The sequence below is a fragment of the Thermomonas brevis genome, assembly GCF_014395425.1.
Lineage (GTDB): Bacteria > Pseudomonadota > Gammaproteobacteria > Xanthomonadales > Xanthomonadaceae > Thermomonas > Thermomonas brevis.
In genome coordinates this window covers 2,604,445-2,658,999 of record NZ_CP060711.1, presented here as the reverse complement: position 1 = coordinate 2,658,999, position 54,555 = coordinate 2,604,445, and the positions used below count along the sequence as shown (strand labels likewise).

Below are 54,555 nucleotides of genomic sequence, written 5' to 3'. Positions count from 1 at the left end.
GCACCGATGAACTCACCGGCCTGCACGGGCGCATCGCCATCGACATCGTGGATGGCAAGCATTTCTACACGTTCGACTACGGGTTCCGCGAGGACTGATCCGGCCGCGGCGGCGCAAACGGAAACGCCGGCCTGTGCCGGCGTTTCCGCGTTGCCACCGGAAGACCGGGATCATTCGGCCGGCAGGTTCATTTCCTTCAGCAGCTGCGGCGCCGGGTACACCTTCGCCAGCAGCCAGCGCAGGTAGCGCATGTCCACGTGGATCGCGCGCTTGTAGCGCGGATCGAACATCCAGCTGGCGCTTACCGCTTCCCAGTTGCTGTCGAAGTTCAGGCCGATCAGCTTGCCCTCGGCGTCCAGCACCGGCGAACCGGAATTGCCGCCGGTGGTGTCGAGGTTGGTCATGAAATCGACGGTCTGGGTCTTCAGCTCCGGATCGGCGGTGCTGCCGAAATCGCCCTTGGCGATCGCGTCCAGCAGCGGCTTCGGCGCGTCGAACGGCTCCTCGCCGGTGTTCTTCTCGACGATGCCGGCCACGGTGGTCAGCGGACGGTAGTCCATGCCGTCGCGCGGCGACAGCGGGCTGACCGCACCAAAGCTGACGCGCAGGGTGGAATTGGCGTCCGGGTACACCGCCCGGCCCTGCGAGTTGCGGTAGGCGATCAGCGCCTGCATGTAGGACGGGCGCAGGCGCAGGAGTTCGCCGGCGCGCTGCTTGGCTTCTTCCTCCAGCCGCAGCAGCGCGGGCTGCAGGGTGGCGGCGGCCTTGAGCAGCGCGTCGTCCGATGCGGCCAGTGCGGCGGCGTCGAGCTTCAGCGCGGCGAGGCGGGCGGCTTCATCGCCCAGCTTCGTGCCGGCGTACAGCGCGTCCAGCCGCTGCGCGGCTTCTGCTTCATTCGCGCCGAACACCGCGTCGAACTCGGCCACGCGCTGCGCCTGCGGCAGCGCGAAGTAGCGCTTCAGCGCGTAGCGCAGCGTGGCCTTCTCCACCTCCGGGTCATAGCGGCGCTGCAGCTGCTTGAGGCCGCCCTCGATCAGCGCCTCGTCGCGCTGCTGGTAGCCGGTCTCGCGCTGCGCATCCGGCTTGCCGCGTTCCAGCGCAAGGCGCTGCAGCGTCACCGCCGAACCTAGCAGGCCCGGGCGCAGGAACGGCAGGATGAAGTCGCGCTCGCGGTTGGCGTCGTCGGCATCCAGTTCGCCCTGCATCGCGCGGATGCCGGCCAGCGCGGCCTTGCTGCCCGGCTGCTTGCCCAGCCACGCCAGCATCGCCGCCTCGTCTTCGCGGCGCACGCGCACCGCGTCGCTGCGGCGCAGCCCTTCCAGCTCGCCCTGCGCGCGCTTGAGGGTGTTCTTGTAGCCGGCCACGGAGGAGGCGTAGAGCACCTGCTTCGTCTTGTCGCCGGCGCTGGCGTGCTGGACGGTGTCGATCAGGCCGTCGTACATCGCCACGCGGGTCGGCAGCAGCCAGTCGATCTGGCCGGCGAATTCGGAAGCGGTGCGGTGGCGGAAGGTGCGCCCCGGATAGCCGGCCAGCATCGCGAAATCGCCCGCCTTCACCGGCGCGGTGGACACGGTGAGGTATGCCGGCGGCTGGTAGGGCACGTTGTCCTTGCTGTATGCAGCCGGCTTGCCGTCCTTGCCGACATAGGCGCGGTAGAAGCTGAAGTCGCCGGTGTGGCGCGGCCACATGAAGTTGTCGATCTCGTCGCCGTAGTTGCCGATCGCACGCGGCGGCGCGTAGACAAGGCGGATGTCCTTCAGCTCCAGCTGCTTGATGAGATAGAAGTCGCTGCCGTAGTACATGTCGGCGACGCTGCAGCGGTGGCCGGCGTCGGCCTCGCATTCGGCCACCGCGACCTTCTTCGCGGCATCGACCGCGTCGAAATAGGCGCGACCGGTCTTGCCCTTGGCATCGGCGAGGATGCGGTCGGTGACCTTGTCGAAGCCCACCGTCACCCAGATCCGCGAGGCCGGGCCGGCGGAGACTTCGTCGGCGCGGGTGGCGGCGATGAAGCCGTCCTGGATCAGGTTCTTCTCGGGCGTGGAATTGAGCTGGATCGCGCCCATCGCGCAATGGTGGTTGGTGACCACCAGCCCTTCCGGCGACACGAAGCTGGCGGTGCAGCCCCCCAGCGACACCACCGCCGACAGCGGCGGCTTCGTCACGTCGGCCAGCTGGGCGGGATCGCCCTTGAAGCCGGCGGCCTTCAGCTGGGCGGCCAGCTGCGGCAGCTGCGAGGGCATCCACATGCCTTCGTCGGCATGGGCCGCGCCGCCGGCGAGCGTCAAGGCCAAGGCGGCGGTCAGGGTGCGTTTGCGCATGGTCGGGCTCCGGAACGGTCAAACCGGTATTAGACCACCCCCCGCGCGCGCCGGCCCGTGACCTTGGTCAGGCGGGGCCGCGCCTGCGACGGCGTAAAATGGCGGCCTTCCCCGACGAGTCATGCACATGACCCAAGCAAACACGATGCGCGCGCTGGTGAAGCGCGAGGCGACCAAGGGCATCTGGATGGAGGAAGTGCCGGTGCCGGCGCCCGGCCCCAACGAGGTGCTGATCAAGCTGGAGAAGACCGCGATCTGCGGCACCGACCTGCACATCTACCTGTGGGACGAATGGAGCCAGCGCACGATCAAGCCGGGCCTGACCATCGGCCACGAGTTCGTCGGCCGCATCGCCGCGCTCGGCTCGGCGGTGACCGGCTACGAAATCGGCCAGCGCGTCTCGGCCGAGGGTCACATCGTCTGCGGCCACTGCCGCAACTGCCGCGGCGGCCGCCCACACCTGTGCCCGAACACGGTCGGCATCGGCGTCAACGTCAACGGCGCGTTCGCCGAATACATGACGATGCCGGTCTCCAACCTGTGGCCGATCCCCGACCAGATCCCGTCCGAACTGGCCGCGTTCTTCGACCCCTACGGCAACGCCGCGCACTGCGCGCTGGAGTTCGACGTGATCGGCGAGGACGTGCTGATCACCGGCGCCGGCCCGATCGGCATCATCGCCGCCGGCATCTGCAAGCACATCGGCGCGCGCAACGTGGTGGTCACCGACGTCAACGACTACCGCCTGAAGCTGGCCGCCGACATGGGCGCGACCCGCGTGGTCAACGTCGCCAACACCTCGCTGAAGGACGTGATGGCCGACCTGCACATGGAAGGTTTCGACGTGGGCCTGGAGATGAGCGGCAACCCACGCGCCTTCAACGACATGCTCGACTGCATGTACCACGGCGGCAAGATCGCGATGCTCGGCATCATGCCCAAGGGCGCGGGCTGCGACTGGGACAAGATCATCTTCAAGGGCCTGACCGTGCAGGGCATCTACGGCCGCAAGATGTACGAGACCTGGTACAAGATGACGCAGTTGGTGCTGGGCGGCTTCCCGCTCGGCAAGGCGCTGACCCACCAGCTGCCGATCGACGATTTCCAGAAGGGCTTCGACCTGATGGAACAGGGCAAGGCCGGCAAGATCGTGCTGAGCTGGAACTGACGGCCGGCGGCATCGCGACACGAAAAAGGCGCCTTGCGGCGCCTTTTTCCTTGCAGGCGGATGTCTTCGCTCAGCGCGCGAACTTCACCGTCAGCAAGACGCGGCTGTCGGCCAGGTTGCCGAAGTTGTCGCGGCCCTTGCCGTCGACGCCGTAGTAGCCCAGCGAGACGTTGGCGGGGCCGAAGCTGCGGCTGACGCCCACGCCCCAGTCGGTGTAGTCCTCGGCCACCGCGCTGTCGCGGAACACGCTGCGGCCGACGTTGGCCGACAGGGTGAAGTCGTTCGGCAGGCTCCAGTCGTGGCTCAGGCCGTAGTACCAGCCGTCGGTGCCGCTGCCCCAGACGTCGTTGGTGTAGCTGACGTTGAGCGCCCAGCTGTCGGCGAAGGTGGTGGTGGTGACCAGCTCGTTGTAGGCCATCTCGCTGGCACCCGGATAGGTGTAGCGGTTGAGCAGGAGGTCGATGTTCACCTTGTCGGACACGTCGAAACCGTAGCCGACGAAGTAGTCGACCTCGACGTCGGGACTGTCGGCGCCGAAGTCCACGCCGGACGCGAAGCTGCCGACGTACACGCCCGACGCCGCAGTCCAGGTGAGGCTGCCCTGCACGGTCGCCTTCTCGTCGGTCTGCGAGACGCCGCGGAACAGGTAGTCGGACACCGCGCTGATTTCCCAGCTGACGGACGAAGCCGGTTCGTCGCCATCGCCCGCGTTGGCGGCGAACGGCGCGGACAGCAGCAGGAGGGCGATGGCAAGCGGGCGACGGAAGGGCGACATGGGCGGCTCGGCGATGGGCATTGGACGGAATTACGACATTTTAACATTCGGATTCCAGCATGGAGGGCGCCCGCGCATGCGGTCGCGCGGCCTCCACACCTGATGCAATAACGGCCGCCCGCTAGAATCTGTAGCCTCGCCCCTCCTCCGACGATCCCCGCCATGACGAACGCCTCCCCGCTGACCCGGCACTACGCCGAGGAACTGGACTCCATCCGCGCGCAGGGGCTGTTCAAGTCCGAACGCATCATCACCAGCCCGCAGTCGGCCGAGATCGAACTGGCGGACGGCCGCAAGGTGCTGAACTTCTGCGCCAACAACTACCTCGGGCTGGCCGATCATCCGGACATCATCGCCGCGGCCAAGGATGCGCTGGACACGCACGGCTTCGGCATGGCTTCGGTGCGCTTCATCTGCGGCACGCAGGACCTGCACAAGCAGCTGGAAAAGACCATCGCCGAGTTCTTCGGCACCGAGGACACCATCCTCTACGCCGCCTGCTTCGACGCCAACGGAGGCCTGTTCGAGCCGCTGCTGGGCGAGAACGACGCGATCATCAGCGACGCCCTCAACCACGCCTCGATCATCGACGGCGTGCGCCTGTGCAAGGCCAGGCGCTACCGCTACGCCAACTGCGACATGGCCGACCTGGAGAAGCAGTTGCAGCAGGCGAAAGTCGACGGTGCACGCACGATCATGATCACCACCGACGGCGTGTTCTCGATGGATGGCTTCATCGCCCCGCTCGACGAGATCACCGCGCTGGCGGCCAAGTACGGCGCGCTGGTGCACATCGACGAATGCCATGCCACCGGCTTCCTCGGCGCCACCGGCCGCGGCAGCGCCGAGGTGAAGGGCGTGCTGGACAAGATCGACATCTTCACCGGCACGCTCGGCAAGGCGATGGGCGGCGCGCTGGGCGGCTTCACCACCGCGAAGAAGGAAGTGGTCGAGCTGCTGCGCCAGCGCTCGCGCCCCTATCTGTTCTCCAACTCGCTGCCGCCGCACGTAGCCGCCGCCGGGATCAAGGCGTTCGAGATGCTGTCCTCGGCCGGCGAACTGCGCGCGCGCCTGCGGGAGAACACCGCGTACTTCCGCGAGCGCATGACCGCCGCCGGCTTCGAGATCAAGCCGGGCGTGCACCCGATCTGCCCGGTGATGCTGTACGACGCGCCGCTGGCGCAGCGCTTCGCCGAGCGGCTGCTGGAGGAAGGTATCTACGCGATCGGTTTCTTCTTCCCGGTCGTCGCCAAGGGCCAGGCGCGCATCCGCACGCAGATGAGCGCGGCGCATACGCGCGAGCATCTCGATCGCGCCATCGACGCGTTCACGCGCATCGGGCGCGAGTTGGGCGTGCTGAAGAACTGATTTTTCGATAGAGCGGAGCGGAATCCGCTCCGCTCACGGCGCAAGTGACCGCGCCCGGCTAGCCAACGCTACCAAGTGCCTCGCCGCCAAGCGCAGCCACCTCCTCCGGCGTCAATTCGCGCCATTGGCCCTTCGGCAGTTCGCCGAGGGCCAGCGGCCCGATCGCCACGCGCACCAGCCGCAGCACGCCGATGCCGAGCGCCGCCAGCAACCGGCGAATCTGGCGATTGCGGCCTTCATCCAGCACGATCTCCAGCCAGGCGTTCTTCTCGCCGGCCCGCAGCAGCACGGCCGATGTCGCGCGCAGGAATTCGTCGCCATCCTGCATACCAGTTCGCATCGCCGACAGCATCGATTGATCGGGAATGCGATCCACCTGTACGTGGTAAGTCTTGCTCGGCCCCGTCTCGGGATCGGTGATCCGCGCCGCCCATTGCGGATCGTTGGTGAACAGCAGCAATCCTTCGCTCGCCTTGTCCAGGCGGCCGACCGGCGCGATCCAGCCGAGTTCCGCGCCATCGAAGCAACGGTAAATGGTGTCCCGCCCGCGCTCGTCGCGCGCCGTGGTCACCAGGCCGCGCGGCTTGTTGAGCGCCAGGTAGCGCGCTGTAGGATGGACTGCATGCGCGCCATCGATTTCGATGCGCGCCTGCTGCACGTCGGCAGGATGCTCGGGATCGCGCACGATGCGTCCGTCCAGCCGCACCCGGCCGGAACGGATCAGCGTCTCGGCTTCGCTGCGCGAGCACAGCCCGCGCTTGGACAACACCCGCGCCAGCCCGTGGCGCATGCCCGTTCGCTGCAAGGCCGGCTCAGTTCGCCGCTTTCTTCCCGGCGTCGTCGGCCGCTACCGGCGTCGCGGCGGGGGCGGGATCCTTGCGCCCAGCCACGCGGACACCACGCGACTTCATCCACGCATCGAACTCGTCAGCGGTCATGCGCTTGCCGTTCTGGGTCATGTTGAACCGCCACGGCGTGTTGTCGAACGCGGTCTGCGGCTTGTAGGCCGCCGGATCGATGCCGCCAGCCGCGGGCGCACCGGCCTTGGCCATCGCGCGGCAGCCGTCGATGCGGATCCGTGCCAGCACGTTGTCCACCGACAGCGCCTCGTCGAACGATTGCGCCAGCACGCCGCTGGCACCGCCGAGCTGGGTGATGGCGGGTGCAAGCTCGGTCGCCACCGAGGAGATCAGCGTCGGACGAACCGACATCGCCGGCGCGATGTCGCTTTTGCACATGTCGCCTCCCGCCTGGGCCACGACCGGCGCAGCAAGGAACAACAGGGCGCAAGCGGCGCGGTGCAGGGACATGGCGATATTCTCCGACGGAACGGCGACAGTGTAGGCGCTGCGCAGTTAATGCCGCAATGTTCAAGCGCCTTATTCGAACCTGAAAAAACGAAGCCCGGCACTTGGCCGGGCTTCGATGCAGCATGAGCGGCAGCCGGAATTACAGGCTGTTGAGCTCGGTGCGGCGGTTGGTTTCGCTCTTGCAGCCCGGCAGCGTCTGCGCAGTCTGCTCCAGCGGACGGCTCTCGCCGTAGCCGACCGGACCAGACAGGCGACCGGCGTCGACGCCGTTGCCGGTCAGGTAGTCGTACACCGCCTTGGCGCGACGCTCGGACAGCTTCTGGTTGTAGTCGTCCTTGCCGCACAGGTCGGTATGGCCGGCCACTTCGACCTTCAGGTCCGGATAGCGCTTCAGGATCTCGACGGCCTCGTTGAGGATCGCCACGGCGTCGGGACGCAGGGTCGACTTGTCGAAATCGAAGTTCACGCCCTTCAGGTCGATCGACACCGGCACCGGGCAACCGTCCGGACCGATGGTCTGACCAGCCTGCGAACCCGGGCACTTGTCGTCGCAGTTGTTGACGCCGTCGCCGTCGTCATCCATGTCGGCGCAGGTCTGCTGCGGAGCCGGCGCCGGGGCGACCGGGGCAACCGGTTCCGGGCCGAGGGCCACGGTCAGGCCAAGCGAAGCAAGGGTATCGGTAAACTGATTTTCTTGTTTGCCGATTCGGGCCTGCTGATCATCGAAATCAGTACGAGTTCCAATTTCAGCGCGCACGTTCGTACGACCAAAATCAAACTGCAGACCGGCACCCAGGTTCAACGCCAAGTTGGAATCCTTGTGATCAACCGGCGAAGTCGGACTCGGGATCACATACTCTTCTTCGTGACGCTGCCAACCGAGACCAGCGCGCAAATAGGGCCACCACTTGGAATCCGCATTGCGGAAGTGGTAACGGGCGTCGAGCGACGCGCCATACTGACTCCACCACAGGTTGTTGTTGATGCTCTTGTGCATGTTCTGATAATTCAGCTCTGCATCAAGAGACAGCCTTTGGTTAAGGAATTTGCCGAAGCCAATGGTGCCAAACGGCCCATCTTCAGTTCCGCGATCCTTGTCCTGCAGATTGATACCGGTCGAACCGGAAACGTACCAGCGGTCGTCGAACTCCTGGGCGGACGCAGCCTGCGCCAGACCCAGACCACCCAGAAGGGCAGCGCAGAGGAGTTTCTTATTCATGTTCAGCTCCTTGATTCAGTAGAAGAAACCATGACGCAAAAGGGTGTTGCTGCTGACGGCTGTGTCCGCGCGCCATCCCGTGCACAGTACCGACGGATACGTGAAAGCGGCGTTAACACTAACATAACGGATGATCGCCTGCAAAGCGCAGCCGGTCCGCGCTGCATCATATGCGACCGACCATACGTAACGGTATGCTTCGGCGATGACGACCTCCTTCCCGCATCTGCTCGCTCCACTCGACCTGGGCTTCACCACCCTGCGCAACCGCGTCCTGATGGGCTCGATGCATACCGGGCTGGAAGACCGCGCCGCCGATTTCCCCAAGTTGGCCGCCTATTTCGCCGAGCGCGCCGAAGGCGGCGTCGGGCTGATGGTGACCGGCGGCTTCGCGCCGAACATCGTCGGCTGGCTCAAGCCGTTCGCCGGCCGGCTGTCCCTGCCCTGGCACGTGCGCCGGCACCGGCAGGTCACTTCGGCCGTGCACGCGCACGACGGCAGGATCTGCATGCAATTGCTGCATGCCGGTCGCTACGCCTACCACCCGCTGTCGGTCGCGCCTTCGAAACTGAAGGCGGCGATCAATCCGTTCACACCGCGCGCGCTGTCGGCCCGCGGCATCGAGCGCCAGATCCGCGATTTCGCCACCGCCGCGCAGCTGGCGCGCGAGGCCGGCTACGACGGCGTGGAGATCATGGGCTCGGAAGGCTACCTGCTGAACGAGTTCACCGCGCCGCGCACCAATCGCCGCGACGACGGCTGGGGCGGCGACGCCAGCAAGCGCATGCGCTTCGCGGTGGAGATCGTGCGCCGGGTGCGCGAAGCCTGCGGCCCGGACTTCATCCTGATCTACCGGCTGTCACTGCTGGACCTGGTCGAAGGCGGCAACGGCTGGGACGACATCGTCGCCCAGGCCAAAGCGGTCGAAGCCGCCGGCGCGACGATCATCAACAGCGGCATCGGCTGGCACGAAGCGCGCGTGCCGACCATCGCCACTTCGGTACCGCGCGCCGCGTTCACCGGCGTCACCGCCAAGCTGAAGCCGCACGTGCGCCTGCCGCTGGTCGCCAGCAATCGCATCAACATGCCCGAGGTGGCGGAGGCTGTGCTCGCCGCCGGCCACGCCGACATGGTGTCGATGGCGCGCCCGCTGCTGGCCGATCCGCAGTGGGTGAACAAGGCGCGCGCGGGCCGAACGCAGGCCATCAACACCTGCATCGCCTGCAACCAGGCCTGCCTCGACCACGTGTTCGAGAACAAGCGGGCCAGTTGCCTGGTCAACCCGCGCGCCTGCGCGGAGACCGAGCTGAACTACGCGAAGACGCTCGCGCCGAGGTCGATCGCCGTGGTCGGTGCGGGCCCCGCAGGCTTGGCCTGCGCCACGGTCGCGGCCGAGCGCGGCCACCGGGTGACGCTGTTCGATGCCGCAGCGGAAATCGGCGGCCAGTTCAACCTGGCCAAGCGCATCCCCGGCAAGGAGGAGTTCCACGAGCCGCTGCGCTATTTCCGCCACCGCATCGAGGACACCGGCGTGCAGCTCCGGCTCGGCACCCGGGCCGATGCCGAAACACTGGCCGACTTCGACGACGTGGTGATCGCCACCGGCGTCACACCGCGCCGGGTGGAGTTTCCCGGCGCCGACCATCCCAGGGTAGTCAGCTACCTCGACGTGCTGGAAGGCCGGATCGAGGTCGGCGGCAAGGTCGCGATCATCGGTGCCGGCGGTATCGGGTTCGACGTCGCCGAGTTCCTGGCCCAGGCCGACGGCTCCCCTACCCTCGCCCCGCCCCGCTGGATGGCCGAATGGGGCGTGGATGCCACGTTCGAAGCGCCTGGCGGCCTCGTCCCACCGAAGCCGGAGCCGCCGGCCCGGCAGGTCTGGCTGCTGCAACGCTCCCCCGGCAAGCCGGGCGCGCGGCTGGGCAAGACCACCGGCTGGATCCATCGCGCCACGCTCAAGGCCAAGGCGGTGAAGATGCTGGGCGGCGTGGAATACCTCGGCATGGACGACGCCGGCCTGCACATCCGGGTGGACGGCAGCGATCAGACGCTGGCGGTGGACCACGTGGTGGTCTGCGCCGGCCAGGAACCGCGGCGGGAACTGTTCGACGAATTGCTGGCACGAGGCGACAAACCGCACCTGATCGGCGGCGCGAAACTGGCCGCCGAACTGGATGCCAAGCGCGCCATCGACGAAGGCAGCCGGCTCGCGGCCAGCCTGTAATCGCTCAATCCCGGAATAAAAACTCCAATCGAATCAATATTTTCCGAATCGCTCATTCAGCTCGCGTTGGGGAAACACCCCCTACCTTGCGCCAACTTTTGGCCTGGCCGACCACCCTTCCGCGTGATCGACAGGTGAACCGGCACGCCGCCCGAACCCTCTGACAACGGGACGGCGCGCCCGGGCAAAGGCCGCCACAGAGCAGCCGCCCTCCCCAGTACGCCATGACGCTTGCGCGCCGCATCCGCTCCACCGATGCCGCGCCCTGCGCCGCAACGGAGCAAGGAGTCCGAACATGAAGCTGGCGTGGATCCTCTGGCTGTCGCACGTGTTGCCACAGCCGGCCGCAGATTCGCTGTGCCTGTCCACCACCGTCTACCTGGAAGCGCGCGACCAGTCCGTGCTGGGCCAGCAGGCGGTGGCCGAGGTCGCCCTGCGCCGCCGCGACAGCGGCCTGTGGGGCCAGAACCTGTGCCAGGTGGTGACCGCGCGCAAGCAGTTCGCGCCCACCATCCTGTCGCCGCAGACCCGCTTGTCCAACATCCAGGCGTGGACGGAAGCGGTGGGCGTCGCGCTGGAATCCGAGCGCAACTGGGCCCTGCCGCGCGACCAGCGCAAGCTGGTGGTGCCGGGCGCCAGCCATTTCGCCGCCCATGCCATCGCCAATCCGGCCTGGAGCAGCGCGTTCCAGGTGGCGACCATCGGCGACCACACTTTCTATAAGGTGCAGAGCCTGCGTCCGAAGCGCGGCTGATCGACCGCCCGGGAACGCAGCGTTGCGCCGGGCGCCATCGCGCCTTCACCTCCGATCGCGGATAGTGGCCGCCTTTCCCCAGGAGGTCGCATGATGAAGCTCTACACGTCGCCGGGCGCCTGCTCGCTCGCCGATCACATCGTCCTGCAATGGACGGGCGCGCCGTTCGAGGCGCAGATCGTCAGCCGCGCCGACCGCAAGCAGCCGGAATTCCTCAAGCTCAACCCGGCCGGCGCGGTGCCGGTGCTGCAGGTCGGCGACTGGGTGCTGACCCAGAACGCGGCGATCCTGAACTACCTCGCGGACAAGTTCCCCGCCGCGAAGCTGGCCGGCGACGGCACCCCGGAAGGCCGCGCCGAGGTCAACCGCTGGCTGTCCTTCGTCAACGCCGACATGCACCCGGCCTTCCACCCGATGTTCGGCTCCACCGCCGCGCTGGGCGAGGACGCGGACGCCAAGGCGAAGGAACTGGCGAAGCAGAAGCTGCGCGGCTATTTCGAGCGCGCCGACGCGCAGCTGGCCGGCAAGGACTGGCTGACCGGCAGCCGCTCGATCGCCGATCCCTACCTGTTCGTGGTGACGCAGTGGGCGAAGAAGGTCGGCGTCGACCTGTCCGGCCTGGACAACCTGGCCCGCTTCGACGCGCACATAGCCGCCGACGCCGGCGTGCAGGCGGCGCAGAAGGCCGAAGGGTTGCTCTGATCCATCCGGCGCAACGACGCAATGAAAAAACGCCAGGAGCGTTTTTGACAATGCGTAGCGTTGCCCGAAGGGTACCTGCCGCGGATGGCAGGCACAAAAAAGGCCGCGTGCGAACGCGGCCTTTTTGCTGTCCGACGCCGGCGCTCAGCGCTGGTCGATCGGCACGAACTTGCGGTCTTCCGGCCCGGTGTAGTTCGCGCTGGGGCGGATGATCTTGCCGTCGATGCGCTGCTCGATGATGTGCGCGCTCCAGCCGGCGGTGCGCGCCAGCACGAACAGCGGGGTGAACATCGCGGTCGGCACGCCCATCATGTGGTAGCTGACCGCGCTGAACCAGTCGAGGTTCGGGAACATCTTCTTGATGTCCCACATCACCGATTCCAGCCGCTCGGCGATGTCGTACATCTTCATGTTCTGCTGCTCGGCCGACAGCTCGCGCGCGACCTCCTTGATCACCTTGTTGCGCGGATCGGACACGGTGTAGACCGGGTGGCCGAAGCCGATCACCACTTCCTTGCGCTCCACGCGCGCCTTGATGTCGGCCTCGGCCTCGTCCGGCGTCTCGTAGCGCTTCTGGATCTCGAACGCGACCTCGTTGGCGCCGCCGTGCTTGGGCCCGCGCAGCGCGCCGATGCCGCCGGCGATGCAGCTGAACATGTCGCTGCCGGTGCCGGCGATGACGCGGCAGGTGAAGGTGGAGGCGTTGAACTCATGCTCGGCATACAGGATCAGGCTGGTGTGCATCGCGCGCACCCACGACTCCTGCGGCGGCTCGCCGTGCAGCAAGTGCAGGAAGTGGCCGCCGATGCTGTCGTCGTCGGTTTCCACGTCGATGACGCGGCCGTTGTGGCTGAAGTGGTACCAGTACAGCAGCATCGAACCGAGGCAGGCCATCAGCTTGTCGGCGATGTCGCGCGCGCCCGGATGGTTGTGGTCGTCCTTCTCGGGCGACACACAGCCCAGCACCGACACGCCGGTGCGCATCACGTCCATCGGATGCGCCGACGGCGGCAGCTCCTCCAGCGCGGCCTTCACCGCCGCCGGGATGCCGCGCAGCGCCTTCAGCTTGGCCTTGTAGGCGCGCAGCTCGGCCTTGTTCGGCAGCTTGCCGTGCATCAGCAGATGGGCGATCTCCTCAAACTCGCTGGTGTTGGCCAGGTCGAGGATGTCGTAGCCGCGGTAGTGCAAGTCGTTGCCGGAGCGGCCGACGGTGCACAGCGCGGTGTTGCCGGCGGCCGTACCGCTCAGCGCGACGGATTTCTTCGGCTTGAAGCCGGCAACCGGAGTAGCCTCGCTCATGTGTGTTCTCCCATTCCCTGTAAGAAGAAGTTGGACACGGATCAGAGCCGATAAGCACGGATAAAGATCAAAGAAAGCTTTTGATCCGCTTTTATCGTCTCTGATCCGCGTCAACAATCATTTTTTCGACGCGAACAGCGTATCGAGCTTGTCCTCGTAGGCGTGGTAGCCCAAGAAGTCGTACAGCTCGGCGCGCGTCTGCAAGGTGTCGATGAGGTTCTTCTGCGTGCCCTCGCGGCGCACGGTTTCGTAGAAATTGAGCGCCGCCTTGTTCATCGCGCGATAGGCGCCGCAGCAGTACAGGGCGATGTCGACGCCGGCGTCTCGCAATTCGTCGGTGGTGAAGAACGGCGTGCTGCCGAACTCGGTGAGGTTGGCGAGGATCGGCACGCGCACCGCCGCCTTGAACTTGCGGTAGTCGTCCAACGTCTTCATCGCCTCGGGGAAGATCATGTCCGCGCCGGCCTCGACGTAGGCCACCGCGCGCTCGATCGCGCTGTCGATGCCTTCCACCGCCGCCGCGTCGGTGCGCGCCATGATGACGAAGCCGGGATTAAGGCGCGCATCCACCGCCGCCTTCACCCGATCCACCATCTCGTCCTTCGTCACCACTTCCTTGCCGGGACGATGGCCGCAGCGCTTCTGCCCGACCTGGTCTTCCATGTGCACGGCGGCCACGCCGACGCGCTCGAAATTGCGGATGGTGCGGCCGATGTTGAACGCCCCGCCCCAACCGGTGTCGATGTCCACCAGCAGCGGCATGCCGGTCGCGTCCACGATCCGGCGCGCATCGGTCAGCACGTCTTCCATCGTGCTGATGCCGAGGTCGGGCACGCCCAGCGAATTGGCGGCGACGCCGCCGCCGGACAGGTACAGCGCCTTGTAGCCGACGCGCTTGGCCATCAGGCCGGCGTAGGCGGTGATCGCGCCCATGACCTGCAGGGGGGATTCTTCCTGGATGGCGGCGCGGAAGCGCGCGCCTGCGGAGGGATTGCTCATGCGGACTCCGGCGAAAGCGCCATTTTAGCCGATGCCGGCAATCCGCCTCCGGCCGTCAATCCTCCGGACCGCAGACCCGGTTGCGTCCGGTCGCTTTGGCGCGATACATCGCCTTGTCGGCCGCACTCGCCAAGGCGGCCAGATCGGCATGGCAGCCATCGCGTTCCGCCGCGCCCACGCTGACGGTCAGCGTGCCGCCAGCTTCCGCGCAGGCTTCCAGCAGGCCGGCCTCTTGCACGCGCCCGCGTACGACCTCGCCCAGCGCGCGCGCATCCGCCGCGCCGCTGGCGGGCAGCGCGGCGACCAGTTCGTCGCCGCCGTAGCGCGCCGCGATGCCGCTCTCGCCGACGGCATCGCGCAGCAATTCGGCGACGCCACGCAGCACCTCGTCGCCGACCTGGTGGCCGAAGCGATCGTTGACGCCCTTGAATCCGTCGATGTCGATCCAGAGCATCGAGAACGGCCGCCCTTCCGTCGCGCATGCGGCGAAGCGCGCACCCGCCAGCGCCTCGAACTCGCGCCGGTTGTACAGGCCGGTCAGCGGGTCGTGCACGGCCATCCGCTCCAATTCCAGTTGCAACCGCTTGCGTTCGGTCACGTCTTGGCCGATGGCGATGGAGCCGATCTCTCCGGTGTCGCTGAAGAAGCGGCGCTGGTTCCAGGAAATGATCTTGCATTCGCCGTCGCGGCAACGCATGCGCGTCTCGAAGCCTTCCACCTCGAAACCGTCGTCCAGGATCGCTCGGACCCGGCGGGCGATGTCGCCCCGGTAGTCCTCGTCCGGGTACAGCAGCGTCCAGATCCCGTCGCCGCCGATCACCTCGTCCCTGCGGTAGCCGCTGATCTGTTCGGCGGCCTTGTTCCAGACCGTGACCCGCGCCTGCGCGTCGAGCACGTTGATCCAGATGTTGGCGTTGTCGATGATGCTTTCGCGAAACTGGTTGAGCAGGCTCAGATCTTCGCGCTGCCGCGACTGCCGCAGCAGTTGCGACGCCTCGCTGCGCAGCAGCCGGTAAAGCACCGCGTACAGCAGCACGGCGGTGAGCACGACGTAGAACCAGCCCTTCCAGGTCTGCATCCGCGCCACCAGTGCCGGATCGGTGAACAGCGCGTTCAACGCGCTGTCCGAACCGAGGATCCACAGCAGGCCCAGCAGCAGGTAGACGAGCGCGATCAGCAGCGCCTTGTCCGCCGCCAGCTTGAGGACGGCGGAACCCGCGCGTCCCGCCGGTTCCCCCGGATTCGATTTCCCCTGCTCCATCGGCCTACTTAACGCCTTTGCGATGCCGGCTGCAACAGCCTCCCGGAACGAAGAAAGGGCGGCCAGAGGCCGCCCTTCCAGGGAACATCCGGTCTGCCGGAACGGGTCAGAGCAGGTGGGCGACGCCCGCGCGCTCTTCTTCCAGCTCGGCCAGGGTCTTGTCCATCGCCGCGCGGCTGAAGTCGTCGACCGGCAGGCCTTCGACGCGGGTGTATTCGCCGTTGGCGGTGGTCACCGGCACGCCGTAGATGACGCCTTCCGGAATGCCGTAGCTGCCGTCCGACGGCACGCCCATCGTCACCCACTTGCCGTTGCTGCCCAGCGCCCAGTCGCGCATGTGGTCGATGGCGGCGTTGGCAGCGGAAGCGGCCGAGGACAGACCGCGCGCTTCGATGATCGCCGCGCCGCGCTTGCCGACGGTGGGGATGAAGGTGTTGGCGTTCCAGTCGGCGTCGCCGATCTTGTCCGCAAGCGACACGCCGTCGACCGTCGCGAAGCGGTAGTCCGGGTACATGGTCGGGCTGTGGTTGCCCCACACGACCAGCTTCTCGATGTCGGCCACGGCCACGCCGGCCTTGTTGGCGAGCTGCGACAGCGCGCGGTTGTGATCGAGGCGCAGCATCGCGGTGAAGTTCTTCGCCGGCAGGTCGGGCGCGGACTTCATCGCGATGTAGGCATTGGTGTTGGCCGGGTTGCCGACCACCAGCACCTTGACGTTGCGCGAGGCGACCTTGTTCAGCGCGGCGCCCTGCGCGGTGAAGATCTTGGCGTTCTCCAGCAGCAGGTCCTTGCGCTCCATGCCGGGGCCGCGCGGACGCGCGCCGACCAGCAGGGCGTAGTCGGCATCCTTGAACGCGACTTCGGCGTCGTCGGTGCCGACCATCCCGGCCAGCAGCGGGAACGCGCAGTCCTCCAGCTCCATCATCACGCCCTTCAGCGCGGCCTGGGCCTTCTCCAGCGGCAGTTCCAGCATCTGCAGGATGACCGGCTGGTCCTTGCCCAGCATTTCGCCGGAGGCGATGCGGAACAGCAGGGCGTAGCCGATCTGGCCGGCGGCGCCGGTGACGGCAACTCGAACGGGGGCTTTCATCGTGGTATCTCCTGTATGGCGGGCCGCGGCCCGCCGTCTAGCGATTCATGGTGATGCGAAGGCGGGACGAACCCGCCTCACGCCAACTCGGCGAAGAACTCCTGGAACCGCGCCAGGCCGGGGGCCAGCTGCGGCGTCGGGCAGGTGTAGCTGATGCGCAGCGCGCGCGGCTCGCCGAACGCCGACCCCGGCACGCAGGCCACGCCCTTGGCTTCCAGCAGCGCGTTGCAGAGGTCCACGTCGTTCTCGATCTTGGTGCCGTTGTGCGACTTGCCGAACGCGCAGCTGATGTCCGGGAACACGTAGAACGCGCCCTGAGGACGCGGGCAGACCACGCCGGGGATCGCGTTCATCGCGGCCATCACCTGGTCGCGCTTGGCCTGGAACTCGGCGCACTTCTCGGTGGGCACGTCCTGCGGGCCGGACAGCGCGGCTATCGCGGCGGCGGTGGCGATTTCCGGCACGTTGGTGATGTGGTTGGAGTTCAGCGTGGTGACCGCCTTCGCCACCGACTCCGGCCCGGCCATGAAGCCGACGCGCCAGCCCGGCATGCCGTAGGTCTTGGACAGCGAATCCACGAACACGGTGCGCTCGCGCAGCTCCGGGCGGAACATCACGAAGTTGGCGTATTCCAGCCCGTCGAACAACATCCGGTTGTAGATGTCGTCGGTGATGATCCAGGTCTCCGGATACTTCACCAGCACCTCGGCCAGCGCCGCGATCTCGTCGCGGGTGTAGACCATGCCGGTCGGGTTGGACGGATTGTTGAACAGGAACACCTTGGGCTTGTGCTCGGCCAGCGCCGCGTCCAGCTGCGCCGGGGTCAGCTTGTAGTTCTGCGCGGCCGGGCACGGCAGCTCGACCGCCTTGGCGTCGAGGATCTCGGCGATGTCGAGGTAGGTCGTCCAGTACGGCACCGGGAACATCAGGGTGTCGCCCTCGTCCAGCAGCGCTTCGCCCAGGTTGTAGAGGATGTGCTTGGCGCCGATGCCGGTGGAGCAATTGACGCGGCCGTAGCCGGTCATGCCGATCTTGGCCATGTGCTCGATGAACGCGTCCAGCAGCGCGTCGGTGCCGCGGTTGCTGCCATACTGGCCGCTGTCTTTCGCCAGCGCTTCGCGCGCCGCGGCGTAGACGTGCTCGCCGGGCAGGAAGTTCGGCACGCCGATGGAGAAGCTGATGATGTCGCGGCCTTCGGCCTTCAGGCGCTTGGCCTTTTCGGCGACCTGCATGATGACGCTGGGCTTGGCGCGACTCATGCGCCGTGCGAGTTGAGGCATCGTGGGGAACCTCGGAAGGATGGCCGCGAACGCGGCGATGGACGTGGGAGAAAGCCTTCGAATGTTAACACAGCCGCCCGCTCCGGCCCTTGCCGACCGCCGCCGGAAACGGCGTCCGTGGCTGCTGTCGCTGCTCCTGCTTCCGTTGCTGTGCGCCTGCGGCTTCGCGCTTGCGGCAGCCGCTGGCGACGGGTCGGGCAAGGCGTTCCCGGTGGACGGCCGGGTGGCCCTGTTCGAACCCGACGTCGAACTGTCCGAACTCGCCGGCGGCAAGGCCACGCCGCGGGCGGAATGGACCGCCACCGCCCGCCTGCTGTACGCGCAGGCCGCGCTCGAAACGCTGGACCAGCGCGGCATCGACGTGGCGTCGGGCGGCGCGTTGCCGCTGCACGATCCCGCCGGCGACGACGACCAGCTCCGGCAGCACGTGCAGTCGATCGCGAACGCCCTCCTCCAGCGCCGCCGCGGCCAGGACGCTTCGCCTGTTCCCTCGCTGGAAGCGGATGCGGAAGCGCTCCGCCGCATCGCCGACGCCGACTACGGCCTGTTCACCTGGATCCGCGACAGCCAGGCCGGCAACGGCCGCGCGGCCGTGCGCCTTGCCGGCCGGCTGCTGATCGGCAATCTCGGCGGCGGCGAGCAGGCCGGCGTCGCCCTGCTGGTGGAACTGCGCACCGGCAAGGTGGTCTGGCATGTGCTGTTGCCCGGCCAGACCTACGACCTGCGCAATCTCGCCGGCGCGCGCGACGCCGCCGCGCGCCTGCTGAATCCCCTGCGGGGCGGGCGACCGGCACCCGCCGGCACGCCATAAAACCCGGACAGCCTCGCCATCCGGGCACCCGACGCGGCCACGCCGCGCCGGATGCGAACCAGGATCAGGCCGCGAGGACCTTGTTCCACTCCGCCACGCGGTCGGCCTTCGCGGCCAGCGCGGCATCGGCGTCGCCTTCGATCTTCACCGACTTGATGATGTCGCCCTGCTTCACCGCATCGACCACGTCCAGACCCTCGACCACCTTGCCGAACACGGTGTGCTTGCCGTCCAGCCAGCCGCAGGGCACGTGGGTGATGAAGAACTGGCTGCCATTGGTGTTCGGGCCGGCGTTGGCCATCGACAGCACGCCACGCTCGTGGCCGAGGCCGTTGTTCGCCTCGTCCTCGAAGCGGTAGCCGGGGCCGCCGCGGCCGGAGCCTTCCGGGCAGCCGCCCTGGATCATGAAGTCCGCGATCACGCGGTGGAAGTTCAGGCCGTCGTAGAAGCCGCGCCTGGCCAGATTGACGAAGTTCGCCACGGTCAGCGGGGCCTTGTCGGCGGCGAGTTCGACCTTGATCAGGCCGCGGTCGGTGTCGAAATTGGCAATCAGGCTCATCTTGTTCATCTCCGGGCACCCGGACGGGCGCATGAACCCGATATAATAGCCGGCTCCCTTCATTTCAATCCGCGCCCTGCCTGCCTCTGCTGGTAGCCGGTGCGGCTTCAACGAGCCCCGCAACAATGTCCGTCGAACGCCTCCGCAACATCGCCATCGTCGCCCACGTCGACCACGGCAAGACCACTCTCGTCGACTGCCTGCTGAAGCAGTCCGGCACCCTGAACGAGCGCACGGTGCTGGCCGAGCGCGTGATGGACAGCAACGACCAGGAAAAGGAACGCGGCATCACCATCCTGGCCAAGAACACCGCCATCACCTGGCAGGGCAACCGCATCAACATCGTCGACACCCCCGGGCACGCCGACTTCGGCGGCGAGGTGGAGCGCGTGCTGTCGATGGTGGACTCGGTGCTGATCCTGGTCGACGCGATGGACGGCCCGATGCCGCAGACGCGCTTCGTGACCCAGAAGGCGTTCGCGATGGGCTTCAAGCCGATCGTCGTCGTCAACAAGATCGACCGCCCCGGCGCGCGCCCGGACTGGGTGATCGACCAGGTGTTCGACCTGTTCGACAAGCTCGGCGCCACCAACGAGCAGCTGGACTTCCCGATCGTCTACGCCTCGGCGCTGCACGGCTTCGCCAGCCTCGACGACAGCGTGCGCGAGGGCGACATGACCCCGCTGTACGAAGCGATCATGCAGCACGTGCCGGCGCCGCAGGTCGAGGCCGAGGGCCCGTTCCAGATGCGCATCAGCCAGCTGGACTACAACAACTTCGTCGGCGTCATCGGCATCGGCCGCATCCAGCGCGGCACGCTGAAGAAGAACATGCCGGTGACGGTGATCGACCGCGAAGGCAAGAAGCGCCAAGGCAAGGTGCTGCAGGTGCTGGGCTTCATGGGGCTGGAGCGGATCGAGCAGGACACCGCCGAAGCCGGCGACATCGTCGCCATCTCCGGCATCGCCGAACTCAGCATCTCCGACACCGTGTGCTCGATCGACATGCCGGAAGCGCTGCCGGCGCTGACGGTGGACGAGCCCACCATCTCGATGACCTTCCAGGTCAACAACTCGCCGTTCGCCGGCAGCAAGGACCTGTCCGGCGGCAAGTTCCTGACGAGCCGCCAGATCAAGGACCGCCTGGAACGCGAGACCGTGCACAACGTCGCGCTGAAGGTGGAGCAGTTGGAGGACGCCGACAAGTTCCTGGTCAGCGGCCGCGGCGAACTGCACCTGTCGGTGCTGATCGAGAACATGCGCCGCGAGGGCTATGAACTGGCGGTGTCGCGCCCCGAGGTCATCATCAAGGAAATCGACGGCCAGCTGATGGAGCCGATCGAGCAGCTGGTGGTCGACGTCGAGGAAATCCACCAGGGCGGCGTGATGGAGAAGCTGGGCATCCGCAAGGGCCAGCTGAAGAACATGGAATCCGACGGCAAGGGCCGCGTGCGCCTGGACTACATGATCCCGGCGCGCGGCCTGATCGGCTTCCAGAACGAGTTCAAGACCCTGACCCAGGGCTCGGGCCTGCTGTTCCACGTGTTCGACCACTACGGCCCGAAGGAAACCGGCCCCATTGCGAAACGCCTCAACGGCGTGATGATCGCCAACGCCGCCGGCCCCACCCCGGCCTATTCGCTCGGCCCGCTGCAGGAGCGCGGCAAGCTGTTCGCCGCCGAAGGCGACCAGGTCTATGAAGGCCAGCTGGTCGGCATCCACAGCAAGGACAACGATCTCACCGTCAACGTCATCAAGACCAAGCCGCTGACCAACATGCGTGCCTCCGGCAAGGACGATGCGATCCAGCTGACCCCGGCCACCAAGTTCTCGCTGGAACAGGCGCTGGACTTCATCGACGACGACGAGCTGGTCGAGATCACGCCGAAGGAAATCCGCCTGCGCAAGAAGCTGCTGACCGAGAGCGACCGCAAGCGGGCCAGCCGCGCGGCTTGATCGCGGCCGCGCCGGCCCCATGTCTTCGCCATCGCGGCCCTTCGCGCCAGGGATGACGCCGGCATGACCCAGCCGCACCACTACAACCCGGATCCGCACGCGCATCCGGGGCTGCACATCATCGCGCTGGTCGAGGCGGTGAAGGGCGCGCTGGCGCTGCTGGCCGCCAGCGGGCTGGAGCTGCTCGGCCCGGCGCCGCTGCAGCGCTGGATCCACGAGCTGATCGCGCGCTTCCAGCTCGATCCCAACCATGGCGCGATCGCCTGGCTGGTGGGCGCGATCAATCCCGGCGGCGTGCACCTGGCCGCGCTGGTCGCGGCGCTGTACGGCGCGATGCATCTGCTGGAAGGCTGGGGCCTGTGGCGCGCGAAGGCGTGGGCCTCATGGCTGGGCTGCATCACCGTGGCGCTGTACCTGCCGTTCGACGTGTACGCGCTGGCGAAGCATCCCGGCTGGCTGTCGCTGGTGGTGGTGGCGATCAACCTGCTGGTGCTGTGGGTGCTGGCTCGCGATCTGGTGATCCGCCGGCGCTGATTCGCGCATTTGCCTGCGCCCCTGCGGCGGGCGATGCTTGCGCATCTTTCCGGGGAGTTCCGTGGATGCGCCACCTGCCGCTCGCGATCGCCATCGCCGCCCTGCTCGCCGCCTGCCAGCCCGCCACGCAAACGCCGGCAGCCAGCGCGACGGCACCCTCCCATGCATCTTCCGCCTCGCCCGCATTCGCCTTCGAGGAAGCCGGCGTCGCCGACCTGCAAGGGAAGATGACCGCCGGCACGCTGACCAGCCGCGCGCTGACGCAGGCGTATCTCGACCGCATCGCCGCCATCGACAAAGCCGGCCCCGCGCTCAATTCGGTCATCGAACTCAATCCCGACGCGCTGAAGGAAGCCGATGCGCTGGATGCCGAGCGCAAGGCCGGCAAGACGCGCGGCCCGCTGCACGGCATCCCGCTGCTGCTGAAGGACAACATCGACGCCACGCCGATGGCCAATTCCGCCGGCTCGCTGGCGCTGGCCGAACACCATCCGAAAGCCGATGCCTTCCTCGTGGCGAAACTGCGCGACGCCGGCGCGGTGATCCTCGGCAAGACCAACCTGTCCGAATGGGCCAACTTCCGTTCGACCCGCGCCACCTCCGGCTGGAGCGGACGCGGCGGGCAGACCAAGAATCCCTACGCGCTCGACCGCAATCCCTGCGGATCGAGCTCCGGCACCGGCACCGCCATCTCCGCCAACCTCGCCGCCGTCGGCATCGGCACCGAAACCGACGGCAGCATCATCTGCCCGGCGGCGGTGGCGGGCCTGGTGGGCATCAAGCCCACGGTGGGGCTGGTCAGCCGCAGCGGCATCATCCCGATTTCCGTTTCGCAGGACACCGCCGGCCCGATGGCGCGCAGCGTCGCCGACGCCGCCGCGCTGCTGACCGCGATCGCCGCGCCCGACGCCAACGATCCCGACGCATCGGAGCGCAAGGACGCCACGCCCATCGACTATGCCGCGCACCTCAAGCCCGATGCGCTGAAAGGCGCACGCATCGGCGTGGTACGCAAGCTGATGGGCTACCAGCCGGACACCGACGCGGCGATGGAACGCGCCATCGCCGCCATGAAGGCCGCCGGCGCGACCGTGGTCGATGCGGAAATCCCGACGCTGGGCCAGTGGGACGCCGACGAGTTCGAAGTGCTGCTGTACGAGTTCAAGGACGGGCTCAACGCCTATCTCGCCGGCAGCGGCGCGCCGCAAAAATCGCTGGCCGAGCTGATCGCCTTCAACGCGCAGCACGCGGCGCAGGAGATGCCGTTCTTCGCGCAGGAAATCTTCGAGCAGGCGAACGCGAAAGGCCCGCTGACCGACGCCGCCTACATCGCCGCGCGCGACAAGACGCGCCGCCTGGCCGGCCCGGACGGCATCGACGCCGCGCTGAAGAAGCAGAACCTGGATGCGCTCGTCGCGCCCGCGATGTCGCCGGCCTGGCCCACCGATCCGGTCAACGGCGACCACTTCCTCGGCGCAGGCTACGGCGCGGCGGCGGTCGCCCGCTACCCGAGCATCACCGTGCCGATGGGCGAGGTGCACGGCCTGCCGGTCGGCGTGGTGTTCATGGGCACCGCGTGGAGCGAACCGCGCCTGATCGAACTGGGCTACGCCTTCGAGCAGGCCGGCAAGGCGCGCAAGCCGCCGAAGTTCCTGCCGACGCTGTCGCCGGACAATCCCGGCGCGGCCCGCTGAGGGCTAGTCGGCGAGACGGAGCCGGCCGATGCGGCCGGCATCGCCGCTGAACCAGGCGACGCCGCCGGCGATGTCCACCGCGTCGAAGCCGACGTCGGACAGCGGCGTCCACGCCTTGCCGTCCCAGCGGTCCACGCCTGCCGGCCCGGCCGCGATGCAGGGCAAGGCCGCATCGACGCAGGCAACGCCGGAACGGAATCCGCGCGGTGCCGGCGCGATCCGCAGCTTGCCGCCGTCAAACGCGGCGGCGTTGCCGGGCGCGGTTTCGGCCTTGTAATCGCCGCCGACCGCGAACCAGCCCGCACCGGAAGCGGTCACCGAGAACGCGCCTGCCTCCGGCTTCCCGCGCGACATCGCCGGATCGAACGCCTGCCACGCGCCGCCATCCTTGCGCACCAGCACGCGCGCGGTGTTGCCCGTGGCGATGGCGAGCGCGCCGCGCAGGCGCGCGATGCAGGTGCCGCTGGCGGCGTAGGCGGCCTCGTCGGGCAGCGCCCGCGGCGCATCGCCCCGCATGATCCAGCCGCGGCCGCCGTCGCTGGTCTCGAACAACTGGAAGCGACCGTCGACCGGATCGCCCAGCAGCCAGCCGCGCTGTCCCTCGAACGCCATGCAGTCGAAGAAGCCGCGCTCGTCGCGATTGCGCAGCACCTGCGTCCACGTCTCGCCGCCGTCCTCGGTGCGGTAGATGCGCGAGCTTTCGCCCGGCCCGATGCTCAACGCCAGCGCGGTGTTCGCGTCGAACGCCTGGATGTCGCGGAAATCGAGCTGCCGCGCGCCGGGCACCGGACGCTGCTCCCAATGCGTGCCGCCGTCGACGGTGCGCAGCACGGTGCCGTTGCGCCCGCTGGCCCAGGCAACCTGCGCGTCCACCGCGGACAGGCCGCGCAGGCGCACGTCGACCCCGCTGCGCTGCAATTCCAGTTCCGACGCTTGCGCCGCCGACGCACCGGCGCAGGCCAGCAGCAGCGCCAGCGCGAGGCCGCGCGCGATCACGCGAGCTGTCCGCGCTTGCGCACGATCAGCATCGCGATCTCCAGCGCCTGCTCGTAGTTCAGGCGCGGATCGACGGTGGTGCGGTAGTCGCGCTGCAGATCCACTTCGGTCAGCTGGCGCGCGCCGCCGAGGCATTCGGTGACGTTCTCGCCGGTCAGCTCCAGGTGCACGCCGCCCAGCCGCGTGCCGGCGGCCTCGTGCAGGTCGAACGCCTGCTCGATCTCGCTGCGGATGTTCTTGAACTGGCGGGTCTTGTAGCCGTTGCTGGTGGACTCGGTGTTGCCGTGCATCGCATCGCAGACCCACAGCACGCGGCGGCCTTCGCGCTTCACCGCGTCCAGCAGCGACGGCAGCTTGTCGGCGATGTGCTCCGCGCCCATGCGGTGGATCAGCCCCAAGCGGCCCGGCTCATCGTCGGGATTCAACGCGTCGATGACGCGCAGCAGCTGGTCCGGCGTCACCGACGGCCCCACCTTCACCGCCACCGGGTTGCGGATGCCGCGGAAATATTCGAGGTGCGCGCCGTCCAGCGCGGCGGTGCGCATGCCGATCCACGGGAAGTGCGTGCTCAGGTTGAACCAGCCGTCCGCGCGCGGCACCTGGCGCGTCTGCGCCTCTTCGTAGTGCAGCAGCAACGCCTCATGCGAGGTGTAGAAATCGACCCGGTTGAGGCTCTGCATGCGCCGCCCGGCCAGCGTCTCCATGAAACGCACGGCGTCGCCGATGCCGGCGACCATCTTCTGGTAGTCGGCGGCGTGCGGCGACTGGCTGACCCAGCCCAGCCCCCAGTATTCGGGATGGTGCAGGTCGGCGAAGCCGCCGTCGATCAGCGAACGCACGAAGTTCATCGTCATCGCCGAGCGCGCGTGCGCCTTGATCATCCGGCGCGGATCGGGGCGGCGCGCCTGTTCGGTGAACTCGGGGCTGTTGACGATGTCGCCACGGTAGCTGGGCAAGGTGACGCCGTCACGCGTCTCGGTATCGGCCGAACGCGGCTTGGCGTACTGGCCGGCGAAGCGGCCCACCCGCACCACCGGCACCTTCAACCCGTGCACCAGCACCAGGCTCATCTGCAACAGCACCTTGAGCCGGTTGGAGATCACGTCCGAATTGCATTCGGCGAAGGTCTCGGCGCAGTCGCCGCCCTGCAGCAGGAAGCGCTCGCCCTCCTGCGCCTCGGCCAGCTGCTGCTTGAGCGAGAGGATCTCGCGCGAGGTCACCAGCGGCGGCAGCGCGCGCAGTTCCGCCTGCGTCGCCGCCAGTTCGTCCGCATCCGGATACGTCGGCATCTGCAGCGCGGGCTTGTCGCGCCAGCTGGACGGCGTCCAGTCAGACGTGTGGGATGCGGAAATGGCGGTAGCGTGAGCGGTGGACATGATCGGGAAAGCCGGGTCTGTTGCATTGCATCATCCCGCCGCCCCGGCCCCGCCGCAACCGTTACCTTCGGAACAGATGGGAATGACGCCGTTGGAATCCGGCATACAGCGCGCCCAGCCCCAGCGCGACGAACCAGACCAGCGCCCACATCGGCATGCTGAGCCCAAGGAACTGCCAGTCAATGGTGCTGCAATCGCCGGTGGCCTGCAGCACCCGCTTCGCCGCACCCAGCCACGAATATTGTTCGACGATGAAGTTCAGGCCCGGCCCGCAGCTGGGCAGTTCCGGCGGATGCAACTGCACCCAGCTATGCCGGCCCGCGTACCCCATGCCGGCGCCGGCAGCGGCGAACGCCAGCACGCCCCACCATTTGCGCGCGCCCGGCGCGCGCGGCGCGTGCATGGCGCCCAGCAGGAACACGACGCCGAGCGCGGCGAAGCAGATGCGCTGGAAGATGCAGAACGGGCAAGGCTCGATGCCGAGCCTGAACTGCACGAACAGCGCATAGCCCAGCAATGCGGCGCAGCAGGCGAAGCCGAAGAGGAACTGACTGCGGAACGACCAGCGGAACGGATTCATCGGCGCGCCTTGGTGGTATTTCCCGATTATGGCGCAGCCCGGCGCAAAAACGAAAAACCCCGGTTGCCCGGGGTCTTCGATGTCGCGTTCGGCGATGCCGGAATTACTCGGCGGCCTGCGGACGGTCCACCAGCTCGACGTAGGCCATCGGCGCATTGTCGCCGGCGCGGAAGCCGCACTTGAGGATGCGCAGGTAGCCGCCCGGACGCTGCGCGTAGCGCGGACCCAGCACGGTGAACAGGGTGCCGACCGCTTCCTTGTCGCGCAGGCGCGAGAAGGCCAGGCGGCGATTGGCCACGCCGTCGGTCTTGGCCAGCGTGATCAGCGGCTCGGCGACGCGGCGCAGTTCCTTGGCCTTGGGCAGCGTGGTGCGGATGATTTCGTTCTTGATGAGCGACGCCGCCATGTTCGAGAACATCGCACTGCGGTGGGCGCTGGTGCGGTTGAACTTGCGGCCGGATTTCTGGTGGCGCATGGATTGGATTCCTGATGAAGGTTGAAACGATTGGACTTCGCTGTCGCCATCCTGGCGTTGCAACTTGGGCTGCGGTTGGCCCGTGCCGGCATCCCTTGCCGGTCATGCCGCGAACTTAGGTTCGTCGGCGGATACTGCGGTCTTGCAGATGCGTTCGGCGGGCCTTCCAGCCCGTCGAACGGGACGCGGGGCGGGCCGAGGCCCGCCCGCGCAATCAGCCCATCATGCCGTGCGAAGCAACGCCGGCCGGCGGCCAGTTTTCCAGCTTCATGCCCAGCGACAGGCCCTTCTGGGCCAGCACTTCCTTGATCTCGGTGAGCGACTTCTTACCGAGGTTCGGGGTCTTGAGCAGCTCCACTTCGGTCTTCTGGATCAGATCGCCGATGTAGTAGATGCTCTCGGCCTTCAGGCAGTTGGCCGAACGCACGGTCAGTTCCAGATCGTCGATCGGGCGCAGCAGCAGCGGATCGACGCCGGTGGTCGCCGGCTGCTTCGCACCGCGGTCGCGGTGGGTGAAGTCGCCGAACACCGACAGCTGGTCGCTGAGGATGTCGGCGGCGGTGCGCACGGCTTCCTCGGCGTCGATGGTGCCGTTGGTTTCGATGTCCAGCACCAGCTTGTCCAGGTCGGTGCGCTGCTCGACGCGCGCGGCTTCCACCGCGTAGGCGACGCGGCGCACCGGCGAGAACGAGGCGTCCAGCATCAGACGGCCGATCGTGCGGGTTTCCTCGTCCGGGCGGCGGCGCGCGGCGGCCGGCTGGTAGCCGAAGCCGCGGCTGATGGTGAGGCGCATGTTCAGCGCCACGTCCTTGGTCAGGTTGGCGATCACGTGGTCGGGGTTCAGCACCTCGACGTTGTGGCTGGTCTTGATGTCGCCGGCGGTGACGACGCCCGGACCCTGCTTCTTCAGCTCGAGGGTGTCGGTGTCGCCGCTGTGCATGCGGATCGCGACGTCCTTGAGGTTCAGCAGGACTTCGAGCACGTCCTCCTGCAGACCCTCGACCGTGGTGTACTCGTGCAGCACGCCGTCGATCTCGACTTCGGTGATCGCGAAGCCCGGGATCGACGAGAGCAGCACGCGGCGCAGCGCGTTGCCGAGGGTGTGGCCGTAACCGCGCTCCAGCGGCTCGATCACGACCTTGGCGCGGTTGTCGGTGATGCGCTCGATCTGCGGTCCGCGCGGACGCAGCACTTGGGTGGCGGTAACCGTCATTCGTGGAGTCTCCTGCAGGCCCGCGCGGGGGGCGCGGGCCGGTGGCAATGGCTTACTTCGAGTACAGCTCGACGATCAGCGCTTCGTTGATGTCGCTGGGCAGGTCGGCGCGATCCGGCACGGCCTTGAAGACGCCGGCGAACTTGTTCGCATCGACTTCGACCCACGAGGGCGACAGGTTCATCTGCTCGGAGACCGTCAGCGACTCCTTGACGCGCATCTGCTTCTGCGCCTTCTCGGACAGGGCGATCGCGTCGCCGGCCTTGACCGCGTACGACGGCAGGTTGACCGGCTTGCCGTTCACGGTCACGCCGCGGTGGCTGACCAGCTGGCGGGCGGCCGGACGGGTGACCGCGAAGCCCATGCGGTAGACGACGTTGTCCAGGCGGGTTTCCAGCAGCTGCAGGAGGTTCTCGCCGGTGTTGCCCTTCTTGGTGGCGGCCTTCTTGTAGTAGTTGCGGAACTGGCGCTCCAGCAGACCGTAGATGCGCTTGACCTTCTGCTTCTCGCGCAGCTGGGTGGCGTAGTCGGACAGCTTGCCCTTGCGGGCGGTGGCGCCGTGCTGGCCGGGCTTCTGCTCCAGCTTGCACTTGGAATCGAGCGCGCGCGCCGGCGACTTCAGCGACAGGTCGGTGCCTTCGCGGCGGGCGAGCTTACAGGTGGGACCGATATAACGAGCCATGTTCTAGTGCTCCCGCGCGTCAGACGCGACGCTTCTTCGGCGGACGGCACCCGTTGTGCGGGATCGGCGTCACGTCGATGATGTTGAGGATCTTGTAGCCGACGTTGTTCAGCGAACGCACGGCGGATTCGCGGCCCGGACCCGGACCCTTGATGCGGACTTCCAGCGACTTCACGCCGTAGTCCAGGGCGGCCTTGCCCGCCTTTTCGGCGGCGACCTGCGCGGCGAACGGGGTGGACTTGCGCGAACCGCGGAAGCCCGCGCCGCCCGAAGTCGCCCAGCTCAGCGCATTGCCCTGGCGGTCGGTGATGGTCACGATGGTGTTGTTGAACGAAGCGTGGACGTGCGCGATGCCGTCGGTGACGACGCGCTTGACCTTCTTCTTGGTCTTGGTGGCAGCAGCCGGCTTGGCCATGGTCTGGATTCCTTACTTCTTGATGGCCTTGCGCGGGCCCTTGCGGGTGCGCGCGTTGGTACGGGTGCGCTGGCCGCGCAGCGGCAGGCCGCGGCGATGGCGCAGGCCGCGGTAGCAGCCGAGGTCCATCAGGCGCTTGATCGCCATGCCGATCTCGCGGCGCAGGTCGCCTTCGACGACATACTTGCCGACTTCGGCGCGCAGGCGCTCGACTTCCGGCTCGGACAGGTCACGGATCTTGGTGGACGAGCTCACGCCCGCCGCATCACAGACCTGCTTGGAACGGGTACGGCCAATGCCGTAGATGCTTTGCAGCCCGACCCAGACATGCTTCTGGGCAGGCAGGTTGACGCCTGCAATACGCGCCATAAGGCGATCTCCGATAAACGAAATGACGCCGAACCGTGGGGTTCGACGTGGGAAACGTAGAATTGTAACCCAATCCCGACTTGTCAGGAAGCCAAGGCCCGCGGCGGCGCCAAGACCCGGCATGGGGAGTGTGCCCATGCTCCGGCGACGGCTCCGGACTGGCAGCGCGCCAGGCCTTCCGGCCTGGGCCTGCCCGCGCGCTACTCTGGCGCGCGGATCGGTCCGATGCCACCCGCGCGCGGGATCGTCGCGCGGGTCGCCCATTTGCCGGTTCGCGCGTTCGTCGAACCGGCGGTTGTTGCATGCCCGCTCGCCTGGAGGCGGCGGGATCGGAAACGCGGCGCTGCCTTCAGCGCGCGCCGCGTCCCTTCAAGTTGGCCTTCTTCAACAGGCTCTCGTACTGGTGCGACATCAGGTGCGCCTGGATCTGCGCGATGAAGTCCATCACCACCACCACCACGATCAGCAGCGAGGTGCCGCCGAAGTAGAACGAGGCGCCGAGTTCGGTGCGCATCACTTCCGGCAGCAGGCAGACCAGCACCAGGTAGAGCGAACCGGCCAAGGTCAGGCGGGTCAGCACGCCGTCGATGTACTCGCCGGTCGCCTTGCCGGGACGGATGCCCGGGATCAGCGCGCCCGACTTCTTGAGGTTGTCGGCGGTTTCCTGCGAGTTGAACACCAGCGCGGTGTAGAAGAACGCGAAACCGATGATCAGCGCCGCCAGCAGGATCATGTGCAGCGGCTCGCCCGGCGACAGCATCTGGCTCACCTTCTGCAGCCACACCGTGGCGGGGCTGCCGGACTGGCCGAACCAGGTCGACGCCGTGGCCGGGAACATGATGATCGACGACGCGAAGATCGGCGGGATCACGCCCGACATGTTGAGCTTCAGCGGCAGGAACGAGCTCTGGTTCTGGTAGCCGCCGCGGCCGCCCTGGCGCCGCGCGTAGTTCACGGTGATGCGGCGCTGGCCGCTCTCCATGAACACCACGAACCAGGTCACCGCCAGCACGATCGCCAGGATGAAGAACACCGTGATCCACTGCATGTCGCCGCTGTTGGCCTGCTGCAGGGTGTTGAGCACCGCGCCCGGCAGGCCGGCGACGATGCCGGCGAAGATGATCAGCGAAACGCCGTTGCCGATGCCGCGCTCGGTCACCTGCTCGCCCAGCCACATCAGGAACACGGTGCCGGCGGTCAGCGAGACCACCGCGGTCACCACGAAGCCGATGCCCGGGTTGTAGACCACCGGAATGCCGCCGCCGGCGCCCTGGTTCTGCAGGGCGATGGCGATGCCGGCGGCCTGGAACACCGCCAGGAACACCGAACCGACGCGCGACCACTGGGTGATCTTGCGGCGGCCGGATTCGCCTTCCTTCTGCAGCGCCTTCAGGCTGGGCAGGATCTGCACCATCAGCTGCATCACGATCGACGCCGAGATGTACGGCATCACGTTCAGCGCGAACAGGCTGAAGCGCGCGAGCGCACCGCCGGAGAACATGTTGAACATGTCCACCACGGTGCCCTTCTGCGAATTCATCAGCTGCAGCATCGCCTCGGGGTTGACGCCCGGCACCGGGATGTAGCACCCGATGCGGTAGACGATCAGCGCGCCGACGACGAACAGCAGGCGCGAGCGAAGTTCGGTGAACTTGCCCGCGCCCATCAGGCCCGACATTGCACCGGCGGTACGCGACATGCGCCGGTTACTCCGCCAGCTTGCCGCCGGCCGCTTCGATCGCGGCCTTGGCGCCGGCGGTCGCAGCGATGCCCTTCAGCACGTAGGCCTTGGTCACTTCGCCCTTGGCGACGACCTTGGCGCGCTTGGCGGTGCTCGGCACCAGCTTGGCGGCCTGCAGCGCGGCGAAATCGACGTCGCCGGCCGGCAGCGAGTCCAGCTTGTACAGCAGGACTTCGGCGGTGTCCTTCGCCATCTTCGAGCGGAAGCCGATCTTCGGCAGGCGGCGCTGCATGGGCATCTGGCCGCCTTCGAAACCGGCCTTGATCTTGCCCTTGCCGGCGCGCGCGAACGAACCCTTGTGGCCGCGGCCGGCGGTCTTGCCGAGGCCGGAACCGATGCCGCGACCGACGCGGGTGCGCTCCTTGCGGGCGCCGTCGGCGGGCTTGAGCGTATTGAGCTTCATGCGATTACTCCTCGACCTTGACCAGGTAGTGCAGCTGGTTGATCAGGCCGCGCACCTGCGGGCTGTCCTTCAGCTCGCGGACGCTGTTGACCTTGCCCAGACCGAGCGCCTTCACCGACAGGCGGTGGCGCGACTGGGTGCCGCGCAGGCCCTTGACCAGGCGGACCTTGACAGTCTTCTCGTTAGCCATTGACCAGATCCTCCACCTTCTTGCCGCGCTTGGCCGCGATCCGGGCCGGCGAATGCATCGCCTCCAGACCCTTGACCGTGGCGCGCACCAGATTGATCGGGTTGCGCGAACCGACGGCCTTCGCCAGCACGTTCTTCACGCCCACCGCTTCCAGCACGGCGCGCATCGCGCCGCCGGCGATCACGCCGGTACCTTCGGACGCCGGCTGCATGAACACGCGGGCCGCGCCGTGACCGGCCTTCACCGCGTGGAACAGGGTGCCGTTGTTCAGGTCGACGGAGCGCATGTTCTTGCGCGCGCCTTCCATCGACTTCTGGATGGCGACCGGCACTTCGCGCGCCTTGCCATAGCCGAAGCCGACCTTGCCGGCGCCGTCGCCCACCACCGTCAGCGCGGTGAAGGTGAACTGGCGGCCGCCCTTGACGGTCTTGCTGACGCGATTGACGGCGATCAGCTTCTCGATCATGCCGTCATCGACTTTTTCCTCGCGGGGACCGCGATCGCGGCCGCGGGATTCGCGCTGTTCTGCCATTTCGATGTCTCGATTGTTGAGGGGATTTGCGGCTTCGCCGCTTATGGTTGTGGAGTGCTGCGGGTGTTCCGCCTTCGCCGCAACCGGCGGAGGCGTCCGATGCAGGCCGCATCGACAGCGGGCAAGGTACAAGGCGTGGGGCCGGAGCCCCGCGCCTTCAAGCCCTTAGAACTGCAGGCCGCCTTCGCGCGCGGCGTCGGCCAGCGCCTTGATGCGGCCGTGGAAGCGGTAGCCCGAGCGGTCGAACGCGACCTTCTCGACGCCCGCGGCCTTGGCGCGCTCGGCGATCACCTGGCCGACCTTGGCGGCGGCTTCGGCGTTCTTGCCGTTCTTTAGGCCGGCCATCACGTCGGCCTGCACGGTGGAGGCCGAGGCCAGCACCTTGGAACCGTCGTGGGTGAACAGCTGGGCATACAGGTGCTGGCCGGTGCGCAGCACCGACAGGCGCGGCACGCCGAGTTCGCGGATGTGCGCGCGGGTGGACTTGGCGCGGCGCAGGCGAGCGATCTTCTTTTCCATGGTTCTCTTCTCCGAAAGCTGAAGGTTGGGCTTTTCCTGAAAAGTCCGCACAGCGATGTGCGGACTCTTGCGAGGATCCGCCTTTACGCCTTCTTGGCTTCCTTGCGGATGATGGTCTCGTCGGAGTACTTCACGCCCTTGCCCTTGTAGGGCTCCGGCGGACGGTAACCGCGGATCTTGGCGGCGACTTCGCCGACCAGCTGCTTGTCGGCGCCGGCGACCAGGATTTCGGTCTGGGTCGGTGTGGTGATGGTGATGCCGGCCGGCGGAGCGAACAGGATCGGGTGCGAATAGCCCAGCGACAGGCTCAGATCCTTGCCCTGCATGGCGGCGCGGTAACCCACGCCGACCAGCTCGAGCTTGCGCTCGAACCCGGCGCTGACGCCGTGCACCATGTTGGCGACGATCGCGCGCAGGGTGCCGGTGAGCGGCACCAGCGACGGATCGTTGGCCGACAGCTGCGCGTTGCCGTCTTCGACCTTGACTTCGATGCCGGCCGGCTTGGCGACGCTCAGGGTGCCCTTCGGGCCCTTGACGTTGATCGCATCCGGCTGGACGCTGAGTTCGACACCCTTGGTCAGGGCGACGGGCTTCTTGGCGACTCGGGACATGTGCGTTACTCCCTTAGGCCACGATGCACAGGACTTCGCCGCCGACGCCCTGCTGGCGCGCCTGCGAGTCGGTCATGATGCCCTTGGAGGTGGAAACGATCGCGATGCCGAGGCCGTTCAGGACCTTGGGCAGCGCGTCCTTGCCGCGGTACTGGCGCAGGCCCGAGCGCGACACGCGCTTCAGGGTCTCGATCACCGGCTTGCCCTCGAAGTACTTCAGGGCGATTTCAAGCTCGGCCTTGGCGCCGTTCGGGGTCACGCGGGCGTCGGCGATGTAGCCTTCGTCCTTGAGGACGTTGGCGATCGCGACCTTGATCTTGGAGGACGGCATCTTCACCGCCGGCTTGCCGACCGCGGCCGCATTCTTGATGCGCACCAGCATGTCGGCGATGGGATCAGTCATGCTCATGTGGTTTCACCTATGAGTAGCACCGATATCCGCTTTCGCGAAAATCTGTCGGGTTGTGGGCGCCGCGAAACGGAGGCCGCGCGGCATTTTCAGCAGCCGCAAGCCCCGCATCGCTGCGGGGCCCGGGCTTGCTACCGCCGCTTTCGCGGCAGGTAGCGGATCAGTATAGCAGGCTTTCCGCCCCAATGGGGCAGCGGATTACCAGCTCGCCTTGCGCAGGCCCGGCACGTCGCCGTTCATCGTCGCCTTGCGCAGCGCGTTGCGGCCGAGGCCGAACTTGCTGTAGACCGCGCGCGGGCGACCGGTCAGGGCGCAGCGGGTGGTCTGGCGGGACGGCGAGGAGTCGCGCGGCAGCTTCTGCAGCTTGGTCGCGGCCACCATCTTGTCCTCGTAGGACGCGTCCTGGCTGGCGATGACCTTCTTCAGCGCGTCGCGCTTGGCGGCGTGCTGCTTGGCCAGCTTGGCGCGCTTGGCCTCGCGGTTGATCATGGAAGTCTTGGCCATGACGGGTCCTCAGTTGCGGAACGGGAAGCGGAAGGCTTCGAGCAGGGCCTTGGCCTCGGCGTCGGTCTTCGCGGTGGTGGTGATGGCGATGTCCATGCCGCGCATCGCGTCAACGGCGTCGAAGTCGATCTCCGGGAAGATGATCTGCTCCTTGACGCCCATGTTGTAGTTGCCGCGGCCGTCGAAGGAACGGCCGGACACCCCGCGGAAGTCGCGCACGCGCGGCAGCGAGATGTTGACCAGACGGTCGAGGAACTCGTACATGTGCGCGCGGCGCAGGGTCACCTTGCAGCCGATCGGCCAGCCGTCGCGGATCTTGAACGACGCCACCGAGATGCGCGACTTGGTGACCACCGGCTTCTGGCCGCTGATCTTGGCCATGTCGGCCACCGCGTTCTCCAGCACCTTCTTGTTGGTCGCCGCCTCGCCCACGCCCATGTTCAGCGTGATCTTGACGAGCTTCGGAACCTGCATCGGATTGGTGTAGCCGAACTGCTGCATCAGCTTCGGCACCACTTCTTCCTTGTAGAACTTTTCGAGTCGGGTGGTCATGTCAGATAGCCTCGCCGCTGGAGCGGAACACGCGAATGCGCTTTCCATCCTCCAGCACCTTGGTGGCAACGCGCTCGCCCTTGCCCGTCGCCGGGTTCAGGAGCATCACGTTGGAAATGTGGATCGACGCCTCGCGCTCGACCACGCCGCCGGGCTGGCCGGCCTGCGGGTTGGGCTTGGTGTGGCGCTTGACCAGGTTCATGTTGGCGACGTACACGCGCTCTCCATCCACGCGCAGCACTTCGCCGGTCTGGCCCTTGATCTTCTTGTTGCCGGTGGTGATGACCACCTGGTCGCCCTTGCGGATACGGTTCATGTTCTTCCTTCCTCCGCTCAGAGCACTTCAGGCGCGAGCGAGACGATCTTCATGAACTTCTCGGAGCGCAGCTCGCGGGTCACGGGCCCGAAGATGCGGGTGCCGATCGGCTCATGCTTGTTGTTCAGCAGCACGGCGGCGTTGCCGTCGAAGCGGATCAGCGAACCGTCGGGACGGCGCACGCCCTTGCGGGTGCGGACCACCACGGCGTCGTAGACGTCGCCCTTCTTCACCTTGCCGCGCGGAATCGCTTCCTTCACCGAGACCTTGATGATGTCGCCGATGCCGGCGTAACGGCGCTTCGAGCCGCCCAGCACCTTGATGCACATCAGTTCCTTGGCACCCGAGTTGTCTGCGACGTCGAGAAAGCTCTGCATCTGGATCATGGCTGTCTCTCCTGCTTACTCGGCGGCACGGGTGATGATTTCCACCACGCGCCAGTTCTTGGTCTTGGACATCGGCGCGCATTCCGCCACGCGCACCACGTCGCCCTCGTTGCACGAGTTCTCGGCGTCGTGGGCGTGCAGCTTGGTCGAGCGACGGATGTACTTGCCGTACAGCGCGTGCTTGACCTGGCGCTCGACGAGCACCGTCACGGTCTTGTCCATCTTGTTGCTGACGACGCGGCCTTCGACCGTGTGCAGCTTCTTGGTTTGTTCTGTCATGTCTGCCGTTCCTTACTTCGACACGCTGTTTTGCAGCGCGCCAAGCAGCGTGTTGACGCGAGCGATCTCGCGGCGCACGCGGCGGGGCTCGTTGGTCTTGGACGGGGGCAGCTGGCCGGTGGCCTTCTGCATGCGCAGCGCGAAGCGCTCCTTCTGCAGTTCGACCAGGTGGGCCTTCAGTTCGTCCGCCGACTTCTGACGCAGTTGCTTGAGTTCCATCAGCGCACCGTCCGGGTCACGAAAGTGGTGGTGACCGAGAGCTTGGCGGCGGCCAGGCGGAACGCCTCGCGTGCCACCTCTTCGCTCACGCCCTCGATCTCGTAGATCATGCGGCCGGGCTGGATCTGGGCGACCCAGTACTCCACGTTGCCCTTACCGGAGCCCATTCGGACTTCGATCGGCTTCTTGGTGATCGGCTTGTCGGGGAACACGCGGATCCACATCTTGCCGCCACGCTTGACGTAGCGGCTGATGGAACGGCGCGCGGCCTCGATCTGGCGCGCGGTGAGCTGGCCGTGGGCGGTCGCCTTCAGGCCGAACTCGCCGAAGCTGACGGCGTTGCCGCTCCAGCTCAGGCCTTCGTTGCGGCCCTTGTGGACCTTGCGGTATTTGGTTCGCTTGGGTTGCAGCATGGTTTATTCCCTCGCTTCGCCACGGTCGGGGCGGTCGCCACGGTCACGGCGCGGACCGCGCGGACGCTCGCGGTCACCGCCACGCGGTGCCGGGGAATCGTCCTGCTTCTCCTGGCCGATCTGGGTGAAATCGAAGATCTCGCCCTTGTAGACCCACACCTTGATGCCGATGATGCCGTAGGTGGTCTTCGCTTCGGCGAAGCCGTAGTCGATGTCCGCACGCAGGGTATGCAGCGGCACGCGGCCTTCGCGGTACCACTCGGAACGGGCGATTTCGGCGCCGTTCAAGCGGCCGGCCACGTTGACCTTGATGCCCAGCGCGCCCAGACGCATCGCGTTGCCGACCGCGCGCTTCATGGCGCGGCGGAACATGATGCGGCGCTCCAGCTGCTGGGCGATGGACTCGGCCACCAGCTGCGCGTCGAGTTCCGGCTTGCGGACTTCGGTGACGTTGATGTGCGCCGGCACGCCGAGCACATCGGACACTTCCTTGCGCAGCTTCTCGATGTCCTCGCCACGCTTGCCGATCACCACGCCCGGACGGGCGGTGTGGATCGTGACGCGCGCGTTGTTGGCCGGACGCTCGATCAGGATCTTGCTGATGCCGGCCTGGGCCAGCTTCTTGCGCAGCATGTCCCGGACCTTCAGGTCGGCCGACAGGTATTCGGCGAACTGCTTCTTGCCGGCATACCACTTGGAGTTCCAGTCCTTGGCGATGCCCAGGCGGATGCCGATCGGATTGACTTTGTGACCCATGATTACTTGCCCTCGCCCACGATCACGGTGATGTGGCTGGTGCGCTTGGTGATGCGCGTGCCACGGCCCTTCGCACGCGCCATGAAGCGCTTCAGCGAGGGACCTTCATCGACCATGATGGTCTTGACCTTCAACGCGTCCGCGTCGGCACCGTTGTTGTTTTCGGCGTTCGACGCCGCCGAGAACACGACCTTGTAGATCATGCCGGCCGCCTTCTTGTCCGAGAACTTCAGCAGGTCGAGCGCACGTGCCACGGGCAGGCCGCGCACCTGGTCGGCGACCAGGCGAACCTTCTGGGCGGAGATGCGCGCACTGCGCAGGATGGCTTTCGCTTCCATGGTCATCTCCTTACTTCCCCTTCTTGTCGCCGCCATGACCCTTGAACGTCCGGGTCACTGCGAATTCGCCAAGCTTGTGGCCGATCATGTTCTCGTTGACCAGCACCGGGACGTGGTTCTTGCCGTTGTGCACGGCGATGGTGAACCCGATCATTTCCGGCAGGATCGTGGAACGGCGCGACCAGGTCTTGATCGGCTTCTTGCTGTTGCCCGCGGTCTCCACCTTCTTCTGCAGATGGTGGTCGATGAACGGGCCCTTCTTGAGTGAACGTGCCATTGCCGATTAGCTCCTGCGATCGCGCACGATGAACTGCTGGGTGCGCTTGTTCTTGCGGGTCTTGTAACCCTTGGTCGGCACGCCCCACGGGGTGACCGGATGCGGGTTGCCCTGGCCGGCCTTCGCCTCACCACCGCCGTGCGGGTGATCGACCGGGTTCATGGCCGCGCCGCGCACGGTCGGCTTGACGCCGCGCCAGCGCGCCGCACCGGCCTTGCCCAGCTTCTGCAAGCCGTGCTCGTCGTTGCTGACTTCGCCGATGGTCGCGCGGCACTCGGCCGGGACCTTGCGCATTTCGCCGGAACGCAGGCGCAGGGTGGCGTAGACGCCTTCGCGGGCGACCAGCTGCACGCCGGCGCCGGCGGCGCGGGCGAGCTGCGCGCCCTTGCCGGGCTTCATCTCGATGCAGTGCACGGTGGAACCGACCGGGATGTTGCGCAGCGGCAGGGTGTTGCCGGCCTTGATCGGGGCGTCGCGGCCCGCGATCACCTGGTCGCCGGCCTTCAGGCCCTTCGGCGCGATGATGTAGCGGCGCTCGCCGTCGGCGTAGCACAGCAGCGCGATGTGCGCGGTGCGGTTGGGATCGTACTCGATGCGCTCGACGCGGGCGGGGATGCCTTCCTTGTCGCGCTTGAAGTCGATGATGCGGTAGTGCTGCTTGTGCCCGCCGCCGATGTGGCGGGTGGTGATGCGGCCGTGGTGGTTGCGGCCACCCGTCTTGCTCTGCTTCTCGACCAGCGGCGCGTACGGCGCGCCCTTGTGCAGATCCGGCGTCACCACGCGGACGGCCGAACGGCGGCCGGCCGAGGTGGGCTTGAATGTCATCAATGCCATGGACTAGTTCCTCAGGCCGAAGCCGTCATCACGTCGATCGCCTGGCCGTCGGCCAGGGTGACGTACGCCTTGCGCCAGTCGCCGCGGCGGCCCTGGCGGAACTTGAAGGACTTGGACTTGCCCTTCACGTTCACCACGTTGACCGCCTCGACCTTGACGTCGAAGATCTTCTCCACCGCGGCCTTCACGTCGGCCTTGGTGGCGGTCTTCGCAACTTCAAAGACGTATTGATTGGAGACTTCCTGCAGACGCGCGGTCTTTTCGGACACGCGCGGCGCACGGATCACTTCGTACAGGTTTGCGGCGCTCATGCCAGCCACTCCTCGATCTTCTTCACCGCGTCGGTGGTGACCAGCACGGTATCGGCGCCGACCAGCGCGACCGGGTCCAGGCCCTGCACGTCGCGCACCTGCACGTAGGGCAGATTGCGGGCGGACAGGTACAGGTTGTCGGTCGCGTCCTCGGTGACGATCAGCGGACGCTTGCCGGCCTTCAGCTCGGCCAGCTTGGCGACCAGACCCTTGGTCTTGGCCGCGTCGACGTCGAACGACTCGACCACGGTGATCCGGCCCTGGCGGTTCAGCTCGGACAGGATCGACGCAATCGCCGCGCGGTACATCTTGCGGTTCACCTTCTGGGCGAAGCTGCGCGGCTTGGCCGCGAAGGTCACGCCGCCACCGACGAAGATCGGGGCCGTCAGGGCGCCATGACGCGCGCCGCCGCCCTTCTGCTTCTTCGACTTCTTGGTGGTGCCGTTGACTTCCGAACGGGTCTTCTGCGCCTTGGTGCCGGCGCGACCGGCGTTGCGGTAGGCGACGACGACCTGGTGGACCAGGTCCTCACTGAACGCGCGATCGAACACCGCGTCGGACACCGCCAGCGTCTTGCCGTTATTGATGTTGAGTTCCATGATCAGACTCCCTTGCTCGTCGGGCGCACGATCACGTCGCCACCCGGCGCACCCGGGACCGCGCCGCGCACGGCGATCAGGCCGCGCTCGGCGTCGACCTTCACGACCTGCAGGTTCTGCGTGGTCTGGGTGACGTGGCCCATGTGGCCGGCCATCTTCTTGCCCGGGAACACGCGGCCCGGCGTCTGGCGCTGGCCGATCGAACCCGGCGAACGGTGCGACAGCGAGTTGCCGTGCGTCGCGTCGCCCATGCGGAAATTCCAGCGCTTGATGGTGCCCTGGAAGCCCTTGCCCTTGGTGACGCCCTGGACGTCGACGATCTGGCCTTCGCTGAAGATGTCGGCCTTGATTTCGCCGCCAATTTCGAACGCACCGATCTGGTCGGCCTCCACGCGCAGCTCCCACAGGCCGCGGCCGGCTTCCACCTTGGCCTTGGCCAGGTGGCCGGTGGCCGGCTTGGTCAGCAGGCTGGCGCGCTTGACGCCGGTGGTGACCTGCACGGCGCTGTAGCCGTCGGTGTCCACGGTCTTGATCTGGGTAATGCGGTTCGGCGTCGCCTCGATCAGGGTCACCGGCACGGACTTGCCGTCCTCGGTGAACATGCGGCTCATGCCGGCCTTGCGACCGACGATGCCGAGCGAATACTTCTTCGCGCTCATCTCCGGTCTCCTCAGGTCAACTTGATCTGGACGTCGACGCCAGCCGCGAGTTCGAGCTTCATCAGCGCGTCCACGGTCTTGTCGTTGGGGTCGACGATGTCGAGCACGCGCTTGTGCGTGCGGGTTTCGTACTGGTCGCGCGCGTCCTTGTCGACGTGCGGCGACACCAGCACGGTGTAGCGTTCGATCTTGGTCGGCAGCGGGATCGGGCCGCGCACTTGCGCGCCGGTCCGCTTGGCCGTCTCGACGATCTCGCTGGCCGAACGGTCGATCAGACGATGATCGAACGCCTTCAGCCGGATGCGAATCTTCTGGTCCGCCATGGGAGGAATGCCTCGTGTTCTAAAGAGCGACAGGTGCGACGGCATCGATGCGCCGCACCCCGTGAATACAACGGGTCCTGCTGTTTTCCCGCGTCCCTGCATGCGATTCGGCGAGCCGGTCGCCCGGCCCGCCAGATCAGGTTTCCATGAACGCGCCGAAAGGCCACGCCGATATGCTCTGGACAATTCCAAAGCGGACGAGGCCTTGCCACGCGACATCTCCCTGTCTGGCGAACACGAGGCGCTTCCTGCACCTCATTTCGCAACCCTTCGGCAACTCACATTGCGCGAGGGTCTTGCATTCTAACGGAGGGATTCGGGGCTTTGCAAGCCCCGGCTCCGTTTTTTGCCCGTCATTCCCGCGGGAGCTGGAATCCAGCGACGTTCAAGATGCTGGATCCCCGCCTTCGCGGGGATGACGTTCGGGCCAGCCGCGCGCCGAAGCGCGCGGGGCCTCACGTCACTTGATGATCTTGGCGACGACGCCGGCGCCGACGGTGCGGCCGCCTTCGCGGATCGCGAAGCGCAGGCCTTCGTCCATCGCCACCGGGTTGATCAGCGACACCACCATCTTGATGTTGTCGCCCGGCATCACCATCTCCACGCCTTCCGGCAGGGTCACGGCGCCCGTGATGTCCGTCGTGCGGAAGTAGAACTGCGGACGGTAGCCCTTGAAGAACGGGGTGTGACGGCCGCCTTCGTCCTTCGACAGCACGTACACCTCGGCCTCGAACTCGGTGTGCGGGGTGATCGAACCCGGCTTGCACAGCACCTGACCGCGCTCCACGTCGTCACGCTTGGTGCCGCGCAGCAGCAGGCCCGCGTTGTCGCCCGCCTGACCCTGATCCAGCAACTTGCGGAACATTTCCACGCCGGTCACGGTGGTCTTCTGGGTCGGACGGATGCCGACGATTTCGATTTCGTCGCCCACCTTGATGATGCCGCGCTCGATACGGCCGGTCACCACGGTGCCGCGGCCCGAGATCGAGAACACGTCTTCCACCGGCATCAGGAACGGCTTGTCGATGTCGCGTTCCGGGGTCGGGATCCAGCTGTCCAGCGCATCCACCAGCTTGATGATCGCCGGCACGCCGATTTCGCTCTGGTCGCCTTCCAGCGCCAGACGGGCCGAACCCGCGATGATCGGGGTGTCGTCGCCCGGGAAGTCGTACTTGGAGAGAAGCTCGCGCACTTCCATCTCCACCAGCTCCAGCAGCTCGGCGTCGTCCACCATGTCGGCCTTGTTCAGGAACACGACGATGTACGGCACGCCCACCTGGCGCGACAGCAGGATGTGTTCGCGGGTCTGCGGCATCGGGCCGTCGGCCGCCGAGCACACCAGGATCGCGCCGTCCATCTGCGCCGCACCCGTGATCATGTTCTTCACGTAGTCGGCGTGGCCCGGGCAATCCACGTGGGCATAGTGGCGGTTGGCCGACTCGTATTCCACGTGCGCCGTCGAGATCGTGATGCCGCGCGCCTTCTCTTCCGGCGCCGCGTCGATCGCGTCGTAGCCCTTGAACTCACCGCCGAAACGCTCCGCGCCCACCTTCGTCAGCGCCGCCGTCAGCGTCGTCTTCCCGTGGTCCACGTGACCGATCGTGCCCACGTTCACGTGGGGCTTGGTGCGCTCGAACTTACCCTTTGCCATTGTCGTTACTCCAGTAATTCGTGATTGGTGACGGTGACTGGCTTGCGAGGCGCGAGGCTCGAACCGCGCACCCGCATCGCCAATCCCTTACGCCTTCTTGATGACCGATTCCGCGATGTTGTTCGGCGCTTCTTCGTAGTGGTCGAACTCCATCGAGAAGGTCGCGCGGCCCTGCGACATCGAACGCAGCGAGGTCGCGTAGCCGAACATTTCGCCCAGCGGGATCATCGCGTTGATGATCTTGCCCGAGGGGCTGTCGTCCTGACCCTGCAGCACGCCGCGGCGGCGGCTCACGTCGCCCATCACGTCGCCCAGGTAATCCTCCGGGCTGACGATCTCGACCTTCATGATCGGCTCCAGCAGGACCGGATCGGCCTTGCGGAAGCCTTCCTTGAACGCCATCGAGGCGGCCAGCTTGAACGCCATTTCCGACGAGTCGACGTCGTGGTACGAGCCGAACACCAGCTTGACCTTGAGGCCGACCACCGGATAGCCCGCCAGCGGACCGCTGGTGATGGCTTCGCGCATGCCCTTCTCGACCGCCGGGATGAATTCCTTCGGAATCACGCCGCCGGTGATCTCGTTGACGAACAGGAAGTCGTTCTTGACGTCCGGGTTGGCCTTGTCGGCGTCGGTCATCGGCGACAGCTCGATCACCACGTGACCGTACTGACCCTTGCCGCCCGACTGCTTGGCGTGCTTGTAGTCGCTCTTGACGTCCGACTTGCGGATCGTCTCGCGGTACGCCACCTGCGGCTTGCCGACGTTGGCCTCGACGTTGAACTCGCGCTTCATGCGGTCGACGATGATGTCCAGGTGCAGCTCGCCCATGCCGGCGATGATGGTCTGGCCGGATTCCTCGTCGGTGCGCACGCGGAACGACGGGTCTTCCTGGGCCAGACGGCTCAGGGCGTTGCCCATCTTTTCCTGGTCGGACTTGGTCTTCGGCTCGACCGCCATCGAGATCACCGGCTCCGGGAAGCTCATGCGCTCGAGCACGATCGGCGCGTCGATGGCGCACAGGGTGTCGCCGGTCGTCACGTCCTTCAGGCCCACGGCGGCGGCGATGTCGCCGGCCAGCACTTCCTTGATCTCGTCGCGGTTGTTGGAGTGCATCTGCAGCAGGCGGCCGATGCGCTCCTTCTTGCCCTTGACCGAGTTCAGCACCTGGTCGCCGGCATTCAGCGTGCCGGAGTAGACGCGGAAGAAGGTCAGCGAGCCCACGAACGGGTCGGTCATGATCTTGAACGCAAGCGACGAGAACGGGGCCTTGTCGCTGGATTCGCGGCTCAGCTCCTTGGTTTCGTCATCGACGTCCACGCCCTTCACCGGCGGCACATCGACCGGCGACGGCAGCAGGTTGACCACGCCGTCCAGCATGGCCTGCACGCCCTTGTTCTTGAACGCGGTGCCGCAGAACATCGGCACGATCTCGGTCTTCAGGGTGCGCTGACGCAGACCTTCGACGATTTCGGCTTCGGACAGCTCACCTTCGTTGAGGTACTTGTCCATCAGCTCTTCGCTGGCCTCGGCGGCGGACTCGACCATGAACGCGCGCGCCTCTTCGGCCTGCGCCTGCAGGTCCGCCGGGATGTCGCGGTACTCGAAAGTCAGGCCCTGCGAGGCGGCATCCCAATGGATCGCCTTCATCTTCAGCAGGTCGACCACGCCCTCGAAGCCGTCCTCGGCGCCGATCGGCACCTGCATCGGCACCGGGGCGGCGCCCAGGCGCGACTTCAGCTGGTCGCGCACCTTGAGGAAGTTCGCGCCGGTGCGGTCCATCTTGTTGACGAACGCGATGCGCGGCACCTGGTACTTGTTGGCCTGGCGCCACACGGTCTCGGACTGCGGCTGCACGCCGCCCACGGCGCACAGCACGAACACCGCGCCGTCGAGCACGCGCAGCGAGCGCTCGACTTCGATGGTGAAGTCCACGTGCCCGGGGGTGTCGATGATGTTGAAGCGGTATTCCGGCAGGGACTTGTCCATGCCCTTCCAGAACGCGGTGGTGGCGGCGGACTGGATCGTGATGCCACGCTCCTGTTCCTGCTCCATCCAGTCCATGGTGGCGGCACCGTCGTGCACTTCACCGATCTTGTGGCTCTTGCCGGTGTAGAACAGGATGCGCTCGGACGTGGTGGTCTTGCCGGCATCGATGTGGGCCATGATGCCGAAGTTGCGGTAACGCTCGATGGGAGTGGAACGGGCCACGGGAGCCTCTCAATGTGTTCGGATTTCGGAATGACCGAAGGCCGCCTGTCGGCGGCTCTCGGGGTCGCGCGGCCGTTTCGGGGCCGCGAGGGGCGACGGACGCTGCCGTCGCCGGTCCTGCAACACCGCCGGGATTACCAGCGGTAGTGGGCGAACGCCTTGTTGGCGTCGGCCATGCGGTGGGTTTCTTCGCGCTTCTTGATCGCGCCGCCGCGGTTTTCGGAAGCGTCCATCAGCTCGCCGGCCAGCTTGCGCGGCATCGAGTTCTCGCCGCGCTTGCGGGCGGATTCGATCAGCCAACGCATCGCCAGCGCCATGCGGCGGGAAGCGCGCACTTCGACCGGCACCTGGTAGGTGGCGCCGCCGACGCGGCGGGACTTCACCTCGACCGACGGGGACACGTTGCCCAGCGCCTTCTCGACCAGCTCGAGGGCGTTCGGATTCTTCTCGCCGATCACGTCCATCGCGCCGTAGACGATCTTTTCGGCGACCGACTTCTTGCCGCTCTGCATGACCATGTTGATGAAGCGGGCGATGGTTTCGCTTCCGTGCTTCGGGTCCGGCAGCACCGAACGCTGCGGAGTATTGCCTTTACGGGACATGTTGCTTCTCTCGTGAGGCGGGCGGCAGCCCACCGTTTATCTGCGTGGATGAACCAGTTCCCGGACGACGCCGGGGCGGCCCGCCTCTTAGGACTTCGGACGCTTGGCGCCGTACTTGGAGCGCGCCTGCTTGCGCTTGGCGACGCCGGCGGCGTCCAGCGAACCGCGCACGGTGTGGTAGCGCACGCCCGGCAGGTCCTTGACGCGGCCGCCGCGGATCAGCACCACGCTGTGCTCCTGCAGGTTGTGACCTTCGCCGCCGATGTACGAGATGACCTCGTAGCCGTTGGTCAGGCGCACCTTGGCCACCTTGCGCAGGGCCGAGTTCGGCTTCTTCGGGGTGGTGGTGTACACGCGGGTGCACACGCCGCGACGCTGCGGGCAGTTGGCCAGCGCGGGCGAGGTGCTCTTGTAGGTTTCCGGGCTGCGCGGCTTGCGCACCAGCTGGTTGATCGTTGCCATTTCGGGGCTCAATTGGCGGGCCTGCGGCCCATTCGGAGACAAAGCCGGCCGAGTTGCGATGCAATCCGGCCGACCAAGACGAAAAAGTATAGCCCGCGCTCGATCTTGCGATCAAACGCAGCCATACCGAAAAACCACCCTGCCCGCGATGCGCGCAGCAGCGATTCATCTGCGATCCCGTCCGTCCTGGACCCAACACGAGGCGCTCCCTGCGACCTCATTTGGTGATCTGGATGGCGCAAGGCCATCGAATAACCGGGCGACTATACACATCGCCCGTCGATCCGGCAAGTCCCGCTCGGCGTTCGGGCCGGGCGGGACTGGAACCGCTTACTCCGCGGCGGATTCGGCCTCGGCCGGCTCGCCGGCCAGCGTTGCCATTTCCGCCTCGGTCAGGCCCGAAGCGTTCTTGCGGCGCTGGCTGTGGTAGGCCAGACCGGTGCCCGCCGGGATCAGGCGGCCGACGATCACGTTCTCCTTCAGGCCGCGCAGGGTGTCGCGGGTGCCGCGGACGGCAGCCTCGGTCAGCACGCGAGTGGTTTCCTGGAAGGACGCGGACGAGATGAACGACTCGGTCGCAAGCGAAGCCTTGGTGATGCCGAGCAGTACCGGTTCGACCTTCGCTAGGATTTCGTTCTTGCGCGACAGGCGATCGTTTTCCTCGATGGCGCGCTGGCGCTCGACCTGCTCGCCGTTGAGGAACTTCGAGTCGCCCTGATCGACGATTTCGACCTTGCGCAGCATCTGGCGGATGATCACCTCGATGTGCTTGTCGTTGATCTTCACGCCCTGCAGGCGGTAGACGTCCTGGATTTCCTTGACCAGATAAGCGGCCAGCTCCTCGACGCCCTTCAGGCGCAGGATGTCCTGCGGGCTCGGCTCGCCGTCCACCACGGTCTCGCCCTTCTCCACGTGCTCGCCTTCGAACACGATGATCTGGCGGTACTTCGGGATCAGCTCCTCGTGCTCCTCGCCGTCCGGCCCCTTGATGATCAGGCGCTGCTTGCCCTTGGTGTCCTTGCCGAACGAGATCACGCCCGAACGCTCGGCGAGGATCGCCGGGTCCTTCGGCTTGCGCGCTTCGAACAGGTCGGCCACGCGCGGCAGACCGCCGGTGATGTCGCGGGTCTTGGAGGCTTCCTGCGGGATCTTCGCGACCACGTCGCCCACGCCCACGGCGGCGCCGTGCTGCAGGTTGACCACCGAGCGCGGCGGCAGCAGGTACTGCGCCGGCAGGTCGGTGCCGGGGATGTTCAGATCCTTGCCGTCCTTGTCCACGATGCGCACCAGCGGACGCAGGTCCTTGCCCTGCGAGCCACGACGCTTCGGATCGGTGATTTCGCGCGAGGCGAGGCCGGTCAGTTCGTCCAGCTTCTCGATCACGGTGACGCCGTCGACGAAATCGACGAAGCGCACGAAACCGGCCACTTCCGAGACGATCGGGTGGTTGTGCGGATCCCAGTTGGCGACGGTCTGGCCGGCCTTCACTTCGCCGCCGTCCTGCACCTGCAGGGTGGCGCCGTAGGGCAGCTTGTAGCGCTCGCGCTCGCGGCCGTGGTTGTCCAGCACCGACAGTTCGCCGGAACGCGACACCGCGACCAGATGGCCGTCGGCGTGCTTGACGAACTTCAGGTTGTTGAACTTGACCGAGCCGGTGGTCTTGACCGTCACGTTGTCGATGGCCGCCGCACGCGACGCCGCACCGCCGATGTGGAAGGTGCGCATCGTCAGCTGCGTGCCCGGCTCGCCGATCGACTGCGCGGCGACCACGCCCACGGCTTCACCGTGGTTGACCAGGTGACCACGGCCGAGGTCGCGGCCGTAGCAGTGCGCGCACACGCCGAACGGCGCCATGCAGGTGATGGTGCTGCGCACCTTGATGACCTGCACGCCCGCTTCTTCCAGCTTGATCGCCCACTGTTCGTCGATCAGGGTGTTGCGGGTGATGAACGGATCTTCGTCGTTGCCCGGCAGGAACACGTCCTCGGCCACGATGCGGCCCAGCACGCGATCCTTCAGCGGCTCGACCACGTCGCCGCCTTCCACGATAGGCGTCAGGGTCAGGCCGTTGAGCGTGCCGCAGTCGGTCTCGGTGATGACCACGTCCTGCGCCACGTCCACCAGACGGCGGGTGAGGTAGCCGGAGTTCGCGGTCTTCAGCGCGGTATCCGCGAGGCCCTTGCGGGCACCGTGGGTCGAGATGAAGTACTGCTGGACGTTCAGGCCTTCGCGGAAGTTCGAGGTGATCGGCGTTTCGATGATCGAGCCGTCCGGCTTCGCCATCAGGCCGCGCATGCCGGCGAGCTGACGGATCTGCGCCTGCGAACCACGCGCGCCGGAGTCGGCCATGATGTAGATCGAGTTCATCGACTTCTGGTCGATGGTCTCGCCCTTGGCATTGACCACCTTCTCGGTGCCGATGGTGTCCATCATCGCCTTGGCCACGCGCTCGTTGGTGCGCGACCAGATGTCCACGACCTTGTTGTAGCGCTCGCCGCCGGTGACCAGGCCGCTCTGGTACTGCTGCTGGATTTCCAGCACTTCGGCTTCGGCCTCGTCGAGGATGCCCTTCTTCTCGTTCGGGATGACCATGTCGTCGATGCCGATCGACACGCCGGCGCGGGTCGCGTAGGCGAAGCCGGTGTACATCAGCTTGTCGGCGAACACCACCGTGTCCTTCAGGCCCAGCATGCGGTAGCAGCTGTTGATCAGGCGGCTGATGTTCTTCTTGGTCAGCTCGGTGTTGGCCAGCGCGAACGGCAGACCTTCCGGCAGGATCTCGCGCAGCAACGCGCGACCGACCGTGGTGTCCACGATCGAGGTCTGCTGGCTGCGGCTGCCATCCTCGGCCACCACGGTCTCGGTGATGCGCACCTTGCACTTGGCGTGCAGTTGCACCACGCGGTTGTCGTAGGCGCGCTTCACCTCGGCGATGTTGGCGAACACCATGCCCTCGCCCGCCTTGTTCTCCAGCGCGCGGGTCATGTAGTACAAGCCCAGCACCACGTCCTGCGACGGCACGATGATCGGCTCGCCGTTGGCCGGCGACAGGATGTTGTTGGACGCCATCATCAGCGCGCGCGCTTCCAGCTGCGCTTCCAGCGACAGCGGCACGTGCACGGCCATCTGGTCGCCGTCGAAGTCGGCGTTGAACGCGGTGCAGACCAGCGGATGCAGCTGGATCGCCTTGCCTTCGATCAGCACCGGCTCGAACGCCTGGATGCCGAGGCGGTGCAGGGTCGGGGCGCGGTTCAGCAGCACCGGATGCTCGCGGATCACCTCTTCGAGGATGTCCCACACCTCGGCCTCTTCGCGCTCGACCAGCTTCTTCGCCGCCTTGATGGTGGTGGCGAGGCCGCGCAGCTGCAGCTTGGCGAAGATGAAGGGCTTGAACAGCTCCAGCGCCATCTTCTTCGGCAGGCCGCACTGGTGCAGCTTGAGGTACGGGCCGACCACGATGACCGAACGGCCGGAGTAGTCCACGCGCTTGCCGAGCAGGTTCTGGCGGAAGCGGCCCTGCTTGCCCTTGATCATGTCGGCCAGCGACTTCAGCGGGCGCTTGTTGGTGCCGGTGATGGCGCGACCGCGGCGGCCGTTGTCCATCAGGGCGTCAACGGATTCCTGCAGCATGCGCTTCTCGTTGCGCACGATGATGTCGGGCGCGTTGAGCTCCAGCAGGCGGCGCAGGCGGTTGTTGCGGTTGATGACGCGGCGGTACAGGTCGTTCAGGTCGGAGGTCGCGAAGCGGCCGCCATCCAGCGGGACCAGCGGACGCAGATCCGGCGGCAGCACCGGCAGGACGGTCATGACCATCCACTCCGGGCGGTTGCCGGATTCGACGAAGGCCTCGATCAGCTTGATCCGCTTGGTCAGGCGCTTGAGCTTGGTCTCGCTGCCGGTGGAGGCGATCTCCTCCTTCAGCTGCACCATCTCGCTCTGCAGGTCGATCGTGCGCAGCAGGTCGTAGACGGCTTCCGCGCCCATCGCCGCGTCGAAGTCTTCGCCGTGCTCCTGGCGCGCCTGCAGGAACTGTTCTTCGGTCAGCAGCTGGCCGCGCTCCATCGGGGTCAGGCCCGGCTCGGTCACGACGAACGCTTCGAAGTACAGGATGCGCTCGATGTCGCGCAGGGTCATGTCCAGCATCAGGCCGATGCGCGAGGGCAGCGACTTGAGGAACCAGATGTGCGCGACCGGCGAGGCCAGGTCGATGTGGCCCATGCGCTCGCGGCGCACCTTGGCCAGGGTCACTTCGGTGCCGCACTTCTCGCAGACCACGCCGCGGTGCTTCATGCGCTTGTACTTGCCGCACAGGCACTCGTAGTCCTTGATCGGGCCGAAGATGGCGGCGCAGAACAGGCCGTCGCGCTCCGGCTTGAAGGTACGGTAGTTGATGGTTTCCGGCTTCTTCACTTCGCCGTACGACCACGAGCGGATCAGGTCGGGCGAAGCCAGCGCGATCTTGATCGCGTCGAAGTCCAGCGTCTGGCGCTGCTGGTTGAAGAGGTTGAGCAAATCTTTCATGTGTTCTCTCCGAATCGGGGGCAATGGGGCTTGCGGTTCGGCGCGGCGTCAACGCCGCGCCTTCGCGGAACCTCAGTGCTCCTCGAGTTCCATGTTGATGGCCAGGCTGCGGATTTCCTTCACGAGGACGTTGAAGGATTCCGGCATGCCCGCGACCATCTCGTGCTCGCCATCGACGATGTTCTTGTACATCTGGTTGCGGCCCTGCACGTCGTCGGACTTCACCGTCAGCATTTCCTGCAGGGTGTAGGCCGCGCCGTAGGCTTCCAGCGCCCAGACTTCCATTTCGCCGAAGCGCTGGCCGCCGAACTGCGCCTTGCCGCCCAGCGGCTGCTGGGTGACGAGCGAGTACGGACCGGTCGAACGCGCGTGCATCTTGTCGTCGACCAGGTGGTTCAGCTTCAGCATGTGCATGTAGCCGACCGTGGTCTGGCGGTCGAACGCCTCGCCGGTGCGACCGTCGTACAGCTGGGCCTGGCCCGACTCCGGCAGCTCGGCCAGCTTCAGCATGGTCTTGATCTCGGCTTCGGTCGCGCCGTCGAACACCGGGGTGGCCATCGGCACGCCGTCGGCCAGGTTCTTCGCCATCGCGATCAGCTCGGCGTCGCTGAACTGGGCCAGGTCCACGCGCTCGATGTGGGTCTTGCTGTCGTGGTTGTAGATCTCGCCGAGGAACTTGCGCAGCTCGGCCACCTTGGCCTGCGCATCGAGCATGCGCTGGATCTTCTGGCCCAGGCCCTTGGCGGCCCAGCCCAGATGCACTTCCAGCACCTGGCCGATGTTCATACGAGACGGCACGCCCAGCGGGTTCAGCACGATGTCCACGGTCTGGCCGTCGGCCATGTACGGCATGTCCTCGACCGGCACGATCTTCGACACCACGCCCTTGTTGCCGTGGCGGCCGGCCATCTTGTCGCCCGGCTGGATGCGGCGCTTGACGGCGAGGAACACCTTGACCATCTTCAGCACGCCCGGCGCGAGGTCGTCGCCCTGGGTGATCTTGCCGCGCTTGTCGTTGAAGCGCTTCTCGAACTCCTTCTGGTGCACGTCGAGCTGCTTGGCGGCGCGCTCGATCGCGTCGGCCGCGTCGTCGTCCTTCATGCGCAGCTGCAGCCAGTCGGACTTCTTGATGCCGTCCAGCACCAGCGAGGACACGGTATCGCCCTTCTTCACGCCCGGGCCGCCGTTGGCGACCTTGCCGAGCAGCTGCTCGCGCAGGCGCGCGTAGATCGCGGTTTCGAGGATGCGGAACTGGTCGTCGAAGTCCTTCTTGACGCGCTTGATCTCGTTTTCCTCGATCTGGCGCGCGCGCTTGTCCTTCTCGATGCCGTCGCGGGTGAACACCTGCACGTCGATGACCACGCCGTCCATGCCCGGGGGCACGCGCAGCGAGCTGTCCTTCACGTCGCTGGCCTTCTCGCCGAAGATCGCCCGCAGCAGCTTCTCTTCCGGGGTCAGCTGGCTCTCGCCCTTCGGCGTGACCTTGCCGACCAGGATGTCGCCGGCGCGCACTTCGGCGCCGATGTACACCACGCCGGACTCGTCGAGGCGGTTCAGCGCCTGCTCGGAGACGTTCGGGATGTCGGCGGAGATTTCCTCCGGCCCCAGCTTGGTGTCGCGGGCCTGCACGGTCAGTTCTTCGATGTGGATCGTGGTGTAGCGATCCTCTTCGACCACGCGCTCGGAGAGCAGGATCGAGTCTTCGAAGTTGTAGCCGTTCCACGGCATGAACGCGATCAGCATGTTCTGGCCCAGCGCCAGTTCGCCGATGTCGGTGGACGGGCCGTCGGCCAGCACGTCGCCGCGCGCCACCACGTCACCCACGTTCACCAGCGGACGCTGATTGATGCAGGTGTTCTGGTTGCTGCGGGTGTACTTGACCAGCGAGTAGATGTCGACGCCGGCATCGTGCTCGCCTGAGATCTCGCTCTCGTTGGCCTTGACCACGATGCGCGCCGCGTCGATCTGCTCGACCACGCCGCCGCGCAGCGCGTTCACGGTCACGCCGGAGTCGCGCGCCAGCGCGCGCTCGATGCCGGTGCCCACCAGCGGCTTCTGCGCACGCAGGGTCGGCACGGCCTGGCGCTGCATGTTCGCGCCCATCAGCGCGCGGTTGGCGTCGTCGTGCTCCAGGAACGGCACCAGCGCCGCCGCCACCGACACGGTCTGCATCGGCGAGACGTCCATGAAGTGGATTTCGCTCGGCGGCTTCAGCAGGTTTTCGCCCTGGAAGCGGCAGGCCACGAACTGCGCGGTGATGTTGCCCTTGGCGTCGCGCGGAGCGTTGGCCTGCGCGATGACGTACTCGTTTTCCTCGATCGCCGACAGGTATTCGACGTCGTCGGTGACACGGCCGTCCACCACCTTGCGGTACGGGGTTTCGAGGAAGCCGTACTTGTTGGTGCGGGCGAACACCGCCAGCGAGTTGATCAGGCCGATGTTCGGGCCTTCCGGCGTCTCGATGGTGCAGACGCGGCCGTAGTGGGTCGGATGCACGTCGCGCACTTCGAAGCCGGCGCGCTCGCGGGTCAGGCCGCCCGGGCCCAGCGCCGAGACGCGGCGCTTGTGCGTCACTTCCGACAGCGGGTTGTTCTGGTCCATGAACTGCGACAGCTGCGAGGAGCCGAAGAACTCCTTGATGGCAGCGGCGACCGGCTTGGCGTTGATGAGTTCCTGCGGGGTCAGGCCCTCGGACTCGGCCATCGACAGGCGTTCCTTCACGGCGCGCTCGACGCGGACCAGGCCGACGCGGAACACGTTCTCGGCCATTTCGCCGACCGAACGCACGCGGCGGTTGCCCAAGTGGTCGATGTCATCGACGGTGCCGCGGCCGTTGCGGATTTCGCACAGCACGCGGATCACGTCGAGGATGTCGGAACCGCCACCCACTTCGTTGCGCAGGCGCACGGACTCCTCGTCCTTGCGGTCGGCGAAGTACTTGGAGTCGAACAGCACCGGCGCGCCGGTGACTTCCTTGCGGCCGAGGCGGCGGTTGAACTTCATGCGGCCGACCGTGGACAGGTCGTAGCGCTCGAAGGTGAAGAACAGGTTGTGGAACAGGTTCTGCGCGGCGTCCTTGGTCGGCGGCTCGCCCGGACGCATCATCCGGTAGATCTCGACCAGCGCTTCCAGCTGGGTCTTGGTGCCGTCGATGCGCAGGGTGTTGGACAGGTACGGGCCGCGGTCGAGGTCGTTCACCCACAGGGTGCCGACGCTGGCGATGCCGGCCTTGCGCAGCTTCTCCAACGTGTCGACGCTGATTTCGTCGTTCGCGGTCGCCAGCAGTTCGCCGGTGGCCGGGTCGATCACGTCGTGCGAGAGGATGCGGCCGAGGATATAGTCGTCCGGCACGGCCAGCGCGGCGACGCCGGCGGCCTCAAGCTGCTTGACGTGGCGCGCGGTGATGCGCTTGCCGGCTTCGACGATGACCTTGTCGCCGTCGGCCAGGTCGAAGTCCAGCGTTTCGCCGCGCAGGCGCTCGGGCACCAGCTCCAGCTGCACGCCTTCGGCTTCGATGTGGAAGGTGTTGATGTCGAAGAACTCGTTCAACATCTCTTCGTTGTTGTAGCCCAGCGCGCGCAGCAGCACGCTGACCGGCAGCTTGCGGCGGCGGTCGATGCGGGTGAACAGCGCGTCCTTCGGGTCGAACTCGAAGTCCAGCCACGAGCCGCGATACGGGATGACGCGGGCGGAGAACAGCAGCTTGCCCGAGCTGTGGGTCTTGCCGCGGTCGTGGTCGAAGAACACGCCCGGCGAGCGGTGCAGCTGGGAGACGATGACGCGCTCGGTGCCGTTGACGATGAAGGTGCCGTTGTCGGTCATGAGCGGGATTTCGCCCATGTAGACCTCCTGCTCCTTCACGTACTTGATCGCCTTGGTGCTCGACTCGCGGTCGTAGATCACCAGGCGCACGGTGACGCGCAGCGGGGCGCCATAGGACAGGCCGCGGGTGCGGCATTCGCGTTCGTCGAAGGCCGGCTCGCCCAGCTTGTAGCCCACGTATTCCAGCGCGGCGTTGCCGCTGTAGCTGGAGATCGGGAACACCGACTTCAGCGCGGCGTGCAGGCCGTGGTCGGAGCGCTTGGACGGCTCGACGTGCTCCTGCAGGAACTCGCGGTAGGAATCGACCTGGATGGCGAGCAGGTACGGCACTTCCAGGATCGAACGGCGCTTGCCGAAGTCCTTGCGGATGCGCTTCTTCTCGGTGAACGAATACTGTTTGGCGGTGGTCATGGAGCGTGCGCCTCGTCATGTGCGGCCGCGCGCGGCGGCCCGCAGGGGATATCAAGGAACTGACAGTGGGAAGTCGCTGGTATTGCCGGCACCAGCACGCCCTCTCCCGCTACTTCCGACTGTCAACTCGATCGGTTCTACAACGGTCGTTCTACAACGGCCAAAGGCCGGGGCTTTCGCCCCCAGCCTTCGGTGGTCGCCAGCGTGTTCTGCCAGGCGACGCAACAGCGATTACTTGACTTCGACGGTCGCGCCAGCGGCCTCGAGATCCTTCT

At 66.7% G+C, this 54,555-nt stretch carries 58 protein-coding genes (2 of these 58 cut by a window edge); 10 read left to right on the top strand and 48 right to left on the bottom strand.

From position 1 onward, the window contains the following. Positions 1–98: the end of a DUF3224 domain-containing protein gene (locus H9L17_RS12345; protein ID WP_187569731.1), read on the top strand. The gene continues 298 nt to the left of window position 1, outside the view; the window shows 98 of its 396 coding nt (coding positions 299–396); its start codon lies off the left edge, out of view; it ends in the stop codon at positions 96–98. A gap of 72 nt (positions 99–170) precedes the next feature. Here the strand turns inward: H9L17_RS12345 and H9L17_RS12340 are convergent, their stop codons facing one another. Continuing rightward, complete coding sequence (locus H9L17_RS12340) at positions 171–2,321, bottom strand: S46 family peptidase (protein WP_187569730.1); 2,151 nt, start codon at positions 2,319–2,321, stop codon at positions 171–173. Positions 2,322–2,466: 145 nt separating this feature from the next. Here H9L17_RS12340 and tdh point away from each other — a divergent pair, with 145 nt between their 5' ends. Further along, entirely contained in the window at positions 2,467–3,489 is a 1,023-nt protein-coding gene (gene tdh, locus H9L17_RS12335; RefSeq protein WP_187571958.1) for an L-threonine 3-dehydrogenase, read from the top strand. Positions 3,490–3,559: 70 nt separating this feature from the next. Here tdh and H9L17_RS12330 read toward each other — a convergent pair whose 3' ends face one another. Further along, on the bottom strand, positions 3,560–4,264 hold the full coding sequence (locus tag H9L17_RS12330; protein ID WP_187569729.1) for a TorF family putative porin: 705 nt from the start codon (positions 4,262–4,264) through the stop codon (positions 3,560–3,562). A gap of 162 nt (positions 4,265–4,426) precedes the next feature. On the opposite strand from H9L17_RS12330, the gene kbl reads away from it, so the two are divergent. After that, positions 4,427–5,632 (top strand): glycine C-acetyltransferase, encoded by a 1,206-nt coding sequence (kbl, locus tag H9L17_RS12325; protein ID WP_187569728.1) that lies wholly within the window; start codon positions 4,427–4,429, stop codon positions 5,630–5,632. A 58-nt stretch (positions 5,633–5,690) separates the two neighbouring features. On the opposite strand, the gene H9L17_RS12320 is transcribed toward kbl, so the two are convergent. The 3 genes from H9L17_RS12320 to H9L17_RS12310 form a co-directional block, all read right to left on the bottom strand. Continuing rightward, positions 5,691–6,422: a pseudouridine synthase gene (locus tag H9L17_RS12320; RefSeq protein WP_187569727.1), complete on the bottom strand. Its 732-nt coding sequence runs from the start codon at positions 6,420–6,422 to the stop codon at positions 5,691–5,693. 22 nt (positions 6,423–6,444) lie between these two features. Continuing rightward, positions 6,445–6,942, bottom strand: coding sequence for a hypothetical protein (locus tag H9L17_RS12315; protein WP_187569726.1), 498 nt, complete (start codon positions 6,940–6,942; stop codon positions 6,445–6,447). Positions 6,943–7,081: 139 nt separating this feature from the next. Further along, complete coding sequence (locus H9L17_RS12310) at positions 7,082–8,161, bottom strand: OmpA family protein (protein ID WP_187569725.1); 1,080 nt, start codon at positions 8,159–8,161, stop codon at positions 7,082–7,084. Positions 8,162–8,366: 205 nt separating this feature from the next. Here H9L17_RS12310 and H9L17_RS12305 point away from each other — a divergent pair, with 205 nt between their 5' ends. The 3 genes from H9L17_RS12305 to H9L17_RS12295 all read left to right on the top strand — a co-directional run bounded on the left by H9L17_RS12305 (position 8,367) and on the right by H9L17_RS12295 (position 11,841). Further along, positions 8,367–10,385 (top strand): NADPH-dependent 2,4-dienoyl-CoA reductase, encoded by a 2,019-nt coding sequence (locus H9L17_RS12305; protein WP_187569724.1) that lies wholly within the window; start codon positions 8,367–8,369, stop codon positions 10,383–10,385. A gap of 295 nt (positions 10,386–10,680) precedes the next feature. Then, positions 10,681–11,139, top strand: coding sequence for a cell wall hydrolase (locus H9L17_RS12300; RefSeq protein ID WP_187569723.1), 459 nt, complete (start codon positions 10,681–10,683; stop codon positions 11,137–11,139). A gap of 93 nt (positions 11,140–11,232) precedes the next feature. Continuing rightward, entirely contained in the window at positions 11,233–11,841 is a 609-nt protein-coding gene (locus H9L17_RS12295) for a glutathione S-transferase family protein (RefSeq protein ID WP_187569722.1), read from the top strand. A 144-nt stretch (positions 11,842–11,985) separates the two neighbouring features. On the opposite strand, the gene prpC is transcribed toward H9L17_RS12295, so the two are convergent. The 5 genes from prpC to H9L17_RS12270 all read right to left on the bottom strand — a co-directional run bounded on the left by prpC (position 11,986) and on the right by H9L17_RS12270 (position 17,770). After that, the gene (gene prpC / locus H9L17_RS12290; RefSeq protein WP_187569721.1) at positions 11,986–13,140 is read right to left on the bottom strand and encodes a bifunctional 2-methylcitrate synthase/citrate synthase; all 1,155 of its coding nucleotides are present in this window, start codon (positions 13,138–13,140) and stop codon (positions 11,986–11,988) included. Between the two features lie 117 nt (positions 13,141–13,257). Then, complete coding sequence (prpB, locus tag H9L17_RS12285; RefSeq protein ID WP_187569720.1) at positions 13,258–14,139, bottom strand: methylisocitrate lyase; 882 nt, start codon at positions 14,137–14,139, stop codon at positions 13,258–13,260. 55 nt (positions 14,140–14,194) lie between these two features. Continuing rightward, the gene (locus H9L17_RS12280) at positions 14,195–15,400 is read right to left on the bottom strand and encodes a GGDEF domain-containing protein (protein ID WP_187569719.1); all 1,206 of its coding nucleotides are present in this window, start codon (positions 15,398–15,400) and stop codon (positions 14,195–14,197) included. 106 nt (positions 15,401–15,506) lie between these two features. Beyond that, positions 15,507–16,490 (bottom strand): malate dehydrogenase, encoded by a 984-nt coding sequence (locus H9L17_RS12275; RefSeq protein ID WP_187569718.1) that lies wholly within the window; start codon positions 16,488–16,490, stop codon positions 15,507–15,509. A 77-nt stretch (positions 16,491–16,567) separates the two neighbouring features. Continuing rightward, positions 16,568–17,770, bottom strand: a complete 1,203-nt coding sequence (locus H9L17_RS12270; RefSeq protein ID WP_187569717.1) for an aminotransferase class I/II-fold pyridoxal phosphate-dependent enzyme — start codon at positions 17,768–17,770, stop codon at positions 16,568–16,570. A 61-nt stretch (positions 17,771–17,831) separates the two neighbouring features. Between H9L17_RS12270 and H9L17_RS12265 the strand changes: the two genes are divergently transcribed. Then, on the top strand, positions 17,832–18,581 hold the full coding sequence (locus H9L17_RS12265; protein WP_187569716.1) for a hypothetical protein: 750 nt from the start codon (positions 17,832–17,834) through the stop codon (positions 18,579–18,581). Between the two features lie 64 nt (positions 18,582–18,645). Here H9L17_RS12265 and H9L17_RS12260 read toward each other — a convergent pair whose 3' ends face one another. After that, on the bottom strand, positions 18,646–19,140 hold the full coding sequence (locus H9L17_RS12260) for a peptidylprolyl isomerase (RefSeq protein WP_187569715.1): 495 nt from the start codon (positions 19,138–19,140) through the stop codon (positions 18,646–18,648). A gap of 125 nt (positions 19,141–19,265) precedes the next feature. Between H9L17_RS12260 and typA the strand changes: the two genes are divergently transcribed. The 3 genes from typA (at position 19,266) to H9L17_RS12245 (ending at position 23,323) form a co-directional block, all read left to right on the top strand. After that, the gene (typA, locus tag H9L17_RS12255; protein ID WP_187569714.1) at positions 19,266–21,095 is read left to right on the top strand and encodes a translational GTPase TypA; all 1,830 of its coding nucleotides are present in this window, start codon (positions 19,266–19,268) and stop codon (positions 21,093–21,095) included. 63 nt (positions 21,096–21,158) lie between these two features. After that, positions 21,159–21,629: a DUF2127 domain-containing protein gene (locus H9L17_RS12250; protein ID WP_187569713.1), complete on the top strand. Its 471-nt coding sequence runs from the start codon at positions 21,159–21,161 to the stop codon at positions 21,627–21,629. Positions 21,630–21,694: 65 nt separating this feature from the next. Further along, complete coding sequence (locus H9L17_RS12245; RefSeq protein ID WP_187569712.1) at positions 21,695–23,323, top strand: amidase; 1,629 nt, start codon at positions 21,695–21,697, stop codon at positions 23,321–23,323. Between the two features lie 3 nt (positions 23,324–23,326). Here H9L17_RS12245 and H9L17_RS12240 read toward each other — a convergent pair whose 3' ends face one another. From H9L17_RS12240 to rplL, 37 genes are all read right to left on the bottom strand, one after another. Continuing rightward, positions 23,327–24,319, bottom strand: coding sequence for a WD40/YVTN/BNR-like repeat-containing protein (locus H9L17_RS12240; protein WP_187569711.1), 993 nt, complete (start codon positions 24,317–24,319; stop codon positions 23,327–23,329). After that, positions 24,316–25,695: a class II 3-deoxy-7-phosphoheptulonate synthase gene (locus tag H9L17_RS12235; RefSeq protein ID WP_187569710.1), complete on the bottom strand. Its 1,380-nt coding sequence runs from the start codon at positions 25,693–25,695 to the stop codon at positions 24,316–24,318. The genes H9L17_RS12240 and H9L17_RS12235 overlap by 4 nt, the downstream gene beginning before the upstream one ends. Positions 25,696–25,756: 61 nt before the next feature. Further along, positions 25,757–26,275, bottom strand: coding sequence for a disulfide bond formation protein B (locus H9L17_RS12230; RefSeq protein ID WP_187569709.1), 519 nt, complete (start codon positions 26,273–26,275; stop codon positions 25,757–25,759). Between the two features lie 103 nt (positions 26,276–26,378). After that, complete coding sequence (gene rplQ, locus H9L17_RS12225) at positions 26,379–26,750, bottom strand: 50S ribosomal protein L17 (RefSeq protein ID WP_187569708.1); 372 nt, start codon at positions 26,748–26,750, stop codon at positions 26,379–26,381. Positions 26,751–26,964: 214 nt separating this feature from the next. Further along, positions 26,965–27,963 (bottom strand): DNA-directed RNA polymerase subunit alpha, encoded by a 999-nt coding sequence (locus H9L17_RS12220; protein ID WP_187569707.1) that lies wholly within the window; start codon positions 27,961–27,963, stop codon positions 26,965–26,967. Positions 27,964–28,015: 52 nt separating this feature from the next. Further along, on the bottom strand, positions 28,016–28,645 hold the full coding sequence (gene rpsD, locus H9L17_RS12215) for a 30S ribosomal protein S4 (RefSeq protein ID WP_187569706.1): 630 nt from the start codon (positions 28,643–28,645) through the stop codon (positions 28,016–28,018). 19 nt (positions 28,646–28,664) lie between these two features. Then, positions 28,665–29,060 (bottom strand): 30S ribosomal protein S11, encoded by a 396-nt coding sequence (rpsK, locus tag H9L17_RS12210; RefSeq protein WP_187569705.1) that lies wholly within the window; start codon positions 29,058–29,060, stop codon positions 28,665–28,667. A 12-nt stretch (positions 29,061–29,072) separates the two neighbouring features. Continuing rightward, positions 29,073–29,429 carry a 30S ribosomal protein S13 gene (gene rpsM, locus H9L17_RS12205; protein ID WP_187569704.1) on the bottom strand — a complete coding sequence of 119 codons (357 nt, stop codon included), beginning with the start codon at positions 29,427–29,429 and terminating at the stop codon, positions 29,073–29,075. Positions 29,430–29,778: 349 nt separating this feature from the next. Beyond that, positions 29,779–31,107, bottom strand: a complete 1,329-nt coding sequence (gene secY / locus H9L17_RS12200; RefSeq protein WP_425507425.1) for a preprotein translocase subunit SecY — start codon at positions 31,105–31,107, stop codon at positions 29,779–29,781. 28 nt (positions 31,108–31,135) lie between these two features. After that, positions 31,136–31,573, bottom strand: coding sequence for a 50S ribosomal protein L15 (rplO, locus tag H9L17_RS12195; RefSeq protein ID WP_187569702.1), 438 nt, complete (start codon positions 31,571–31,573; stop codon positions 31,136–31,138). A 4-nt stretch (positions 31,574–31,577) separates the two neighbouring features. Then, positions 31,578–31,763 (bottom strand): 50S ribosomal protein L30, encoded by a 186-nt coding sequence (gene rpmD, locus H9L17_RS12190; protein WP_187569701.1) that lies wholly within the window; start codon positions 31,761–31,763, stop codon positions 31,578–31,580. Continuing rightward, positions 31,756–32,295 (bottom strand): 30S ribosomal protein S5, encoded by a 540-nt coding sequence (gene rpsE, locus H9L17_RS12185; RefSeq protein WP_187569700.1) that lies wholly within the window; start codon positions 32,293–32,295, stop codon positions 31,756–31,758. Before rpsE ends, rpmD begins: the two co-directional genes overlap by 8 nt. A gap of 165 nt (positions 32,296–32,460) precedes the next feature. Next, the gene (rplR, locus tag H9L17_RS12180) at positions 32,461–32,814 is read right to left on the bottom strand and encodes a 50S ribosomal protein L18 (protein WP_187569699.1); all 354 of its coding nucleotides are present in this window, start codon (positions 32,812–32,814) and stop codon (positions 32,461–32,463) included. Positions 32,815–32,897: 83 nt separating this feature from the next. Continuing rightward, positions 32,898–33,425, bottom strand: coding sequence for a 50S ribosomal protein L6 (gene rplF, locus H9L17_RS12175; RefSeq protein WP_187569698.1), 528 nt, complete (start codon positions 33,423–33,425; stop codon positions 32,898–32,900). A gap of 13 nt (positions 33,426–33,438) precedes the next feature. After that, positions 33,439–33,834 carry a 30S ribosomal protein S8 gene (gene rpsH / locus H9L17_RS12170; RefSeq protein ID WP_187569697.1) on the bottom strand — a complete coding sequence of 132 codons (396 nt, stop codon included), beginning with the start codon at positions 33,832–33,834 and terminating at the stop codon, positions 33,439–33,441. A gap of 198 nt (positions 33,835–34,032) precedes the next feature. Beyond that, positions 34,033–34,338: a 30S ribosomal protein S14 gene (rpsN, locus tag H9L17_RS12165; protein WP_187569696.1), complete on the bottom strand. Its 306-nt coding sequence runs from the start codon at positions 34,336–34,338 to the stop codon at positions 34,033–34,035. 9 nt (positions 34,339–34,347) lie between these two features. Further along, positions 34,348–34,890 carry a 50S ribosomal protein L5 gene (gene rplE, locus H9L17_RS12160; protein ID WP_187569695.1) on the bottom strand — a complete coding sequence of 181 codons (543 nt, stop codon included), beginning with the start codon at positions 34,888–34,890 and terminating at the stop codon, positions 34,348–34,350. A 1-nt stretch (position 34,891) separates the two neighbouring features. Continuing rightward, a complete protein-coding gene (rplX, locus tag H9L17_RS12155) occupies positions 34,892–35,206 on the bottom strand; it encodes a 50S ribosomal protein L24 (protein ID WP_187569694.1) in 315 nt (104 codons plus the stop codon). A 17-nt stretch (positions 35,207–35,223) separates the two neighbouring features. Continuing rightward, positions 35,224–35,592: a 50S ribosomal protein L14 gene (gene rplN, locus H9L17_RS12150; RefSeq protein WP_187569693.1), complete on the bottom strand. Its 369-nt coding sequence runs from the start codon at positions 35,590–35,592 to the stop codon at positions 35,224–35,226. 15 nt (positions 35,593–35,607) lie between these two features. Continuing rightward, positions 35,608–35,871 carry a 30S ribosomal protein S17 gene (rpsQ, locus tag H9L17_RS12145; protein WP_114959697.1) on the bottom strand — a complete coding sequence of 88 codons (264 nt, stop codon included), beginning with the start codon at positions 35,869–35,871 and terminating at the stop codon, positions 35,608–35,610. A 12-nt stretch (positions 35,872–35,883) separates the two neighbouring features. Beyond that, entirely contained in the window at positions 35,884–36,090 is a 207-nt protein-coding gene (gene rpmC, locus H9L17_RS12140) for a 50S ribosomal protein L29 (protein ID WP_187569692.1), read from the bottom strand. Then, a complete protein-coding gene (rplP, locus tag H9L17_RS12135) occupies positions 36,090–36,503 on the bottom strand; it encodes a 50S ribosomal protein L16 (protein ID WP_036137860.1) in 414 nt (137 codons plus the stop codon). Before rplP ends, rpmC begins: the two co-directional genes overlap by 1 nt. Before the next feature lie 3 nt (positions 36,504–36,506). Next, entirely contained in the window at positions 36,507–37,259 is a 753-nt protein-coding gene (gene rpsC / locus H9L17_RS12130; protein WP_187569691.1) for a 30S ribosomal protein S3, read from the bottom strand. 2 nt (positions 37,260–37,261) lie between these two features. After that, the gene (rplV, locus tag H9L17_RS12125) at positions 37,262–37,597 is read right to left on the bottom strand and encodes a 50S ribosomal protein L22 (protein WP_187569690.1); all 336 of its coding nucleotides are present in this window, start codon (positions 37,595–37,597) and stop codon (positions 37,262–37,264) included. Between the two features lie 10 nt (positions 37,598–37,607). Then, positions 37,608–37,874, bottom strand: a complete 267-nt coding sequence (gene rpsS / locus H9L17_RS12120; protein WP_187569689.1) for a 30S ribosomal protein S19 — start codon at positions 37,872–37,874, stop codon at positions 37,608–37,610. Between the two features lie 6 nt (positions 37,875–37,880). Then, complete coding sequence (rplB, locus tag H9L17_RS12115; protein WP_187569688.1) at positions 37,881–38,708, bottom strand: 50S ribosomal protein L2; 828 nt, start codon at positions 38,706–38,708, stop codon at positions 37,881–37,883. Between the two features lie 11 nt (positions 38,709–38,719). Continuing rightward, the gene (gene rplW / locus H9L17_RS12110) at positions 38,720–39,019 is read right to left on the bottom strand and encodes a 50S ribosomal protein L23 (protein ID WP_187569687.1); all 300 of its coding nucleotides are present in this window, start codon (positions 39,017–39,019) and stop codon (positions 38,720–38,722) included. Then, the gene (gene rplD / locus H9L17_RS12105; RefSeq protein WP_187569686.1) at positions 39,016–39,618 is read right to left on the bottom strand and encodes a 50S ribosomal protein L4; all 603 of its coding nucleotides are present in this window, start codon (positions 39,616–39,618) and stop codon (positions 39,016–39,018) included. The genes rplW and rplD overlap by 4 nt, the downstream gene beginning before the upstream one ends. A gap of 2 nt (positions 39,619–39,620) precedes the next feature. Beyond that, on the bottom strand, positions 39,621–40,277 hold the full coding sequence (gene rplC / locus H9L17_RS12100; RefSeq protein WP_187569685.1) for a 50S ribosomal protein L3: 657 nt from the start codon (positions 40,275–40,277) through the stop codon (positions 39,621–39,623). An 11-nt stretch (positions 40,278–40,288) separates the two neighbouring features. Beyond that, positions 40,289–40,600 carry a 30S ribosomal protein S10 gene (gene rpsJ, locus H9L17_RS12095; RefSeq protein ID WP_005408208.1) on the bottom strand — a complete coding sequence of 104 codons (312 nt, stop codon included), beginning with the start codon at positions 40,598–40,600 and terminating at the stop codon, positions 40,289–40,291. A gap of 460 nt (positions 40,601–41,060) precedes the next feature. Continuing rightward, positions 41,061–42,251, bottom strand: a complete 1,191-nt coding sequence (gene tuf / locus H9L17_RS12090) for an elongation factor Tu (protein ID WP_187569674.1) — start codon at positions 42,249–42,251, stop codon at positions 41,061–41,063. Positions 42,252–42,338: 87 nt separating this feature from the next. Beyond that, positions 42,339–44,462: an elongation factor G gene (fusA, locus tag H9L17_RS12085; RefSeq protein WP_187569684.1), complete on the bottom strand. Its 2,124-nt coding sequence runs from the start codon at positions 44,460–44,462 to the stop codon at positions 42,339–42,341. A 134-nt stretch (positions 44,463–44,596) separates the two neighbouring features. Next, positions 44,597–45,064, bottom strand: a complete 468-nt coding sequence (rpsG, locus tag H9L17_RS12080; RefSeq protein WP_187569683.1) for a 30S ribosomal protein S7 — start codon at positions 45,062–45,064, stop codon at positions 44,597–44,599. A gap of 87 nt (positions 45,065–45,151) precedes the next feature. Beyond that, positions 45,152–45,526, bottom strand: a complete 375-nt coding sequence (gene rpsL / locus H9L17_RS12075; RefSeq protein ID WP_028840187.1) for a 30S ribosomal protein S12 — start codon at positions 45,524–45,526, stop codon at positions 45,152–45,154. A 330-nt stretch (positions 45,527–45,856) separates the two neighbouring features. After that, positions 45,857–50,047, bottom strand: a complete 4,191-nt coding sequence (gene rpoC / locus H9L17_RS12070) for a DNA-directed RNA polymerase subunit beta' (RefSeq protein WP_187569682.1) — start codon at positions 50,045–50,047, stop codon at positions 45,857–45,859. 72 nt (positions 50,048–50,119) lie between these two features. Continuing rightward, positions 50,120–54,280 (bottom strand): DNA-directed RNA polymerase subunit beta, encoded by a 4,161-nt coding sequence (gene rpoB, locus H9L17_RS12065; protein ID WP_187569681.1) that lies wholly within the window; start codon positions 54,278–54,280, stop codon positions 50,120–50,122. Between the two features lie 231 nt (positions 54,281–54,511). After that, positions 54,512–54,555, bottom strand: the 3' end of a protein-coding gene (rplL, locus tag H9L17_RS12060) for a 50S ribosomal protein L7/L12 (RefSeq protein WP_187569680.1). 325 nt of this gene lie beyond the right edge of the window; only the last 44 of its 369 coding nucleotides appear in the window; its start codon lies beyond the right edge, outside the window; it ends in the stop codon at positions 54,512–54,514.

What these genes read in the sequence shown, in the direction of transcription:
- H9L17_RS12340 (WP_187569730.1), bottom strand. Translation starts at nt 2,321, where the DNA reads ATGCGCAAACGCACCCTGACCGCCGCCTTGGCCTTGACGCTCGCCGGC.
- tdh (WP_187571958.1), top strand. Translation starts at nt 2,467, where the DNA reads ATGCGCGCGCTGGTGAAGCGCGAGGCGACCAAGGGCATCTGGATGGAG.
- H9L17_RS12330 (WP_187569729.1), bottom strand. Translation starts at nt 4,264, where the DNA reads ATGTCGCCCTTCCGTCGCCCGCTTGCCATCGCCCTCCTGCTGCTGTCC.
- kbl (WP_187569728.1), top strand. Translation starts at nt 4,427, where the DNA reads ATGACGAACGCCTCCCCGCTGACCCGGCACTACGCCGAGGAACTGGAC.
- H9L17_RS12320 (WP_187569727.1), bottom strand. Translation starts at nt 6,422, where the DNA reads ATGCGCCACGGGCTGGCGCGGGTGTTGTCCAAGCGCGGGCTGTGCTCG.
- H9L17_RS12315 (WP_187569726.1), bottom strand. Translation starts at nt 6,942, where the DNA reads ATGTCCCTGCACCGCGCCGCTTGCGCCCTGTTGTTCCTTGCTGCGCCG.
- H9L17_RS12310 (WP_187569725.1), bottom strand. Translation starts at nt 8,161, where the DNA reads ATGAATAAGAAACTCCTCTGCGCTGCCCTTCTGGGTGGTCTGGGTCTG.
- H9L17_RS12305 (WP_187569724.1), top strand. Translation starts at nt 8,367, where the DNA reads ATGACGACCTCCTTCCCGCATCTGCTCGCTCCACTCGACCTGGGCTTC.
- H9L17_RS12300 (WP_187569723.1), top strand. Translation starts at nt 10,681, where the DNA reads ATGAAGCTGGCGTGGATCCTCTGGCTGTCGCACGTGTTGCCACAGCCG.
- H9L17_RS12295 (WP_187569722.1), top strand. Translation starts at nt 11,233, where the DNA reads ATGAAGCTCTACACGTCGCCGGGCGCCTGCTCGCTCGCCGATCACATC.
- prpC (WP_187569721.1), bottom strand. Translation starts at nt 13,140, where the DNA reads ATGAGCGAGGCTACTCCGGTTGCCGGCTTCAAGCCGAAGAAATCCGTC.
- prpB (WP_187569720.1), bottom strand. Translation starts at nt 14,139, where the DNA reads ATGAGCAATCCCTCCGCAGGCGCGCGCTTCCGCGCCGCCATCCAGGAA.
- H9L17_RS12280 (WP_187569719.1), bottom strand. Translation starts at nt 15,400, where the DNA reads ATGGAGCAGGGGAAATCGAATCCGGGGGAACCGGCGGGACGCGCGGGT.
- H9L17_RS12275 (WP_187569718.1), bottom strand. Translation starts at nt 16,490, where the DNA reads ATGAAAGCCCCCGTTCGAGTTGCCGTCACCGGCGCCGCCGGCCAGATC.
- H9L17_RS12270 (WP_187569717.1), bottom strand. Translation starts at nt 17,770, where the DNA reads ATGCCTCAACTCGCACGGCGCATGAGTCGCGCCAAGCCCAGCGTCATC.
- H9L17_RS12265 (WP_187569716.1), top strand. Translation starts at nt 17,832, where the DNA reads ATGTTAACACAGCCGCCCGCTCCGGCCCTTGCCGACCGCCGCCGGAAA.
- H9L17_RS12260 (WP_187569715.1), bottom strand. Translation starts at nt 19,140, where the DNA reads ATGAGCCTGATTGCCAATTTCGACACCGACCGCGGCCTGATCAAGGTC.
- typA (WP_187569714.1), top strand. Translation starts at nt 19,266, where the DNA reads ATGTCCGTCGAACGCCTCCGCAACATCGCCATCGTCGCCCACGTCGAC.
- H9L17_RS12250 (WP_187569713.1), top strand. Translation starts at nt 21,159, where the DNA reads ATGACCCAGCCGCACCACTACAACCCGGATCCGCACGCGCATCCGGGG.
- H9L17_RS12245 (WP_187569712.1), top strand. Translation starts at nt 21,695, where the DNA reads ATGCGCCACCTGCCGCTCGCGATCGCCATCGCCGCCCTGCTCGCCGCC.
- H9L17_RS12235 (WP_187569710.1), bottom strand. Translation starts at nt 25,695, where the DNA reads ATGTCCACCGCTCACGCTACCGCCATTTCCGCATCCCACACGTCTGAC.
- H9L17_RS12230 (WP_187569709.1), bottom strand. Translation starts at nt 26,275, where the DNA reads ATGAATCCGTTCCGCTGGTCGTTCCGCAGTCAGTTCCTCTTCGGCTTC.
- rplQ (WP_187569708.1), bottom strand. Translation starts at nt 26,750, where the DNA reads ATGCGCCACCAGAAATCCGGCCGCAAGTTCAACCGCACCAGCGCCCAC.
- H9L17_RS12220 (WP_187569707.1), bottom strand. Translation starts at nt 27,963, where the DNA reads ATGACGGTTACCGCCACCCAAGTGCTGCGTCCGCGCGGACCGCAGATC.
- rpsD (WP_187569706.1), bottom strand. Translation starts at nt 28,645, where the DNA reads ATGGCTCGTTATATCGGTCCCACCTGTAAGCTCGCCCGCCGCGAAGGC.
- rpsK (WP_187569705.1), bottom strand. Translation starts at nt 29,060, where the DNA reads ATGGCCAAGCCGGCTGCTGCCACCAAGACCAAGAAGAAGGTCAAGCGC.
- rpsM (WP_187569704.1), bottom strand. Translation starts at nt 29,429, where the DNA reads ATGGCGCGTATTGCAGGCGTCAACCTGCCTGCCCAGAAGCATGTCTGG.
- secY (WP_425507425.1), bottom strand. Translation starts at nt 31,107, where the DNA reads ATGTCGGGCCTGATGGGCGCGGGCAAGTTCACCGAACTTCGCTCGCGC.
- rplO (WP_187569702.1), bottom strand. Translation starts at nt 31,573, where the DNA reads ATGAAGCTCAATACGCTCAAGCCCGCCGACGGCGCCCGCAAGGAGCGC.
- rpmD (WP_187569701.1), bottom strand. Translation starts at nt 31,763, where the DNA reads ATGGCTAACGAGAAGACTGTCAAGGTCCGCCTGGTCAAGGGCCTGCGC.
- rpsE (WP_187569700.1), bottom strand. Translation starts at nt 32,295, where the DNA reads ATGGCAGAACAGCGCGAATCCCGCGGCCGCGATCGCGGTCCCCGCGAG.
- rplR (WP_187569699.1), bottom strand. Translation starts at nt 32,814, where the DNA reads ATGGAAAAGAAGATCGCTCGCCTGCGCCGCGCCAAGTCCACCCGCGCG.
- rplF (WP_187569698.1), bottom strand. Translation starts at nt 33,425, where the DNA reads ATGTCCCGAGTCGCCAAGAAGCCCGTCGCCCTGACCAAGGGTGTCGAA.
- rpsH (WP_187569697.1), bottom strand. Translation starts at nt 33,834, where the DNA reads ATGAGCATGACTGATCCCATCGCCGACATGCTGGTGCGCATCAAGAAT.
- rpsN (WP_187569696.1), bottom strand. Translation starts at nt 34,338, where the DNA reads ATGGCCAAGACTTCCATGATCAACCGCGAGGCCAAGCGCGCCAAGCTG.
- rplE (WP_187569695.1), bottom strand. Translation starts at nt 34,890, where the DNA reads ATGACCACCCGACTCGAAAAGTTCTACAAGGAAGAAGTGGTGCCGAAG.
- rplX (WP_187569694.1), bottom strand. Translation starts at nt 35,206, where the DNA reads ATGAACCGTATCCGCAAGGGCGACCAGGTGGTCATCACCACCGGCAAC.
- rplN (WP_187569693.1), bottom strand. Translation starts at nt 35,592, where the DNA reads ATGATCCAGATGCAGAGCTTTCTCGACGTCGCAGACAACTCGGGTGCC.
- rpsQ (WP_114959697.1), bottom strand. Translation starts at nt 35,871, where the DNA reads ATGACAGAACAAACCAAGAAGCTGCACACGGTCGAAGGCCGCGTCGTC.
- rpmC (WP_187569692.1), bottom strand. Translation starts at nt 36,090, where the DNA reads ATGGAACTCAAGCAACTGCGTCAGAAGTCGGCGGACGAACTGAAGGCC.
- rplP (WP_036137860.1), bottom strand. Translation starts at nt 36,503, where the DNA reads ATGCTGCAACCCAAGCGAACCAAATACCGCAAGGTCCACAAGGGCCGC.
- rpsC (WP_187569691.1), bottom strand. Translation starts at nt 37,259, where the DNA reads ATGGGTCACAAAGTCAATCCGATCGGCATCCGCCTGGGCATCGCCAAG.
- rplV (WP_187569690.1), bottom strand. Translation starts at nt 37,597, where the DNA reads ATGGAAGCGAAAGCCATCCTGCGCAGTGCGCGCATCTCCGCCCAGAAG.
- rpsS (WP_187569689.1), bottom strand. Translation starts at nt 37,874, where the DNA reads ATGGCACGTTCACTCAAGAAGGGCCCGTTCATCGACCACCATCTGCAG.
- rplB (WP_187569688.1), bottom strand. Translation starts at nt 38,708, where the DNA reads ATGGCATTGATGACATTCAAGCCCACCTCGGCCGGCCGCCGTTCGGCC.
- rplW (WP_187569687.1), bottom strand. Translation starts at nt 39,019, where the DNA reads ATGAGCGCCGCAAACCTGTACGAAGTGATCCGTGCGCCGCGCGTGTCC.
- rplD (WP_187569686.1), bottom strand. Translation starts at nt 39,618, where the DNA reads ATGGAACTCAACATCAATAACGGCAAGACGCTGGCGGTGTCCGACGCG.
- rplC (WP_187569685.1), bottom strand. Translation starts at nt 40,277, where the DNA reads ATGAGCGCGAAGAAGTATTCGCTCGGCATCGTCGGTCGCAAGGCCGGC.
- rpsJ (WP_005408208.1), bottom strand. Translation starts at nt 40,600, where the DNA reads ATGGCGGACCAGAAGATTCGCATCCGGCTGAAGGCGTTCGATCATCGT.
- tuf (WP_187569674.1), bottom strand. Translation starts at nt 42,251, where the DNA reads ATGGCAAAGGGTAAGTTCGAGCGCACCAAGCCCCACGTGAACGTGGGC.
- rpsG (WP_187569683.1), bottom strand. Translation starts at nt 45,064, where the DNA reads ATGTCCCGTAAAGGCAATACTCCGCAGCGTTCGGTGCTGCCGGACCCG.
- rpsL (WP_028840187.1), bottom strand. Translation starts at nt 45,526, where the DNA reads ATGGCAACGATCAACCAGCTGGTGCGCAAGCCGCGCAGCCCGGAAACC.
- rpoC (WP_187569682.1), bottom strand. Translation starts at nt 50,047, where the DNA reads ATGAAAGATTTGCTCAACCTCTTCAACCAGCAGCGCCAGACGCTGGAC.
- rpoB (WP_187569681.1), bottom strand. Translation starts at nt 54,280, where the DNA reads ATGACCACCGCCAAACAGTATTCGTTCACCGAGAAGAAGCGCATCCGC.